The 57,169-nt window shown below is 63.4% G+C and carries 50 protein-coding genes (2 of these 50 only partly in view); 29 read left to right on the forward strand and 21 right to left on the reverse strand.

The window, feature by feature from the left end:
• From V5F23_RS27555 to V5F23_RS27595, 9 genes are all read left to right on the forward strand, one after another.
• On the forward strand, window positions 1–230 hold the 3' portion of the coding sequence (locus V5F23_RS27555) for a hypothetical protein (RefSeq protein WP_042732850.1). 217 nt of this gene lie to the left of the window's left edge; only the last 230 of its 447 coding nucleotides appear in the window; the start codon falls outside the window, past its left edge; the stop codon is at window positions 228–230.
• The gene (gene tssE / locus V5F23_RS27560; protein WP_042732849.1) at window positions 224–736 is read left to right on the forward strand and encodes a type VI secretion system baseplate subunit TssE; all 513 of its coding nucleotides are present in this window, start codon (window positions 224–226) and stop codon (window positions 734–736) included. The genes V5F23_RS27555 and tssE overlap by 7 nt, the downstream gene beginning before the upstream one ends.
• Window positions 733–2,592, forward strand: coding sequence for a type VI secretion system baseplate subunit TssF (gene tssF, locus V5F23_RS27565; RefSeq protein WP_047735741.1), 1,860 nt, complete (start codon window positions 733–735; stop codon window positions 2,590–2,592). Before tssE ends, tssF begins: the two co-directional genes overlap by 4 nt.
• The gene (gene tssG / locus V5F23_RS27570; RefSeq protein ID WP_042731850.1) at window positions 2,556–3,608 is read left to right on the forward strand and encodes a type VI secretion system baseplate subunit TssG; all 1,053 of its coding nucleotides are present in this window, start codon (window positions 2,556–2,558) and stop codon (window positions 3,606–3,608) included. The genes tssF and tssG overlap by 37 nt, the downstream gene beginning before the upstream one ends.
• Window positions 3,601–6,291 (forward strand): type VI secretion system ATPase TssH, encoded by a 2,691-nt coding sequence (gene tssH, locus V5F23_RS27575; RefSeq protein ID WP_338497088.1) that lies wholly within the window; start codon window positions 3,601–3,603, stop codon window positions 6,289–6,291. The genes tssG and tssH overlap by 8 nt, the downstream gene beginning before the upstream one ends.
• A gap of 168 nt (window positions 6,292–6,459) precedes the next feature.
• Complete coding sequence (locus V5F23_RS27580; RefSeq protein WP_047735740.1) at window positions 6,460–8,391, forward strand: type VI secretion system tip protein VgrG; 1,932 nt, start codon at window positions 6,460–6,462, stop codon at window positions 8,389–8,391.
• Between the two features lie 18 nt (window positions 8,392–8,409).
• Complete coding sequence (locus tag V5F23_RS27585; RefSeq protein ID WP_042731853.1) at window positions 8,410–8,844, forward strand: DcrB-related protein; 435 nt, start codon at window positions 8,410–8,412, stop codon at window positions 8,842–8,844.
• 12 nt (window positions 8,845–8,856) lie between these two features.
• Window positions 8,857–13,299, forward strand: a complete 4,443-nt coding sequence (locus V5F23_RS27590) for an RHS repeat-associated core domain-containing protein (protein WP_123579244.1) — start codon at window positions 8,857–8,859, stop codon at window positions 13,297–13,299.
• Between the two features lies 1 nt (window position 13,300).
• Window positions 13,301–13,579, forward strand: coding sequence for a hypothetical protein (locus tag V5F23_RS27595; RefSeq protein WP_042731543.1), 279 nt, complete (start codon window positions 13,301–13,303; stop codon window positions 13,577–13,579).
• A 100-nt stretch (window positions 13,580–13,679) separates the two neighbouring features.
• On the opposite strand, the gene V5F23_RS27600 is transcribed toward V5F23_RS27595, so the two are convergent.
• From V5F23_RS27600 to V5F23_RS27610, 3 genes are all read right to left on the reverse strand, one after another.
• Window positions 13,680–13,955, reverse strand: coding sequence for an HU family DNA-binding protein (locus tag V5F23_RS27600; protein WP_003177201.1), 276 nt, complete (start codon window positions 13,953–13,955; stop codon window positions 13,680–13,682).
• Between the two features lie 191 nt (window positions 13,956–14,146).
• Window positions 14,147–15,295, reverse strand: a complete 1,149-nt coding sequence (locus V5F23_RS27605; RefSeq protein WP_042731544.1) for an FAD-dependent oxidoreductase — start codon at window positions 15,293–15,295, stop codon at window positions 14,147–14,149.
• 36 nt (window positions 15,296–15,331) lie between these two features.
• Window positions 15,332–15,499, reverse strand: coding sequence for a rubredoxin (locus V5F23_RS27610; RefSeq protein WP_041476603.1), 168 nt, complete (start codon window positions 15,497–15,499; stop codon window positions 15,332–15,334).
• Window positions 15,500–15,686: 187 nt separating this feature from the next.
• On the opposite strand from V5F23_RS27610, the gene V5F23_RS27615 reads away from it, so the two are divergent.
• Together V5F23_RS27615 and ubiA are read left to right on the forward strand one after the other, a co-directional pair.
• Window positions 15,687–16,259 carry a chorismate lyase gene (locus tag V5F23_RS27615; RefSeq protein WP_161796121.1) on the forward strand — a complete coding sequence of 191 codons (573 nt, stop codon included), beginning with the start codon at window positions 15,687–15,689 and terminating at the stop codon, window positions 16,257–16,259.
• Window positions 16,259–17,149, forward strand: a complete 891-nt coding sequence (ubiA, locus tag V5F23_RS27620) for a 4-hydroxybenzoate octaprenyltransferase (protein ID WP_042731545.1) — start codon at window positions 16,259–16,261, stop codon at window positions 17,147–17,149. Before V5F23_RS27615 ends, ubiA begins: the two co-directional genes overlap by 1 nt.
• A gap of 62 nt (window positions 17,150–17,211) precedes the next feature.
• Here the strand turns inward: ubiA and V5F23_RS27625 are convergent, their stop codons facing one another.
• Window positions 17,212–17,595, reverse strand: coding sequence for a hypothetical protein (locus tag V5F23_RS27625; protein ID WP_042731546.1), 384 nt, complete (start codon window positions 17,593–17,595; stop codon window positions 17,212–17,214).
• 151 nt (window positions 17,596–17,746) lie between these two features.
• Between V5F23_RS27625 and phoB the strand changes: the two genes are divergently transcribed.
• From phoB to V5F23_RS27640, 3 genes are all read left to right on the forward strand, one after another.
• Window positions 17,747–18,436 (forward strand): phosphate regulon transcriptional regulator PhoB, encoded by a 690-nt coding sequence (phoB, locus tag V5F23_RS27630; protein WP_003177195.1) that lies wholly within the window; start codon window positions 17,747–17,749, stop codon window positions 18,434–18,436.
• Window positions 18,437–18,517: 81 nt separating this feature from the next.
• Window positions 18,518–19,804 carry a phosphate regulon sensor histidine kinase PhoR gene (gene phoR, locus V5F23_RS27635; RefSeq protein WP_234408038.1) on the forward strand — a complete coding sequence of 429 codons (1,287 nt, stop codon included), beginning with the start codon at window positions 18,518–18,520 and terminating at the stop codon, window positions 19,802–19,804.
• 124 nt (window positions 19,805–19,928) lie between these two features.
• Window positions 19,929–21,269: a hemolysin family protein gene (locus V5F23_RS27640; RefSeq protein WP_042731548.1), complete on the forward strand. Its 1,341-nt coding sequence runs from the start codon at window positions 19,929–19,931 to the stop codon at window positions 21,267–21,269.
• Between the two features lie 167 nt (window positions 21,270–21,436).
• On the opposite strand, the gene V5F23_RS27645 is transcribed toward V5F23_RS27640, so the two are convergent.
• The 12 genes from V5F23_RS27645 to V5F23_RS27700 all read right to left on the reverse strand — a co-directional run bounded on the left by V5F23_RS27645 (window position 21,437) and on the right by V5F23_RS27700 (window position 34,670).
• On the reverse strand, window positions 21,437–22,333 hold the full coding sequence (locus V5F23_RS27645) for a M23 family metallopeptidase (RefSeq protein WP_042731817.1): 897 nt from the start codon (window positions 22,331–22,333) through the stop codon (window positions 21,437–21,439).
• Window positions 22,334–22,552: 219 nt separating this feature from the next.
• Complete coding sequence (locus tag V5F23_RS27650; protein WP_042731816.1) at window positions 22,553–23,500, reverse strand: response regulator; 948 nt, start codon at window positions 23,498–23,500, stop codon at window positions 22,553–22,555.
• 168 nt (window positions 23,501–23,668) lie between these two features.
• Window positions 23,669–24,430, reverse strand: coding sequence for a phosphate signaling complex protein PhoU (phoU, locus tag V5F23_RS27655; protein ID WP_030139132.1), 762 nt, complete (start codon window positions 24,428–24,430; stop codon window positions 23,669–23,671).
• Between the two features lie 112 nt (window positions 24,431–24,542).
• Window positions 24,543–25,376: a phosphate ABC transporter ATP-binding protein PstB gene (gene pstB, locus V5F23_RS27660; protein ID WP_042731815.1), complete on the reverse strand. Its 834-nt coding sequence runs from the start codon at window positions 25,374–25,376 to the stop codon at window positions 24,543–24,545.
• 123 nt (window positions 25,377–25,499) lie between these two features.
• A complete protein-coding gene (pstA, locus tag V5F23_RS27665) occupies window positions 25,500–27,170 on the reverse strand; it encodes a phosphate ABC transporter permease PstA (RefSeq protein ID WP_042731814.1) in 1,671 nt (556 codons plus the stop codon).
• A 15-nt stretch (window positions 27,171–27,185) separates the two neighbouring features.
• Window positions 27,186–29,219, reverse strand: a complete 2,034-nt coding sequence (locus tag V5F23_RS27670; RefSeq protein ID WP_202595583.1) for an ABC transporter permease subunit — start codon at window positions 29,217–29,219, stop codon at window positions 27,186–27,188.
• Window positions 29,220–29,690: 471 nt separating this feature from the next.
• Window positions 29,691–30,689, reverse strand: a complete 999-nt coding sequence (locus V5F23_RS27675; protein ID WP_047735733.1) for a phosphate ABC transporter substrate-binding protein PstS — start codon at window positions 30,687–30,689, stop codon at window positions 29,691–29,693.
• Window positions 30,690–30,815: 126 nt separating this feature from the next.
• Window positions 30,816–31,352, reverse strand: coding sequence for a DUF3299 domain-containing protein (locus tag V5F23_RS27680; protein WP_212803156.1), 537 nt, complete (start codon window positions 31,350–31,352; stop codon window positions 30,816–30,818).
• Between the two features lie 89 nt (window positions 31,353–31,441).
• Window positions 31,442–31,687, reverse strand: coding sequence for a GlsB/YeaQ/YmgE family stress response membrane protein (locus V5F23_RS27685; protein ID WP_042732870.1), 246 nt, complete (start codon window positions 31,685–31,687; stop codon window positions 31,442–31,444).
• Window positions 31,688–31,790: 103 nt separating this feature from the next.
• Complete coding sequence (locus V5F23_RS27690) at window positions 31,791–32,876, reverse strand: 5-(carboxyamino)imidazole ribonucleotide synthase (RefSeq protein ID WP_042732869.1); 1,086 nt, start codon at window positions 32,874–32,876, stop codon at window positions 31,791–31,793.
• A 12-nt stretch (window positions 32,877–32,888) separates the two neighbouring features.
• Window positions 32,889–33,380, reverse strand: a complete 492-nt coding sequence (gene purE / locus V5F23_RS27695; RefSeq protein WP_003196369.1) for a 5-(carboxyamino)imidazole ribonucleotide mutase — start codon at window positions 33,378–33,380, stop codon at window positions 32,889–32,891.
• A gap of 372 nt (window positions 33,381–33,752) precedes the next feature.
• Entirely contained in the window at window positions 33,753–34,670 is a 918-nt protein-coding gene (locus V5F23_RS27700; protein WP_042731962.1) for a LysR substrate-binding domain-containing protein, read from the reverse strand.
• A gap of 178 nt (window positions 34,671–34,848) precedes the next feature.
• Between V5F23_RS27700 and aspA the strand changes: the two genes are divergently transcribed.
• The 4 genes from aspA to V5F23_RS27720 all read left to right on the forward strand — a co-directional run bounded on the left by aspA (window position 34,849) and on the right by V5F23_RS27720 (window position 40,585).
• A complete protein-coding gene (gene aspA / locus V5F23_RS27705; RefSeq protein WP_042731957.1) occupies window positions 34,849–36,273 on the forward strand; it encodes an aspartate ammonia-lyase in 1,425 nt (474 codons plus the stop codon).
• A gap of 571 nt (window positions 36,274–36,844) precedes the next feature.
• Window positions 36,845–38,296, forward strand: coding sequence for an alanine/glycine:cation symporter family protein (locus V5F23_RS27710; protein ID WP_042731958.1), 1,452 nt, complete (start codon window positions 36,845–36,847; stop codon window positions 38,294–38,296).
• Window positions 38,297–38,427: 131 nt separating this feature from the next.
• Window positions 38,428–39,432, forward strand: coding sequence for an asparaginase (locus tag V5F23_RS27715; protein WP_123579248.1), 1,005 nt, complete (start codon window positions 38,428–38,430; stop codon window positions 39,430–39,432).
• A 160-nt stretch (window positions 39,433–39,592) separates the two neighbouring features.
• On the forward strand, window positions 39,593–40,585 hold the full coding sequence (locus tag V5F23_RS27720; protein WP_047735725.1) for an AraC family transcriptional regulator: 993 nt from the start codon (window positions 39,593–39,595) through the stop codon (window positions 40,583–40,585).
• A 20-nt stretch (window positions 40,586–40,605) separates the two neighbouring features.
• Here V5F23_RS27720 and V5F23_RS27725 read toward each other — a convergent pair whose 3' ends face one another.
• Window positions 40,606–41,256, reverse strand: a complete 651-nt coding sequence (locus tag V5F23_RS27725) for an HAD family hydrolase (protein WP_047735724.1) — start codon at window positions 41,254–41,256, stop codon at window positions 40,606–40,608.
• A 212-nt stretch (window positions 41,257–41,468) separates the two neighbouring features.
• On the reverse strand, window positions 41,469–42,014 hold the full coding sequence (locus V5F23_RS27730) for a gamma carbonic anhydrase family protein (protein WP_042732622.1): 546 nt from the start codon (window positions 42,012–42,014) through the stop codon (window positions 41,469–41,471).
• Between the two features lie 72 nt (window positions 42,015–42,086).
• Here V5F23_RS27730 and prlC point away from each other — a divergent pair, with 72 nt between their 5' ends.
• The 3 genes from prlC (at window position 42,087) to V5F23_RS27745 (ending at window position 46,612) form a co-directional block, all read left to right on the forward strand.
• Window positions 42,087–44,165, forward strand: coding sequence for an oligopeptidase A (gene prlC / locus V5F23_RS27735; protein ID WP_338497095.1), 2,079 nt, complete (start codon window positions 42,087–42,089; stop codon window positions 44,163–44,165).
• Entirely contained in the window at window positions 44,162–44,440 is a 279-nt protein-coding gene (locus V5F23_RS27740) for a YheV family putative zinc ribbon protein (protein WP_042732621.1), read from the forward strand. Before prlC ends, V5F23_RS27740 begins: the two co-directional genes overlap by 4 nt.
• Window positions 44,441–44,563: 123 nt before the next feature.
• Window positions 44,564–46,612, forward strand: coding sequence for a M3 family metallopeptidase (locus tag V5F23_RS27745; protein ID WP_338497097.1), 2,049 nt, complete (start codon window positions 44,564–44,566; stop codon window positions 46,610–46,612).
• Here the strand turns inward: V5F23_RS27745 and V5F23_RS27750 are convergent.
• Window positions 46,554–47,234, reverse strand: a complete 681-nt coding sequence (locus tag V5F23_RS27750) for a tyrosine-protein phosphatase (RefSeq protein ID WP_338497100.1) — start codon at window positions 47,232–47,234, stop codon at window positions 46,554–46,556. The two genes, V5F23_RS27745 and V5F23_RS27750, sit on opposite strands and share 59 nt — an antisense overlap.
• Before the next feature lie 185 nt (window positions 47,235–47,419).
• Between V5F23_RS27750 and V5F23_RS27755 the strand changes: the two genes are divergently transcribed.
• The 3 genes from V5F23_RS27755 (at window position 47,420) to V5F23_RS27765 (ending at window position 51,087) form a co-directional block, all read left to right on the forward strand.
• A complete protein-coding gene (locus tag V5F23_RS27755) occupies window positions 47,420–48,478 on the forward strand; it encodes a PA0069 family radical SAM protein (RefSeq protein ID WP_042731245.1) in 1,059 nt (352 codons plus the stop codon).
• Window positions 48,479–48,732: 254 nt separating this feature from the next.
• Window positions 48,733–49,464, forward strand: coding sequence for a carbonic anhydrase (locus V5F23_RS27760; protein WP_042731244.1), 732 nt, complete (start codon window positions 48,733–48,735; stop codon window positions 49,462–49,464).
• Window positions 49,465–49,557: 93 nt separating this feature from the next.
• A complete protein-coding gene (locus V5F23_RS27765) occupies window positions 49,558–51,087 on the forward strand; it encodes a SulP family inorganic anion transporter (protein ID WP_042731243.1) in 1,530 nt (509 codons plus the stop codon).
• A gap of 130 nt (window positions 51,088–51,217) precedes the next feature.
• On the opposite strand, the gene V5F23_RS27770 is transcribed toward V5F23_RS27765, so the two are convergent.
• Entirely contained in the window at window positions 51,218–51,868 is a 651-nt protein-coding gene (locus V5F23_RS27770) for a hypothetical protein (protein WP_338497101.1), read from the reverse strand.
• A 374-nt stretch (window positions 51,869–52,242) separates the two neighbouring features.
• Between V5F23_RS27770 and coxB the strand changes: the two genes are divergently transcribed.
• From coxB to V5F23_RS27790, 4 genes are all read left to right on the forward strand, one after another.
• Window positions 52,243–53,370, forward strand: a complete 1,128-nt coding sequence (gene coxB / locus V5F23_RS27775) for a cytochrome c oxidase subunit II (protein WP_042731241.1) — start codon at window positions 52,243–52,245, stop codon at window positions 53,368–53,370.
• Between the two features lie 82 nt (window positions 53,371–53,452).
• Window positions 53,453–55,045, forward strand: a complete 1,593-nt coding sequence (gene ctaD, locus V5F23_RS27780) for a cytochrome c oxidase subunit I (protein ID WP_024778458.1) — start codon at window positions 53,453–53,455, stop codon at window positions 55,043–55,045.
• A gap of 131 nt (window positions 55,046–55,176) precedes the next feature.
• On the forward strand, window positions 55,177–55,728 hold the full coding sequence (locus V5F23_RS27785) for a cytochrome c oxidase assembly protein (RefSeq protein ID WP_042731240.1): 552 nt from the start codon (window positions 55,177–55,179) through the stop codon (window positions 55,726–55,728).
• A 24-nt stretch (window positions 55,729–55,752) separates the two neighbouring features.
• Window positions 55,753–56,640 carry a cytochrome c oxidase subunit 3 gene (locus V5F23_RS27790; protein WP_042731239.1) on the forward strand — a complete coding sequence of 296 codons (888 nt, stop codon included), beginning with the start codon at window positions 55,753–55,755 and terminating at the stop codon, window positions 56,638–56,640.
• A gap of 9 nt (window positions 56,641–56,649) precedes the next feature.
• Here the strand turns inward: V5F23_RS27790 and V5F23_RS27795 are convergent, their stop codons facing one another.
• The gene (locus V5F23_RS27795; RefSeq protein ID WP_042731238.1) at window positions 56,650–56,853 is read right to left on the reverse strand and encodes a twin transmembrane helix small protein; all 204 of its coding nucleotides are present in this window, start codon (window positions 56,851–56,853) and stop codon (window positions 56,650–56,652) included.
• Between the two features lie 70 nt (window positions 56,854–56,923).
• On the opposite strand from V5F23_RS27795, the gene V5F23_RS27800 reads away from it, so the two are divergent.
• Window positions 56,924–57,169: the start of an SURF1 family protein gene (locus V5F23_RS27800; protein ID WP_047735715.1), read on the forward strand. It continues 492 nt past the right edge of the window; 246 of the gene's 738 nt are visible here — the first part of the coding sequence; its start codon is at window positions 56,924–56,926; its stop codon lies beyond the right edge, outside the window.

Raw genomic sequence — 57,169 nt, forward strand, 5'->3', positions numbered from 1 at the left:
TCAACCTGAACCAGAACGGCGAATTGCGCGTCGAGACGTTCAACGGTGTCCCGATTTTTCTGGTAGAGCGCAGCGTTCCCGAGCCGCCACCGAGCCGCGACTGTGATGCCAAATCCCAGGCTGTGCGCAAAATCAACGGTGCGCTGGAAGCTTCGTCGGTCAATCCCAGCGCCATGTGCGGACTCGGTCAGCAAGACCAGAAAATGTTCACGGCGTTATTCAGGTGGTAACCGAAATCGCCGCCCGCGATCGCCTGCAACCGTCCCTGTTGGACCGGTTGACTGACGACGATCCGACCAATCCCAAGGAAAGCGCCGACAAACGCGTGCTCTCGCTCACTCAGCTCAAGGCCTCGGTGCTGCGTGACCTGGCGTGGCTGCTCAACACCACCTCCCTGCTCGACGCCGATGCCACGCTGCACACGGCGGCCGGCACCTCGGTGGTGAACTTCGGGCTGCCGGCACTGGCCGGCAACAGCGCCTCGAACGTCGATGTCTCGGCCCTGGAAACCCTGATTCACCAGGCCATCGCCACGTTCGAGCCGCGGATCCTGCGCCACACCCTGCGCGTGCGTGCTCGGGCCACCGCCGAGATGAACCACAACGCCCTGAGCTTCGAGATCGAAGGCGACCTCTGGGCTCAGCCGGTGCCCCTGCGCCTGATGTTGCAAACCGACCTGGACCTGGAGACCGGCCACGTGCGGGTGGTCAATGCCGACCAGCGGAGACGTTCATGAACCCGCGTTTGCTGGAACTGTACAACCAGGAACTTCACCACGTGCGCGAAAGCGCGGCGGAGTTCGCCAAGGAATACCCCAAGATCGCCAGCCGGCTGACGTTGTCCGGCATGGACTGCGCCGACCCATACGTGGAGCGCCTGCTCGAAGGCTTCGCCTACCTGACGGCGCGGGTGCAGCTCAAGCTCGACGCCGAGTACCCGACCTTCACCCACAACCTGCTGGAAATCGCCTACCCCCATTACCTGGCGCCCACGCCGTCGATGACCGTGGTGCAGTTGCAGGCCGACCCGGACGAGGGCTCGCTGAGCAGCGGCTTCCCGCTGCCCCGCGACAGCGTCCTGCGCGCCGCCCTGGGCCGTGAAACCCAGACCTGCTGCGAGTACCGCACCGCCCACGCGGTGACGTTGTGGCCGTTGCAGGTCAGCCACGCCGAATACTTCGGCAACCCGTCCACGGTGCTCGGGCGCCTGGCCGCCAGCGAGCCGAAGGCCAAGGCCGGCCTGCGCCTGACCCTGCGCACCGGGGCCGAACTGCCGTTCAACAGCCTGGCCCTGGACAACCTGCCGCTGTACCTGAGCGGTGCCGACGAGCAGCCGTTCCGCCTCTATGAACAACTACTGGGCAACGCCTGCGCGGTGTTCGCGCGCAAGCCCGGCGGCGACTGGGTCGAGCGCCTGCCTCAGGACGCGCTGCGTTCGCGCGGCTTCGACGATGCCGACGCGGCGCTGCCCGTGGTGTCGCGGGCCTTCCAGGGCTATCGCCTGTTGCAGGAATATTTCGCGCTGCCCCAGCGTTTTCTGTTCGTCGACTTCACCCAGCTGGGCCGGGCGGTCAAGCGTTGCGACGGCCAGGAGCTGGAGCTGATCGTGCTGTTCGACCGCCACGACCCGAGCCTGGAAGGCAGCGTCGGGGCCGCGCAGTTCCTGCCGTTCTGCACCCCGGCCATCAACCTGTTTCCCAAGCGCCTGGATCGCATTCACTTGTCGGAGCGGGTCAACGAACACCACGTGATCGCCGACCGTACCCGGCCGATGGATTTCGAAGTGCATTCGCTGACCGGCCTCACCGGCCACGGCACCGGGCCGGAACAGCCATTCCTGCCGTTCTACGCCGTGCGCGATCCGTCGCGCTATGGGCGCGACAAGGCGTACTACACGGTGCGTCGTGAACCGCGGGTGCTCTCCAGCGACCAGCGCCGCAACGGCCCGCGCTCGACCTACATCGGCAGCGAAACGTTCGTCAGCCTGGTGGACAGCCAGCAGGCGCCTTATCGCCATGACCTGCGTCAACTGGGCGTGACGGCGCTGTGCACCAACCGCGACCTGCCGCTGTTCATGAGCGTGGGCAGCGGCAAGACCGACTTCACCCTGGCCGACAGTGCCCCGGTCGGCGCCGTGCGCTGCGTGGCCGGGCCCAGTCGTCCACGGGCCAGCCATGCCCACGACGCCAAGGCCTGGCGGCTGATCAGCCAGTTGTCGCTGAACTACCTGTCCCTCAGTGAACAAGGCCAGGGCGCCGCCGCACTGCGCGAGCTGCTGCGCCTGTACGGCGACAGCAACGATGCGGCGCTGCAATTGCAGATCGAAGGCCTGCGGGAAGTCAGCAGCAAAGCCTGCACCCGACGCCTGCCGATGCCCGGCCCGATCGTCTTCGGTCGCGGCCTGGAGATCACCCTGGAGTTCGATGAAAACGCGTTTCGCGGCACCGGCGTATTCCTGCTCGGCGCGGTGTTCGAGCGCTTCCTGGCACGCTACGTGTCGATCAACAGTTTTACCGAAACGGTGATTCGTACCACCGAACGCGGCGAGATCATGCGATGGAAAGCCAAGCCCGGACGTCGTCCGACCCTGTGAGTACCCTGGAAGCGATGCACCAGGAGCCCTGGGAATACGACTTCTTCCAGGCCTTGCGGCGCATCGAGTGTGAATCCCCCGAGCTGCCGCGCCTGGGCCATTCGCTACGCCTGGCCGATGACCCGCTGCGCCTGGGCCAACAAGCCGACTGCACCTTCGCGCCGGCGACATTGGCCTCGGTGCAACCGGGCAGCGACGGCGCGCCCGCGCGGCTGGAGCAATTCTTCTTCGGCCTCGGCGGCCCCAACGGGCCGATGCCGCTGCACATCACCGAATACGTGCGCGAACGCCAGCGCAACAACGCCGACAGCACCAGCAAGCGCTTTCTCGACGTGTTCCACCATCGCTTGCTCAGCCTGTTCTACCGGGCCTGGGCCGAAGCGCGGCCGACGGTCAGCCACGACCGCCCGGACGACGACTACTGGTCGGCGCGCCTGGCGTCCTTGAGCGGACGCGGCATGCCCAGCCTGCTCAAGCAGGGGCTGATTCCCGACACGGCGAAGCTGCACTACAGCGGCCACCTGGCGGCGCAAACCCGCTACCCCGACGGTTTGAAGGCGATCCTGGGCGAGTATTTCGGCCTGCCGGTGGAAATCGAAGAGTACGTCGGCCAATGGCTGGAGCTGCCGGAACGCAGCCGCGTCGGCGTCAGCGCCCATCAACTGGGCGTGGACTTCTGCCTGGGTCGCTACGTCTGGGATCGCCAGCACAAGTTCCGCATTCGCCTGGGGCCGCTCAAGCTGGTGGACTACATGGGCATGCTGCCCGGCAGCCAGCCGTTCAATGAACTGGTGGCCTGGGTCGCCGAATACCTGGGCCATGAACTGGACTGGGACCTGAACCTGGTCCTGGAGCAGCCCGAGGTCCCGGCGCTACAACTCAACGGCCGTTTCCGCCTGGGGTTCAACACCTGGCTGGGCCAGCCCGAAAAAGATGCCAACGATCTAATACTGGCCCGGCATTACGCCGAACAGGCCAACACCTCACAGACCTCAAGGAGCCATGAGCATGGGTGAAATCAGTCGCGCCGCATTGTTCGGCAAACTCAACAGCGTGGCCTACAAAGCCATCGAAGCCGCCACCGTGTTCTGCAAGTTGCGCGGTAACCCTTATGTGGAACTGGCCCACTGGTTTCACCAGTTGCTGCAATTGCAGGACTCGGACCTGCACCGCATCATCCGCCAGTTCAACGTCGAGCCGGCGCGCCTGGCCCGCGACCTGACCGACGCCCTGGACCGCCTGCCACGCGGCTCGACCTCGATCACCGACCTGTCGTCCCACGTCGAGGAAGCCGTGGAACGCGGCTGGGTGTATGGCAGCCTGATGTTCGGTGAAAGCCAGGTGCGCACCGGCTACCTGGTGCTCGGCATCCTCAAGACGCCAAGCCTGCGCCACGCGCTGCTGGGGTTGTCGTCGGAGTTCGACAAGGTCAAGGCCGAAGCCCTGAGCGAACGCTTTGACGAATACGTCGGCGACTCCCCGGAAAACGCCCTGACCGCCAGCGACGGCTTCAACGCCGGCAGCGTGCCCGGCGAAGCCAGCGGCGCCATGGCCCCCAGTGCGATGGGCAAGCAGGAAGCGCTCAAGCGCTTTACCGTCGACCTCACCGAGCAGGCCCGCAGCGGCAAGCTCGACCCGATCGTCGGCCGCGACGAAGAGATCCGCCAACTGGTGGACATCCTCATGCGCCGCCGCCAGAACAACCCGATCCTCACCGGTGAAGCCGGCGTGGGCAAGACCGCCGTGGTCGAAGGCTTTGCCCTGCGCATCGTCGCCGGCGACGTGCCGCCGTCGCTCAAGGACGTGGAACTGCGCAGCCTCGACGTCGGCCTGTTGCAGGCCGGCGCGAGCATGAAAGGCGAGTTCGAACAGCGCCTGCGCCAGGTCATCGAAGACGTCCAGGCCTCGCCCAAGCCGATCATCCTGTTCATCGACGAAGCCCACACCCTGGTAGGTGCCGGTGGCGCCGCCGGCACCGGTGACGCGGCCAACCTGCTCAAGCCGGCCCTGGCCCGTGGCACCTTGCGCACCGTCGCCGCCACCACGTGGGCCGAGTACAAGAAGCACATCGAGAAAGACCCGGCCCTGACCCGTCGTTTCCAAGTGGTGCAAGTGGCCGAGCCGTCGGAAGACAAGGCCCTGCTGATGATGCGCGGCGTGGCCTCCACCATGGAACAGCACCACCAGGTGCAGATCCTCGACGAAGCCCTGGAAGCCTCGGTCAAACTGTCCCACCGCTACATTCCTGCGCGCCAGTTGCCGGACAAGTCCGTGAGCCTGCTGGACACCGCCTGCGCCCGCGTCGCCATCAGCCTGCACGCGGTGCCGGCCGAAGTGGATGACAGCCGTCGGCGCATCGAGGCACTGGAAACCGAGCTGCAAATCATCGCCCGCGAGCACGCGATCGGCGTCGTCATCGGCAACCGCCAGACCCACAGTGAAAGCCTGCTGAGCGCCGAGCGCGAACGCCTGGCCGAACTGGACAGCCGCTGGGCCGAAGAGAAGAACCTGGTGGACGAACTCCTCGCCACCCGCGCCACCCTGCGCGAGCGCGTCGGCGTGGTGGACAGCGACGACGCCAGCAAAGCTAGCGACAACGAAAGCCACGACCTGCGGGCAAAACTGGTGGACCTGCAACAACGCCTCAGCGCCCTGCAAGGCGAGAACCCGCTGATCCTGCCGACCGTGGACTACCAGGCCGTGGCCTCGGTGGTCGCCGACTGGACCGGTATCCCGGTGGGCCGCATGGCCCGCAACGAACTGGAAACCGTGCTCAACCTCGACCAGCACCTGAAAAAACGCATCATCGGCCAGGACCACGCCTTGCAGATGATCGCCAAGCGCATCCAGACTTCCCGCGCTGGCCTGGACAACCCGAGCAAGCCCATTGGCGTGTTCATGCTCGCCGGCACCTCTGGCGTGGGCAAGACCGAAACCGCCCTGGCCCTGGCCGAAGCCATGTACGGCGGCGAACAGAACGTCATCACCATCAACATGAGCGAGTTCCAGGAAGCCCACACCGTGTCCACCCTCAAGGGCGCGCCACCGGGCTACATCGGCTACGGCGAAGGCGGCGTGCTGACCGAAGCCGTGCGGCGCAAACCGTACAGCGTGGTGCTGCTGGACGAGGTGGAAAAAGCCCACCCGGACGTTCACGAGATCTTCTTCCAGGTGTTCGACAAAGGCGTCATGGAGGACGGCGAAGGCCGGGTGATCGACTTCAAGAACACCCTGATCCTGCTGACCACCAACGCCGGCACCGAGCTGATTGCCGACGTCTGCAAAGACCCGCAAAACGTGCCCGAGCCGGAAGAAATCGCCAAGGCCCTGCGCCAGCCGCTGCTGGAGATTTTCCCGCCGGCCCTGCTCGGCCGCCTGGTGACGATCCCGTACTATCCGCTCAGCGACGAAATGCTCAAGGCCATCACCCGCCTGCAACTCAACCGCATCAAGAAGCGCGTGGAAAGTACCCACAAAGTCGCGTTCGACTACGACGACGCGGTGATCGACCTGATCGTCTCGCGCTGCACCGAAACCGAAAGCGGCGGCCGTATGATCGACACCATCCTGACCAACAGCCTGCTGCCGGACATGAGCCGCGAGTTCCTGACCCGCATGCTCGAAGGCAAGGCCATGGCCGGCGTGCGGATCAGCGCGGTGGACAACGAATTGCAGTACGATTTCAGCGACGCGGCCTGATTGAAAGGTACACCGGCCCCTGTGGGAGCGAGCTTGCTCGCGATAGCGTAGTTACAGCCAGCATTACGGTTGACTGACACACCGCCATCGCGAGCAAGCTCGCTCCCACAGTTGATCCGGTCTATTCAGGGAAACAGCGGCGCAGCCCATACAACGACGAGATAACCGATGTTATTCAACCAAGCCTCACGCCTGGCCAAAATCACCAGCCCCCTGGGGCCCGAGGTGCTGCTGCTCAAGGACATGGGTGGCGGCGAAGAGCTGGGGCGGCTGTTCAACTATGAGTTGCAGCTGCACTCGCTGGACAACGCCATCGACCTCAACCAGTTGCTCGGCAAGCCCATGTGCGTGAGCCTGCAACTGGACGGCGGCGGCGAACGGTATTTCCACGGCATCGTTGCCCGCTGCAGCCAGAACGTCGACCAGGGCCAGTTCTCCAGCTACCAGGCCACGCTCAGGCCTTGGCTGTGGCTGCTGACGCGCACCTCCGACTGCCGGATTTTCCAGAACCTGACCATCCCGCAGATCATCAAGCAGGTGTTCCGCGACCTCGGGTTTTCCGATTTCGAAGACAGCCTGAGCGCCACCTACCGCGAGTGGGAATACTGCGTGCAGTATCGCGAGACCAGCTTCGACTTCGTCAGCCGGCTGATGGAGCAGGAAGGGATCTATTACTTCTTCCGCCACGAACAAGGCCGCCACGTGCTGGTGCTGGCCGATGCCTACGGCGCGCACACCAGCGCGCCCGGCTACGCGTCGGTGCCCTACTACCCGAAGAACGAGCAGCAACGCGAACGCGACCACATTCACGACTGGCACCTGGCCCAGGAAGTCCAGCCGGGTTCGCTGGAGCTCAACGACTACGACTTCCAGCGTCCCAGCGCACGGATCGACGTGCGTTCGGCGATGCCACGCCCGCATGCCGCCGGTGACTATCCGCTGTACGACTACCCCGGCACCTACGTGCAGAGCGCCGATGGCGAACACTACGCCCGCACCCGCATCGAAGCCTTGCAGACCCAGCACGAGCAGGTCGAGCTGGCCGGCAACGCCCGCGGCTTGGGCTCGGGCAACCTGTTCAGCCTCACCGGCTTCACCCGCCAGGACCAGAACCGCGAGTACCTGATCGTCGGTGCCCGCTACTACATTTCCCAGGAAAGCGGCGAAACCAACGGTGGCGCGCCTTCGGCCCAGTTCGAAAGCAGCCTGACCTGCATCGACGCCCAGCAAAGCTATCGACCGCTGCCCATCACCCATCGCCCCATCGTCAAAGGCCCGCAGACCGCGTTGGTGGTGGGCCCCAAGGACGAGGAAATCTGGACCGACCAGTTCGGCCGGGTGAAGGTGCATTTCTATTGGGACCGTCACGACCAGTCCAACGAAAACAGCTCCTGCTGGATTCGCGTGTCACAGGCCTGGGCCGGGAAAAACTGGGGCTCGATGCAAATCCCGCGCATCGGCCAGGAAGTGATCGTCAGCTTCCTCGAAGGCGATCCGGACCGGCCGATCATCACCGGTCGTGTCTACAACGCTGAACAGACCGTGCCCTACGACTTGCCCGCCAATGCGACCCAGAGCGGCATGAAAAGCCGTTCGAGCAAGGGCGGCACGCCGGCGAACTTCAACGAAATCCGCATGGAAGACAAGAAAGGCGCCGAGCAGTTGTACATCCATGCCGAGCGCAACCAGGACATCGTGGTGGAAGTGGACGAAAGTCATTCGGTGGGCCACGACCGCAACAAGAGCATCGGCCATGACGAGACGGTGACCATCGGCAACAACCGCCTGCGCATCGTCAAGCAGGAAGACATCCTCTCGGTGGGCCTGCGCAAGACCGACAGCATCAGCCAGAGCTACGTCATCGAGGTGGGCGAGAACCTGCGCCTGGTGTGCGGCGAAAGCATCCTGGAGCTCAATGCCAGCGGCCAGATCAACCTGACCGGCGTGCAGATCAGCTTCTACGCCAGCGGCGATGCCGAGTTCAACACCGGCGGCGTGCTGCACCTGAACAACGGCGGCGGCCCCGGTGCCACGCCGGACGGCCAGGGCGTCAAGGGCAGCATCGACGCGAACATCAAAGCCGCGTTCCCCCAGGGTTAATCCAGAGATTCAGGCGCCATGACTTACCGCATCAACGAATTCCAGTTCCAACTGCCGCCCAGCGAATTGCTCGACGCGACGATCAACATCCTCAAGTTCCCCGAGCTGGGCACGTCCTTGATCGTCAGTCGCAGCCTGCTCGCCGAGGGCGAGACCCTGCAAAGCAACCTCGACGACCAACTGGCGCGCCTGGAAAAACAGGTCCAGGACCTGCGCTGCCAACCGGGCGTCCCGGTGCGCCTGGGCGCCAGCCAGGAAGTCGAAGGCATCGAGCTGCGCAGCCAGTTCAACAAGGGCACCGAAAAGGTGTTCCAGTACCAATTGGCCCTGGTGCTGCCCGGCACCCGCAAGATGTTCGCCCTGAGCTATGTCAAAGCCGAGAAGCTCGGCGATGCCGAAGCCGCCCATTGGGCGAGCATCAAGGGCTCGCTGTTGTTTGACGTGCCGGCCTGATGAGCGACAGGCATGTCTGACGCGCTCTGGGCCGCACGCCTGGGCGATGCGCTGAACCACACCTCGATGATGGCCGACATTCTCGGCGGCGTCCTGGAAGTGGCGGCCAACATCGCCATCACCGCTGTCGCCACCGCCGCCGTGGTAGCAGCCACCGGCATCACCGTGGCCACCGGTGGGCTCGGTTGCTTCCTGCTTGGCGCGGTAGTCGGTGCAGTGGTGGGCATCGCCATGAGCAAGACCGGGGCCGACAAAGGCTTGAGCAATTTATGCGAGGGCATCGGCAACGCCCTCTTTCCGCCCACGGTGCAGGCCAATATCCTCACCGGCTCCACCGACACCCTGACCAACAACATTCCAGCGGCCCGCGCCGCCGGGGCTATCGAGTCCCATGTCGCGCCCGCCGGCACCGAACTCGAGGAGCCGCAGCCCGAGCCCAGCTATCTGGACATGGCCGAGAGCTTCTTCTCGCAGATGTGGCGCCCCACCGTCGCCACGCCCGCGCCCGGCGCCGTGCCCAAGCCGCTGGACATGATCACCTGCCTGAAGCATCCGCCGATGCCGCCGCAGTTTTTGGCCGAAGGCTCGGACAAGGTCACCATCAACGGCCAACCCGCCGTGCGCAGCGGCGACCGCAGCACTTGCGAGGCGACCGTGGTGTCGTCCGGTTTGATTTCCCCTGACGTGACCATCGGCGGCGGTACCGTGGTGGTGCGCGAGATCCGCAGCGGCAAGACACCCGGCGTGGGACTGGCCGTCACGGCATTGCTGATGCTCAAGGGCGGCAAGGGCAAGTTCCTGAGCAACCTGCCCTGCATGCTGATTGGCGGCGCAGCATCGATGGCGGTCAGCAGCGCGATGGGCGCGGCGGCGAATGCGGCCATGGGTTCGTCGAACCCGGTGCATGCCGCCACCGGGGCCAAGGTGCTGGGGGATGTCGAGGAACTGGACTTCGTCCTGCCGGGCATCCTGCCGATCGACTGGCAGCGTTTCTACAACAGCCGCGACGAGCGCCGTGAAGGGTTGTTCGGCGCCGGTTGGAGCGTGGCCTACGAGGTGCGCGTCGAGATCCTGCCCCATCCCGAGGGTGGCGAGACCCTGGTCTACACCGACGAACAGGGTCGGCGCATCGACATGGGTTCGATTCCCCTGGGCGGCGCGGTGTTCAGCCCAGGCGAAGGGCTCAACGTGCGCCGGCACCTCAACGGCGAGCTGCTGATCGAAAGCGCGGACGGCCTGTACCGCCTGTTCGCACCGGCGCCGGGGAACGCGGCCTTGCTGCGCCTCAACCAGCTGGGCGATCGCAACGACAACCGCATCCACCTCGATTACGACGAGAGCGGGCGATTGGTGCGCCTGCGCGACACCTTCGACCTGGTGCAGGCCGAACTGACCTACGACGCGCGCTGGCCACACCGAGTCAGCCGGATCGAGCGCCTCTACCCCGACCAGCGTCGCGACGTGCTGATGCACTACGACTACGACAGCCAGGGGGACCTGGCCCAAGTTCGCCAGTCCAACAGCCAGGTCAAGCGGCGCTACGCCTACGACCTCGGGCGACGGATGGTGGAGCACCAGTTGCCCACCGGCCTGCGCTGCTTCTACGAATGGGCGCTGATCGAAGACCGGGAATGGCGCGTGGTCCGCCACTGGACCGACGCCGGCGACACCTACACCTTCACCTATGACCTGGCCGCCGGTGTCACGCGCATCACCGACGGCTTGAACCGCCGCAGTACCCGGCGCTGGGATGCCCGCTACCAGATTCTCGAAACCACCGATGCCCTGGACCGCACCTGGACGTTCCAGTGGAGCGATGAAAGCCAACTGCTGGGCGCGACCGACCCCAACGGGGGGCAGCATCAGTTCAGCTATGACGAAGCAGGCAATCTGTGCCAGACCCTCGACCCGCTCGGACGCAGCGAGTCGACCCTGTGGCTCGAACACTGGGCCCTGCCCCTGGCGGAAACCGACGCGGCCGGTAATACCTGGCAGTACCGCTATGACGCGCGGGGCAACCGCATCCGTGAAACCGACCCGCTGGGCCACGTCACCCGCTATCGCCACGATGCCCACGGCCAGGTGGTGGACGTCATCGATGCCAGCGGCAAGCGCAAGACGATGCGCTGGACGGCCCTCGGGCAACTCAGCGAACACACCGACTGCTCCGGCTACACCACCCGGCTGAGCTACGACGAACGCGGGCTGCTGGTCAGCAGCAGCGATGCATTGGGCGAGCGCACGCGCTTCAGCTATGACGACCAAGGCAGGTTGCTGAGCAAGCAACTGCCGGACGGTCGCACCGAGCACTATCAGCGCGATGCCAGCGGCCAGTTGATCGGCTACAGCGATCCCGCCGGGCACACCACCCGTTTCCAGCACACCCCGAGCGGGCAACTGCGCTTGCGCACCGACGCCCATGGCCGGCGGATAGAACTGAGCTACGACAACTACGGGCGGTTGCTGGCCCTGACCAACGAGAATGGCGAAAGCTATCGGTTCGCCTGGGACGCCGGCGACCGCCTGAGTGCCCAGCACAGCCTGGACGGCAGCCTCAAGCGCTACGCCTATGACCCGCTGGACAACGTCACCCGTGTGGAAGCCATCGCCGTTCCCGGCAGCACCGACCTGGACCTGGCGCCACAAGCCCCCATCGTCCATGAGCTGGAACGCGACGCCATGGGCCGGTTGGTTGCCAAGGTCACCGCCGACGGGCGCACCGAGTACCGCTATGACGACCTCGACCAGGTCAACGCCATCACCTTCACCGGCCTGACCGGTGAACAGCAGAGCATCGGCTTTGGCTATGACGCGCTTGGGCAACTGATCGCCGAACAGGGCTGGGCCGGCAGCCTGGAGCATCGTTATGACGAACTGGGCAACCTCACCCAGACGCAGCTCCCCGATGGCCGCTGGCTGAATCGCCTGCACTACGGCAGCGGGCACCTGCACCAGATCAACCTCGACGGCAGGGTCATCAGCGATTTCGAGCGCGACCGCCTGCACCGCGAAGTGCTGCGCACCCAGGGCCGTCTCAGCACCCGCAGCGAGTACGACCGCAGCGGGCGCCTACGGGCCCGGCAGCGCCGCCAGCAAGGCCTGTCGACGTTGCTGCCGCCGGCAGCGCAGTCGCTGTTTGCCTATGACGGCAGCGATCAACTGGTGGAGCGCTTCGACAACCAACCCGAAACGCCTCATCGCCAACTGCTGCATTACGACGCCACCGGCCGGATCCTCGCCAGCCAGGACAACCTCCAGGGCCAGCGCGAAGGCTTTGCCTACGATCCGGCCGCCAACCTGCTCGACGGGCTGATGGGCACGGGGCACGTCGCCCATAACCGCTTGCTGACCTATCAGGACAAGCGCTACCGCTACGACGGCTTCGGCCGCATGGTGGAAAAGCGCAGCAGCCAGCGCGGTGTGCAGCGGTTCGTGTACGACGCCGAGCAGCGCCTGGTTCAGGTGCATAACGACAACGGCTCGGTCGTGAAAATGACCTACGACCCGCTGGGCAGGCGCATCGAAAAGGCCGAGTACGACCGCCACGCGACGCTGCTGGGCCGCACCCGCTTCACCTGGGATGCGCTGCAACTGTTACAGGAGCACCGCAACAGCCAGACCAGCCTCTACATCTACGCCGACGACGGCCACGAGCCTTTGGCCAGGGTCGATGGCCTGGGCGAGCAGCAGAAAGTCCGTTACTACCACAACGACTTCAACGGCCAGCCCGAGCAACTGTCGGAAAGCGACGGCCATACGCTGTGGCGGGCCCGTTATCAGGTGTGGGGCAACACCGCCGAAGAGTTGCGCGAGCCGTATTACATCGAAGAGCAGAACCTGCGGTTCCAGGGCCAGTACCTGGACCGGGAAACCGGCCTGCACTACAACACCCTGCGCTTCTACGACCCGGACATCGGCCGCTTCACCACACCGGACCCCATCGGCCTGGCCGGTGGCCTGAACCTCTACCAGTACGCGCCGAACCCGGTGAGCTGGGTCGACCCCTTGGGGTTGATGAAGTGCAGCACCCCGCCGAAGGGCCGCAAGGTCAACCGGACGGTGTATCGATTCGAAGAGCCGGGGCGGATCAGCACGACCTGGACGGCGCACAAGTGGAACGTGGCCGCCCGCCACCGGTACACCGCGCCGGGGCTGGGTGGGGTATACGGCGCCAACTCGCGCAAGACCGCCATGGGCGAGGTCAACCACTGGGGCGTGGACCTGTCCACGCGGGTGCTGGTGAGCAAGAAGGTCCAGCTCAACAACGTCCTCGACCTGACCCGGGCCGATGTCCGCAAGCAACTGGGCGTGTCCCTCAAGAGCATCACCGGCAACAAATACACCCAGACCCACCAGATTGGTGCGTGGGCCAAGGCCAATGGTTACGATGGGATCCTGGCGCCGTCGGCGCGAAACCCGACCGGCAGCAACTTGATCTCCTTTGACGGATTCTGACATGGGACTGGAAGACGAATACGTCGGCGATGCCGACTGGCAAACGTTCGTGCGCCTGTATGAAGAGGACTACCTCGACGACAACGCCCGCGCACTGGCCAAGGCCATGGACGGCCACCTCGACATGGCCGTCGTGCTCTACGGCAAACGCGGCCTCAAGGAAGGCCTGTGGTGGCTGGAACAGGTCGTCCCGGCCCTGGACAACAAGCGCCCGGCCGATTGCCTCAAGACCCCGAAACTGATCAGACGCCTGCGCATGGCACTGATGAGCATGCCGTAACCGGCGGGACAAATCGCGCGCTCAAAAAAAGGCACCCGACTCCCTCGGTGTGCCTTTTTCGTGGTTGCTTTATCCCCCCAGTCCGGAGAGCCCGTAGCAATTACGGATTAACGCTGTCCTTCAAGAACTTGCCCGGTTTGAAGGCAACGGTGTTGCTGGCCTTGATTTTCACTGGCTCACCCGTTTGTGGGTTTTTGCCGGTGCGGGCGCCGCGATGGCGTTGCAGGAAGGTGCCGAAGCCCACCAGGGTGACGCTGTCCTTGCGGTGCAGGGCGCCGGTGATTTCTTCGAGGACGGCGTTGAGGACGCGGTTGGCTTGTTCTTTGGTGAGGTCTGCTTTTTCCGCGATGGCGGCGGCGAGTTCTGGTTTACGCATGAATGAAGCCCCTTTGACGGTTTTTTTGTTGTTATGTCCGTGCTGCTCTCTGTGGAACAGCCCCTAAGGCGCCGCAGGCTCTACACTGCGGCAGACGGGAGTGAGAATGGCACGGGGCCGAGGACGACGCCAGTGTCCGAACGACCTTTGTGGGGTCAAAAGTAGGGTTTTTGCGACAGAACGACCAGTATTTACGCCAGCAAGCCCGGAAGTTCCTTGTTCAGCGCCAGTTTCTCCATCACCGCGGCGCCGGTCAGGGCATAGCCCAGCAGGTTGCCCTGGGCGTCGCGACACAGTGCCTTGATGTCGGCGCCCTGCCCTTCGACGCTCCACACGCCTTCTCGGCCGCGAGGCGGTGGCGACACCACCAGGGGGCACACCGGGGTTTTCACGGTGATCGGCATGGGGCCGTAGCTCACGGCGGTCGGGTTGCCCGCCAGGGTCTGGGCCAGGGCCCGGGCACAGCTCATCAGGGGCATGACGTACAGCAGGTTCAGGCCATCCACCTCGGCACAGTCGCCCAGGGCGTAGATGTTGGCGTGGGAGGTCTTCAAATGACGGTCGACCACCACGCCGCGGTTGACCACCAGGCCGGCAGCCGCCGCCAGGTCGATGCGCGGGCGCAGGCCGATGGCCGACACCACCAGGTCGCAGGCAATCACCTGGCCGTCGGACAGGTGCGCCTCAAGCCCGTCGGCGCCGCGTTGCAGGCGATTGAGCACGGGGCCCAGGTGGAACCGCGCCCCCAGGCTCTCCAGCCCGGCCTGAACCGCCGCAGCGGCCGCCGGATGCAACAGCGTCGGCATCACCTGTTCGCACGGGGCCACCAGTTGCACCTCGTAGCCCCCCAGGATCAGGTCGTTGGCGAACTCGCAGCCAATCAGCCCGGCGCCGAGCAGCAGCACCCGGCGCTTGCCGGCAGCGGCGGACCGGAAGCGCGCGTAGTCCTCCAGGTCGTTGATGGGGAAGATCAGGTCCGAGGCGTCGCCCTGTACCGGCACACGCACGGTTTCGGCGCCCCAGGCCAGGATGAGGTCGCGGTAGTTCACCGCTTCCTCGCCGATCCACAGCCGCTGGTGCCCCGGGTCGATGCCGCTGATGCGCGTATGGGTGCGGACCTCGGCCTTGAGCTGCTCGGCCATGGCCCCCGGCTCGGCCATGCTCAGGCCGTCGGCATCCTTGTTTTTGCCAAAGCCGGTGGAGAGCATCGGCTTGGAGTAGGAGCGACCGTCGTCGGCGGTAATCAACAGCAAGGGGGTTTCGCTATCGAGCTTGCGAAACTCCCGGGCCAGGTTGTAACCGGCCAGGCCAGTACCGACGATGACGACAGGTGCGCTCATGTTGCTCTCCATCCAGGGAAACGGTCAGGGGTTCGCTTAGTTGATTTCGATCATTTCGAAATCCATCTTGCCGACGCCGCAGTCCGGGCACAGCCAGTCTGCCGGTACGTCTTCCCAACGGGTCCCGGCGGCGATGCCGTCATCGGGCCAACCCTCGGCTTCGTTGTAGATCAGGCCGCAGACGATACATTGCCACTTCTTCATTCAGGTACTTCCTCAGGTGTCAGGCGTTTGCCGGTATTGGTCGGGTCGATGAGAACGCCCTTCCGGCTCAGGGCGTTTTGTACTGATCGGTCGCGCCAGATGCAAGCGTGATCGGTACGACGGCAGGTCCAACCCGTCAACATCGCCGACCGACATGGTAAGCTCGCGGCCTCATTTGCTGCCATTCATGACCTCTGTGCCGCCGACAAATTCGATATTTCCTACACTCCAATGGCTGCCCGGGCCGCTGCTGTCGCCCCGTCCCGATGCCTGTGTACTCGACTGGTTGTTCGACGAAGGTTCCCTGACCCGCCGCCTGACGAGCCTGTCGGACGATCACTTCAGCGTGACGCCGCTGTTCGAAGGCTGGCAACCGCTGCGCGACGATGAATGCGCGGCTCTGGACCTGGCGCACGACAGCGAGGGCTGGGTGCGCGAGGTGTACCTGCGCGGTCACGGCGAGCCGTGGGTATTTGCCCGCAGCGTGGCGGCGCGCAGTGCGTTGCAGGGCGACGGGTTGCACCTGGATGAACTGGGCAGCCGCTCCCTGGGCGAACTGCTGTTTTGCGACCAGGCGTTCCAGCGCCGGGCCATCGAGGTTTGCCATTACCCCGAACAATGGTTGCCGGCCGATGTGCGCCGCCGTGAACTGTGGGGCCGCCGTTCGCGCTTCGACCGCGGCGCGCTGAGCGTGCTGGTGGCGGAAGTCTTCTTGCCACGCGTGTGGACGGTCGCCCGTGCCTATTCGGAGAATTGCTGATGTACCTGCAACTGCTCAAATCCCTGAACCGCCTGAACCCTCGGGCCTGGGACTTCGTGCAACTGACCCGCATGGACAAGCCCATCGGCATCTACCTGCTGTTATGGCCAACACTGTGGGCGCTGTGGGTCGCCGGTGAAGGCTCGCCCTCCCTGGCCAATATCGTGATTTTCGTCCTCGGCGTGGTGCTGACCCGCGCCGGCGGTTGCGTGATCAACGACTGGGCCGACCGCAAGGTGGACGGCCACGTCAAGCGCACCGCGCAGCGCCCTTTGGCGAGTGGCAAGATCAGTTCGAAAGAGGCATTGGTGTTCTTCGCCGTGCTGATGGCCGTGAGTTTCCTGCTGGTGCTGTGCACCAACGCGCCGACCATCCTGCTGTCCCTGGGCGGGCTGGCCCTGGCGTGCACCTACCCGTTCATGAAGCGCTACACCTATTACCCGCAAGTGGTGCTGGGCGCGGCGTTCTCCTGGGGCATGCCGATGGCCTTCACCGCCGAAACCGGCCATCTGCCGGCAGCCGCGTGGCTGTTGTACATCGCCAACCTGCTGTGGACGGTGGGCTACGACACCTATTACGCGATGACCGACCGGGACGATGACTTGCGAATCGGCGTGAAATCCACGGCGATTCTGTTTGGCGATGCCGACCGGGCGATCATCCTGACCCTGCAAGGCCTGGCCCTGGGCTGCCTGCTGCTGGCCGGCTCGCAGTTCAAGCTCGGCGGCTGGTTCCACTTGGGCCTGGTCGCCGCTGCCGCGTGCTTTGCCTGGGAGTTCTGGTACACCCGCGGCAAGGACCGGATGCGCTGCTTCCAGGCATTCCTGCACAACCATTGGGCCGGGATGGCGATTTTCGTGGGGATCGTGCTGGATTACGCGCTGCGCTGAGCGGCGCTTTTTGTGGCGAGGGGATAAATCCCCTCGCCACATCGTCTCTTGGCAGACCTGAGTCAGTCAGGCTTGGCGATTTTCCAGGCGCCGTCCATCTTGCCGTCGCCGGTCATGTCCCCCGCTTTTTTGTCCATCACGAAGGTATAAAGCGGCTTGCCATCGTAGGCCCACTGCTTCTTGCCGTCGTCGCGGGTGATCACGGTCCATTCGCCCATGGATTTGTCATCTGCCTCGGCCGCCAGCGGTGGCCAATTCGCCGCACACTTGTCATTACACATCGACTTGCCGGCAGAGTCCTTGGCAAAGGTGTAGAGGGTCATGCCCTTATGGTCGGTAAACATGCCGTCCTTCTCCATTGCGGGATCGGCAGCCATGGCCAATCCAGGCAGGGCCACGGCAGCCGCCAGCAGCAGGGCTTTGAAAGAAACAGTCATCGGAGTCATGGAAACCTTCTTTTGTGGTTGTCAGGATTCGGACTGAAAGCTTAGCCCAGGATCCCCCACATCGCCGGTCAATGAAATTGTTGTCACACGACTGCAATAATTCCGTTATCTAATGCGGCGCAAGACAGTTAAATGACAAGAGGATTACCCCATGGTTGGCAGGAGCATTCTGATCGTCGACGACGAGGCGCCCATCCGCGAGATGATTGCCGTTGCGTTGGAGATGGCCGGCTATGACTGCATGGAAGCAGAGAACTCTCAACAGGCCCACGCCATCATCGTCGACCGCAAGCCCGACCTGATCCTGCTGGACTGGATGCTGCCCGGCACGTCCGGCATCGAACTGGCGCGCCGGCTCAAGCGCGACGAGCTGACCGGGGACATCCCTATCATCATGCTCACCGCCAAGGGCGAAGAGGACAACAAGATCCAGGGCCTGGAAGTCGGTGCCGACGACTACATCACCAAGCCGTTTTCCCCGCGCGAGCTGGTGGCGCGCCTCAAGGCCGTGCTGCGCCGTGCCGGGCCGACCGATGGCGAAGCGCCGATCGAAGTCGGCGGCCTGCTGCTGGACCCGATCAGCCACCGCGTAACCATCGACGGCAAACCCGCCGAGATGGGCCCGACCGAATACCGCCTGTTGCAATTCTTCATGACCCACCAGGAACGCGCCTACACCCGCGGGCAACTGCTGGACCAGGTCTGGGGCGGCAATGTCTACGTCGAGGAACGCACCGTGGACGTGCACATCCGACGCCTGCGCAAGGCCCTCGGCGATGCCTACGAGAATCTGGTACAAACCGTGCGCGGCACCGGGTATCGTTTTTCGACGAAGGCCTGATCCGAGCCCTTACCGCCCGACAAGCTGACAAGGACGCGCGTTCACGTGAATCAAAACTGGCATGGCACCCTGATTCGCCACATGTTGTTGCTGGTGACCGGCAGCCTGGTCGTCGGCCTGATCACCGGCTACTACGGCTGGAGCCTGGCTGCGGGCCTGGGGCTGTACCTGGCCTGGACCCTCAAGCAACTGCTGCGCCTGCACGAATGGCTGCGCCTGCACCAACCCGACGAAGCCCCGCCCGACGGCTATGGCCTGTGGGGCGAAGTGTTCGACAGCATCTACCACCTGCAACGGCGCGACCAGCGCGTGCGCGGGCGCCTGCAAGCGGTGATCGACCGGGTCCAGGAGTCCACCGCGGCCCTCAAGGACGCCGTGATCATGCTCGACAGCGAAGGCAACCTGGAATGGTGGAACCGCGCCGCCGAGACCCTGCTGGGCCTCAAGACGCCCCAGGACAGCGGCCAGCCGGTGACCAACCTGGTGCGCCATCCGCGCTTCAAGGAATACTTCGAGCAGGACAACTACGCCGAACCGCTGGAAATCCCCTCGCCCACCAACGACCGGCTGCGGATCCAGCTGTACATCACGCGCTACGGCAACAACGAGCACCTGATGCTGGTGCGGGACGTGACCCGCATCCACCAGTTGGAGCAGATGCGCAAAGACTTCATCGCCAACGTGTCCCACGAACTGCGCACGCCGTTGACGGTGATCTGCGGCTACCTGGAAACCCTGCTCGACAACGTCGAGGAGGTGAACCCGCGCTGGACCCGAGCCTTGCAGCAGATGCACCAGCAAAGCGGGCGCATGCAGACCCTGCTCAACGACTTGCTGTTGCTGGCGAAGCTGGAGGCCACCGACTATCCGTCGGACAACCAGCCGGTGCCCATCGACGACCTGCTGCAGACCATTGCCGAGGACGCACAGGAACTGTCCGGCCCCAAGCAACAGACCATCACCCTGGAAGCCGACCCGGGCGTGCAGCTCAAGGGCAGCGAGGCGGAACTGCGCAGCGCGTTTTCCAACCTGGTGTTCAACGCGGTCAAGTACACGCCCGAGCAAGGCCGGATCCACGTGCGCTGGTGGGGCGACGAGCAAGGCGCGCACCTGAGCGTGCGGGACTCGGGGATCGGCATCGACAGCAAGCACCTGCCGCGCCTGACCGAACGCTTCTACCGCGTCGACTCCAGCCGCAACTCCAACACCGGGGGCACCGGCCTGGGCCTGGCGATCGTCAAGCACGTGCTGCTGCGTCATCGCGGGCGCATGGAAATCAGCAGCGTGCCCGGCCATGGCAGCACGTTCACCTGCCATTTCACCCCGGCACAAGTGGTTCGCGCGCGCCTCGCCAGCCCGGCCGATTGATACCGGCCGGCATTGCCCCCTAGGCAACAGCCGAGTCAGCCGCTACATTGACTGACTTGTGCCTGCCTTTTCAGGCACTGATTTCCTACTTTTACGGCTAATACGGAACCTGCAAAACTCCATCATGGACCCTTCCCCTGGCTTGTCCCTCGTTACACTCTTCGCCGAATTCGGCATGATTCTTTTCGCTCTGATCCTGGTTTTGCTCAACGGCTTTTTCGTTGCAGCCGAATTTGCCATGGTCAAGCTACGCTCGACCCGGGTCGAGGCAATCGCCGAGCAGAACGGCTGGCGCGGGCACATCCTGCGAACCGTCCACAGCCAGCTCGACGCCTACCTGTCGGCCTGCCAACTGGGCATCACCCTCGCCTCGCTGGGCCTGGGCTGGGTCGGTGAGCCGGCGTTCGCCCACATCCTCGAGCCGCTGCTGGGCGCGGTGGGCGTGCAGTCACCGGAAGTGATCAAGGCGGTTTCGTTCTTCACTGCCTTCTTCATCATTTCCTACCTGCACATCGTCGTCGGCGAGCTGGCGCCCAAGTCCTGGGCGATCCGCAAGCCCGAACTGCTGTCGCTGTGGACCGCCGTGCCGCTGTACCTGTTCTACTGGGCCATGTACCCGGCGATCTACCTGCTCAACGCCAGCGCCAACGCCATCCTGCGCATCGCCGGACAGGGCGAGCCCGGCCCGCATCACGAACATCACTACAGCCGTGAAGAACTGAAACTGATCCTGCACTCCAGCCGCGGCCAGGACCCCAGCGACCAGGGCATGCGCGTCCTGGCGTCGGCCGTGGAAATGGGCGAACTGGAAGTGGTGGACTGGGCCAACTCCCGGGAAGACCTGGTCACGCTGGAGTTCAACGCGCCGCTCAAGGAAATCCTGGCGATGTTCCGTCGCCACAAGTTCAGCCGCTACCCGGTGTACGACAGCGAGCGCCAGGAGTTCGTCGGCCTGCTGCACATCAAGGACCTGCTGCTGGAGCTGGCGGCCCTGGATCACATTCCCGAGTCGTTCAACCTGGCCGAGCTGACCCGGCCCCTGGAGCGCGTGTCGCGGCACATGCCGCTGTCGCAGTTGCTGGAGCAGTTCCGCAAGGGCGGCTCGCACTTCGCCGTGGTGGAGGAAGCCGACGGCAACATCATCGGCTACCTGACCATGGAAGACGTGCTGGAAGTGCTGGTCGGCGATATCCAGGACGAACACCGCAAGGCCGAGCGCGGCATCCTGGCGTATCAACCGGGCAAGCTATTGGTACGCGGCGACACGCCGTTGTTCAAGGTCGAGCGCCTGCTGGGGATCGACCTGGACCACATCGAGGCCGAAACCCTCGCCGGGTTGGTCTATGAAACCCTCAAGCGCGTGCCGGAAGAGGAAGAAGTGCTGGAAGTCGAAGGCCTGCGGATCATCATCAAGAAGATGAAAGGGCCGAAGATCATCCTGGCGAAGGTGTTGATGCTCGATTGAGCACAAGGCTCTGTGGCGAGGGGATTTATCCCCGTTGGGCTGCGCAGCAGCCCTGAAACCAGGCGACTCGGTGTGACAGGTAGATTGGAGCTGCATTTTGGGGCTGCCGCGCAGCCCAACGGGGATAAATCCCCTCGCCACAAAAGCGCCCTTAGCACACCACCATGCTACTGCTTGCCCAACGCAAAGTTGGGCAGCTCTCCCACCGGTCGATCGAACTGGTACGGAATCGACACCAGCCCCAGCCCGGTATTGCGCTGCACCACGAAATGCAGGTGCGGGCCGGAGCTGTTGCCGGTATTGCCGGACAACGCCAAAGGCGAGCCCACCGTCACCCGCTGCCCTTCGCGCACGCTCACCGAACCCTTCTGCAGGTGCAGGTAGACCCCCATGGTCCCGTCGTCGTGCAGCACCCGCACGAAGTTGCCCGAGGGATCGTCGCCACGGCCAGTCTGCTCATTCTCGGTCTTGATCACCACCCCGCCCCGCGCCGCGATGATCGGTGTGCCTTCGGGCATGGCGATGTCCATGGCGTAGCGGTTCTTCGGCCCGTAGTGGCTGTACTGGCCGTTGGCGCCCTGGCTCAGCCGGAAAGGCCCACCCCGCCACGGCAACGGGTAACGATAGGCCTGTGCCGCGCCTGCCGGGTCGCCCAGGGAGTATTCGAACCTTGGGGTATACACCAGCGGCCTGCCGGGTTGGGTGGCCGTGAGCAGCGCCAGGCGCAGGTTGCTGCGCGCCGGCAGTACCCTGCGGATCGGCCGGCTCGGCGCCCCCCTCACGTTGCCCAGCCCGGCAAAACTCAACTCGATCTCCACCGGGGCGTACAGGTCATTGCGCACGAACACCGCGTCCGCGCCCTTCTGCTTCTTGATATCGAGAAACACCTGCCGTTCCAGGTGTTCGACCATGCGGTCGCGAAACACGAACACCTGGGCACCCTTGCTCGGGCGGTCGCTGTAGGACACCACGCCGTTGGCGTCGGTGGATTTGTAGATGGTCATGGCCATGGCCGAGGTGGAGGCCAGGACCAGACCGCAGGCGAACAACAGGGGCGCGAGCATGGGCAAAGGTTCTGTCGAAAGATGAAGGCCTGCACAGCAGCCTAGCAGCTGGGATGGACCAGCGTAGTCGACGGATGTTTCAAAATTGGATCAGCGATCGGTGTTGGATCTAATGGCCCCATCGCGAGCAAGCTCGCTCCCACACTCGATCCAGTGAATACTGAAGATTCCGTGTGGGAGCGAGCTTGCTCGCGATAGCGGACTCGAAGCGCCGCCGGATCAGGCACCCGGCACGAAGTGCTTCTGGGCGGTGCCGCGGGCGATCAGGCGGGAGATGTAGTCGAGTTTCTGCGGGTCTTTGTCGACGAAGCGGAACGTCAGTTGCAGCCATTCGCTGTCAGGCGTTTGCTCGTGAGCGACGATGGCGTGCAGGTAGCCGTTCAGGCGTGCGGTCTCGGCGTTGTCGCCCTGCTCCATGTCCAGCACGGCGCTTTCCAGCACTTGGGGCAGGTTGTCGCTGCGCTTGACCACCAGCAAGGCTTCCTTGAGGCTCAGGGCCTTGATCACGCATTGCTGGGTGCCACTGGACAGACGCAGTTGGCCCTGGCCACGATTGCCAGCCGGCGCGGCGGCAGCAGGGGCCTTGACCGGTGGGCTGTTGAGCAGGCCACGCGCCGCAGCGGCGGCAGCAGGTGCAGGCGCCGCGGCGGCCGGCCTGGCGGCGGCAACGGCAGGCGTAGCCGCCACGACCGGAGCGGCCTTGCCCCCGGTGAGGGCACTCAGGGAGTCATTGCCGAACGCCGAGTTCATCTTGGTCGGGGCGCTGTTCATCAGGGTGTCGAGCTTGCCGACCTTGTGCAGGGCCTGCTTGACCTTGGTCAGCAACTGTTCGTTGGTAAACGGCTTGCTGACGTAGCCGGACACGCCGGCCTGAATCGCCTGGACCACGTTTTCCTTGTCGCCACGGCTGGTCACCATGACAAACGGCATGCCCTTGAGATTGTCCTGTTGACGGCACCAGGTCAGCAGCTCCAGGCCGGACATTTCGGGCATTTCCCAATCGCACAGCACCAGGTCGAACGCCTCGCGGGCCAGCAGAGCCTGGGCTTTCTTGCCGTTTACCGCGTCTTCGATGCGCACGCCCGGAAAGTAATTGCGCAGGCACTTCTTCACCAGGTCGCGAATGAACGACGCATCATCCACGACCAACACACTGACCTTACTCATCCAGATACACCTCTAAAAAATCCCGGCAAGCATACCGCTTTTACTGATGGCACATTGCCAAAAACCGTCAGTCACGCCGGGACTTTTCGTTCACGGGGTGCTGCTTTCGATTAAAAAAAACCCAAAAAAAAAGCCCGACCAGAAGGCCGGGCGCTTTTCTTGGCAATCTTACTTATCGTCCGTCTCGCCTGGAACATTAGCGGTTTCGGACGGGGTGCCTTCAACTTCTTCCTTCATGCGCTTGAGCCCCATGTGCCGTACATCGGTACCGCGCACCAGGTAGATCACAAGTTCGGAGATGTTGCGCGCATGATCGCCGATACGCTCCAGGGAACGCAGGACCCAGATGATGCTCAGCACCCGGGAGATGGAGCGCGGGTCTTCCATCATGTAGGTCGCCAGCTCACGCAGGGCGGTCTTGTACTCGCGGTCGATGATCTTGTCGTACTGGGCCACCGACAACGCCAGGTCGGCGTCGAAGCGGGCGAACGCATCCAGCGCGTCGCGAACCATGTTGCGCACCTGGTCGCCAATGTGGCGCACTTCGACGTAACCACGGGGCGCTTCGCCTTCTTCGCACAACTGGATGGCACGACGGGCGATCTTGGTGGCTTCGTCGCCGATCCGTTCAAGGTCAATCACCGACTTGGAGATGCTGATGATCAGGCGCAGGTCGGACGCCGCCGGCTGACGACGGGCCAGAATGCGCAGGCACTCTTCGTCGATGTTGCGTTCCATCTGGTTGATCTGGTCGTCGATCTCGCGCACCTGCTGGGCCAGGCCGGAGTCGGCCTCGATCAGCGCGGTCACCGCGTCGTTCACCTGCTTTTCCACCAGGCCGCCCATGGCCAGCAGGTGGCTGCGCACTTCCTCGAGCTCGGCATTGAACTGTGCGGAAATGTGATGAGTAAGGCCTTCCTTCGAAATCATGGTTTTGCTCCGCAAAAGCTGTGAGCTGCAAGCTTCAAGCTGCAAGCTGATATGTGTCGTTACGCTAAACTGCTTTTACTTGCCGCTTGAAGCTTGCGGCTCGCAGCTACCGCTAGCCATAGCGGCCCGTAATGTAGTCTTCGGTCTGTTTCTTGGCCGGGTTGGTGAACAAGGTATCGGTGTCGCCGAATTCCACCAGTTTGCCCATGTACATGAACGCGGTGTAGTCGGACACTCGCGCCGCCTGTTGCATGTTGTGGGTCACGATGACGATGGTGAACTTGGACTTGAGCTCGTAGATCAGCTCCTCGACCTTCAGCGTCGAGATCGGGTCCAGGGCCGAGCATGGCTCATCGAGCAGCAGCACTTCGGGTTCCACGGCGATGGTGCGGGCAATCACCAGGCGCTGCTGCTGGCCGCCGGACAGGCCCAGGGCCGAGTCATGCAGGCGGTCCTTGACCTCGTCCCACAGCGCCGCGCCCTTGAGCGCCCATTCCACGGCTTCGTCGAGAATACGCTTCTTGTTGATGCCCTGGATGCGCAGGCCGTAGACCACGTTCTCGTAGATGGTTTTCGGGAACGGGTTCGGTTTCTGGAACACCATGCCCACGCGACGACGCAGCTCGGCCACGTCCTCGCCCTTGCGGTAGATGTTGTTGCCGTAGAGGTTGATCTCGCCTTCGACGCGGCAACCGTCCACCAGGTCGTTCATGCGGTTGAACGTGCGTAGCAAGGTCGACTTGCCGCAACCCGACGGGCCGATGAACGCGGTGACGCGCTGCTTCGGGATGTTCATGCTGACGTCATACAGCGCTTGTTTCTCGCCGTAGAACAGGCTCAGGCCGGGCACTTCGATGGCGACGGTTTCCTGGGCCAGGTCCAGGCTCTGCTTGTCGCGGCCCAGGGCCGACATGTTGATGCCGTGTGTATGTGCTTCGTGTTGCATGGGGGGCTCCCTGTGCTAACAAATTCGGTTCGGAACGCCTGAGTGGCGGCTCCATTAAATTCCAGTGAACGTCGATCAGTGTGGGAGCGAGCTTGCTCGCTCCCACAGGGGAACAGCGTGTCATCAACTGTCCAATGCCTTGTACTTTTCGCGCAGATGGTTACGGATCCATACCGCCGACAGGTTCAAGACAGCGATCACCAGCACCAGCAACAGCGCCGTGGCGTATACCAGCGGCCGTGCGGCCTCGACGTTCGGGCTCTGGAAGCCCACGTCATAGATATGGAAGCCCAGGTGCATGATCTTCTGGTCCAGGTGCAGGTACGGGTAGTTGCCGTCCAGCGGCAGCGACGGCGCCAGCTTCACCACACCCACCAGCATCAGCGGCGCCACCTCACCGGCGGCACGGGCCACGGCGAGGATCATGCCGGTCATCATCGCCGGGCTCGCCATCGGCAGGACGATTTTCCACAAGGTCTCGGCCTTGGTCGCGCCGAGGGCCAGGGAGCCTTCGCGCACGGTACGCGGGATCCGCGCCAGGCCTTCTTCCGTCGCCACGATCACCACCGGGACCGCCAGCAGCGCCAGGGTCAGCGACGCCCAGAGCAGACCGGGGGTGCCGAAGGTCGGCGCCGGCAGGGCTTCGGGGAAGAACAGACGGTCCACCGAGCCACCCAGCACATAGACGAAGAAGCCCAGGCCGAACACGCCGTAGACGATCGCCGGAACCCCCGCCAGGTTGTTCACCGCGATGCGGATCAAGCGGGTCATCGGCCCCTGGCGAGCGTACTCACGCAGGTAGACCGCGGCCAGCACGCCGAACGGGGTCACGATCATCGCCATGATCAGGGTCATCATCACCGTGCCGAAGATCGCCGGGAAGATGCCGCCCTCGGTGTTGGCTTCACGCGGGTCGTCGCTGAGGAACTCCCAGACCTTGCTGAAATAGAAGCCCAGCTTGGTCAGCGTGCCCATGCCGTTCGGCTGATAGGCGTGCACCACCTTGCCAATGCCGATCTCCACTTCCTTGCCGTTGGCGTCGCGGGCAGTCAGGCTGTCGCGGTTGAACTGCGCGTGCAGGTCGGCCAGGCGCGCCTCGATGTCCTTGTAGCGGGCGTCGAGCTCGGCCCGCTCACTGGCCATGTCAGCTTGGGCGGCGGCGTCGAGCTTGCCCTCCAGCTCCAGCTTGCGCCCGTGCAGGCGGATACGTTCCAGGCCGGCGTTGATCGCGCCGATGTCGGATTTTTCCAGGGTCTTGAGTTCCGCGGCGAGCTTGTTGACCCGCGCAATGCGGGTCTGCAACTGCGGCCAGGCAGCCTCGCCCTCGGCGATGACCTTGCCATCTTCCTTGACGTTGACCAGGTAGCCGTAGAAGTTGCCCCACTCACGACGCTCGATGGCCATCAGTTCCGGTGGCGTGGTCTGGTTCGTCAGCCAGTCGCCGACGATCCAGGTGAAGTCGGTGCCGTTCAGGTCACGGTTGCCCACCTTGACCAGCTCGCGGATCATGAATTCCGGGCCTTCGTCGGGCACCGGCAGGCCGGCGCTCTTGAGCCGCTCGCGAGGCACTTCTTCTTTCTGCACCACCTCGCCCACCACCAGGTGCGCAGGCATGCCCGGCACGTTGTAGTTGGCGTGGATCAGGTCCGCCGGCCAGAAGTGGCCCAGGCCGCGCACGGCAATCACCGCCAGCAGGCCAATGGTCATGATGACCGCGATGGACACCGCGCCACCGCTGATCCAGACGCCGGGGGCGCCGCTCTTGAACCATCCTTTCAGGGAGTTCTGTTTCACAGACTTCTACCTTTCTTAAAGCGACGAATATTTCTTGCGCAGACGCTGACGGATCAGCTCGGCGAGGGTGTTCATGACGAAGGTGAACAACAGCAGCACCAGCGCCGACAGGAACAGCACGCGGTAATGGCTGCCGCCGACTTCCGACTCGGGCATTTCCACCGCCACGTTGGCCGCCAGGGTGCGCAGGCCTTCGAACAGGTTCATTTCCATGACCGGGGTGTTACCGGTGGCCATCAGCACGATCATGGTTTCACCCACCGCGCGGCCCATGCCGATCATCAAGGCCGAGAAAATGCCCGGGCTGGCGGTGAGGATCACCACGCGGGTCATGGTCTGCCACGGCGTGGCGCCCAGGGCCAGGGAGCCCAGGGTCAGGCCCCGTGGCACGCTGAACACGGCGTCTTCAGCGATGGAGTAGATGTTCGGGATCACTGCGAAGCCCATCGCCAGGCCGACCACCAGGGCGTTACGCTGGTCGTAGGTGATGCCCAGGTCATGGGAGATCCACATGCGCATGTCACCGCCGAAGAACCAGGCTTCCATGTACGGACTCATGTACAGCGAGAGCCAGCCCACGAACAGAATTACCGGGATCAGCAAGGCGCTTTCCCAGCCATCCGGCACCCTCAGGCGCACGGACTCGGGCAGGCGGCTGAAGACGAAGCCGGCCACCAGGATGCCGATCGGCAGCAACATCAGTAGGCTGAAGATGCCCGGCAGGTGGCCTTCGACGTACGGCGCCAGGAACAGGCCGGCGAAGAAACCGAGGATCACCGTCGGCATCGCTTCCATCAGCTCGATCACCGGCTTGACCTTGCGGCGCATGCCCGGAGCCATGAAGTAGGCGGTATAGATCGCCGCCGCGACCGCCAGCGGTGCCGCCAGCAACATCGCGTAGAACGCCGCCTTGAGGGTACCGAAGGTCAGCGGCGAGAGGCTCAGCTTGGGCTCGAAGTCGGTGTTGGCCGCGGTCGATTGCCAGACGTACTTGGGTTCGTCGTAGTTTTCGTACCAGACCTTGCTCCACAACGCGCTCCACGAGACTTCCGGGTGCGGATTATCCAGCGTCAGCGGTTGCAGCTTGCCGCCCTGCTCGACGATCAACCGGTTGGCCCGTGGCGACATGCCGAACAGGCCCTGGCCGTCGACCACCTGGTCCACCAGCAACGTGCGATGGGCCGTGCTGTGGAACACCCCGAGCTTGCCGGACGCATCGAGGGCAACGAAGCCCTTGCGACGCTCCTCGGCAGTGATCTCGACAATCGGCGTGGTGCCCATCTGGAAACTGCGGATCTGCTTCAGGCGCTGCTCGCCGTCAGGATCGCGTGCCATGAACCACTGGCTCAGACCACCCTTGGAGTCGCCGACGATCAGCGAAATGCCGCCCACCAGCTGGGTCGCCGCGGTGACTTGGGCTTCGCCGTTTTCCAGCAGTTTGTAGCGCCCGTTGAGGCTCTTGTCCCGCAGGCTGAACACGTCGGCCTGGGCACGTCCGTTGATCACATACAGCCATTGCTGGCGTGGGTCGACGAAGATGTTCTTCACCGGCTCGGTCATCTGCGGCAAGTCGATGCGCGTCTGCTCGCTGGTGACTTCGCCGGTCATCATGTTTTCTTCGCTGGTCAGCGACAGCACCTGCAGTTGGGCGCCACTGGAACCGGCGAGCAGCAGGGTCGAATCGGTGGCGTTGAGGCTGACATGCTCCAGCGCGGCACCCTGCTCGTTCAAGGCGATAGGCGTTTCGCCGTACGGGTACTCGACAGCGGGCGAGATGGTTTTCTTGCCGTCCGGGTAGCTGACCTTATAAGTGTGACGGAACACCAGGGCCTGGCCGTTGGACAAACCGATCACCACCAGCGGGCTGCCGGGCTGGTCTTCACCGATGGACGTCACGCTGGCGCCGGCCGGGATCGGCAGATCGACGCGGCGCAGCTCGGTACCATTGTGAACGTCGAAAAACAGCGCCTGGCCCTTGTCGGAAACCCGCATCGCCACCTGGTTCTGTTCTTCGATGGCAATCATCAGGGGTTTGCCGGCGTCTTGCATCCAGGCCGGGGTGATCGGGTCCTTGGCGGTCAGGTCCGCGCCCTGGAACAGGGGCAGCACTACATAGGCCAGGAAGAAGAAGATCAAGGTAATGGCCGCGAGTACCGCGAGGCCGCCCACCAGGACGTACCAGCGGGTCAGGCGATCCTTGAGCGCACGGACACGGCGCTTGCGTTGCAGCTCAGGCGTATTGAAGTCAATGCGCTTGGGAGGGGAAGTCGTAGTCATTGTGGAATTGGCCAGATCATTCATGCGCACACCCTAGCGATCCTGTATGACAGAAAGATGACAATGCAGTGACGCAACAAAACCGCCGCCCGTGGGAACCGGCAGCGGAGAGAAAATTAGTGTGTGGGAGCGAGCTTGTTCGCGATGAGGGCGCCACATTCAACATCAGTGTCGACAGACCCACCGCTATCGCGAGCAAGCTCGCTCCCACAGAAAGCCCGGGCATTGGCCCGGACTCAGGCGTTACTTCTTGGCGACGTTGCCGCCTTCCGACAGACCCAGGTCAGCCAGCGCCTTGGCGGCGACCTTGGCTGGCAGTGGGATGTAGCCATCCTTGACCACGACTTCCTGGCCTTGCTTGGACAGGACCAGCTTCACGAACTCGGCTTCCAGCGGGGCCAGAGGCTTGTTCGGAGCCTTGTTGACGTACACGTAGAGGAAACGCGACAGCGGATATTTGCCGTTCAGGGCGTTTTCTTCGGTGTCTTCGATGTACTCAGTACTGCCTTTCTTGGCCAGGGCCACGGTCTTCACGCTGGCGGTCTTGTAGCCGATGCCCGAGTAGCCCACGCCGTTGAGCGAAGAGCTGATGGACTGCACGACCGAAGCCGAACCAGGCTGCTCGTTCACGTTAGCCTTGTAGTCGCCTTTGCACAGGGCTTCTTCCTTGAAGTAGCCGTAGGTGCCGGATACCGAGTTACGGCCGAACAGTTGCACCGGCTTGTTGGCCAGGTCACCGGTCACGCCCAGGTCGCCCCAGGTCTTGACGTCGGCTTTGCCGCCGCACAGACGGGTGGACGAGAAGATCGCGTCAACCTGTTCCATGGTCAGGTGCTGGATCGGGTTGTCCTTGTGTACGAACACCGCCAGGGCGTCGACCGCCACTGGAATAGCGGTTGGCTTGTAGCCGTACTTCTGCTCGAAGGCTTGCAGCTCGTTGTCCTTCATCTTGCGGCTCATCGGGCCCAGGTTGGAGGTGCCTTCGGTGAGTGCGGGCGGCGCGGTGGAGGAACCGGCGGCCTGAATCTGGATGTTTACGTTCGGGTATTCTTTCTTGTAGTTCTCGGCCCACAAGGTCATCAGGTTGGCCAGGGTATCGGAGCCGACGCTGGACAGGTTGCCCGACACACCAGTGGTCTTGGTGTAGCTCGGGATCGCAGGGTCAACAGCGGCAACCGCGTTGGCAGTCGCAACGCCAGCGGCGACAAAGGTCATTGCCGCCATCAAACGCTTCAGTTTCATGCCTTACTCCTAGCAGATAGGGTGTGTTAAGTCGGCCAAGTATCGGTAAGCCGTGTGAACACTCTATGGCTGAAATATGACAATTGGATGAAAGGCCAGCATGGAGTTTTACAAAGCGTTTCTGCGTTACAGATCAGCTTCCTTCACCACCCTCACCTTTTCCGCGTCCAGCGCATAGGCGGCGCTGGCCAGGTCGTTGTCGACCTTTTCGATCTTTAGCGTGCCGATCACCCACAGCGGTGTGTAGATGTCGTCCAGCTTCAAGCCCTTGGGGTAGCGCACCAGCACCAGTTGATTGGGCGGCGGTGGCGGGACGTGGATGCAGGCACCCGGGTAAGGCACCAGGAAAAACAGCGTGCTGCGGCCCTTGGCGTCGGCTTCCAACGGCACCGGATAGCCGCCGATGCGGATGTGCTTGTCGTTCATCGACGCCACGGTCTTGGTCGAATACATCACCGCCGGCAACCCCTTGCTCTGCTTCAGGCCACCTTTATTGGTGAACGTGCCGTCGGCTTCGGGGGAGTTGTGGTCGATTTCAGGCATGGCCTCAAGGGCCTTCTGGTCCGACTTGGGCATCAGCTCGAGCCAATCGGTTTCCGGCAATTCGGCAGCATGGGCCAGGCCACTGCCTAGCAAAAGAAGGGTCAACACTAGACGGCGCATGAACGGGCTCGGCAATGAGGAAAGGGTGGAACGCCGGGCATTCTAGCCCCCTGCGCGCGCCGCGAGCAGAGGGCTTTGTCGCATTTGAATCAGTTTCTTTTGATCAGGCCGTAGATCACCAGCAGCACGATCGCGCCCACCAGGGCACCGATGAAGCCCGCGCCTTCGCCGGCCTGGTAAATGCCCAGGGCCTGGCCGCCGTAGGTGGCTGCCAACGAACCGCCGATACCGAGCAGGATGGTCATGATCCAGCCCATGCTGTCATCGCCCGGTTTCAGGAAGCGTGCCAGCAGGCCGACGATCAAGCCGATAAAGATGGTTCCGATGATTCCCATGGCAATTCCCCTTTTGATTGAGCGTCATGCCAAAGCCTAGTCAGACTTTGGCACCTTGCCATGAGAGAATTCGGCCGACGAATGGTTCCAACAATGTTTCAGATTATTGCTCGGCGATCAGCGCCTCGACCTGGATGATCTGCTGGGCAAGGGTCGCCCGGTCAGCACAACGCAGGTTGGCGTGACCCACCTTGCGGCCGGCCTTGAAGGCCTTGCCATAGTGATGCAGATGGCAGTCGGCAATCGCCAGGACTTTCTCGGTGTCCGGCACCTTGCCAATGAAGTTCAGCATCGCGCTTTCACCGACCTTGGCGGTCGACCCCAGCGGCAGGCCAGCCACCGCCCGCAGGTGGTTTTCGAACTGGCTGCACTCGGCGCCTTCGGTGGTCCAGTGCCCGGAGTTGTGCACACGCGGGGCGATTTCGTTGGCCTTGAGGCCACCGTCCACTTCAAAGAACTCGAACGCCATGACGCCGACATAGTCGAGCTGCTTGAGCACCCGGCTGGAATAATCCTCGGCCAAGGCTTGCAGCGGGTGGTCGGTGCTGGCGACGGACAGTTTGAGGATGCCGTCCTTGTGGGTGTTGTGCACCAGCGGGTAGAAGCGGATCTCACCGTCGCGGGCACGCACGGCGATCAGCGAGACTTCCCCGGTGAACGGCACGAAGCCCTCCAGCAGGCAGGCCACGCTGCCAAGTTCGGCAAAGGTGCCGGCCACGTCTTCAGGGCTGCGCAAAACTTTCTGGCCCTTGCCGTCATACCCCAGGGTGCGGGTCTTGAGGACAGCCGGCAGGCCGATGGCGGCGACGGCCGCGTCGAGATCGGCCTGGGATTGAATGTCGGCGAAGGCCGGGGTAGGAATGCCCAGGTCCTTGAACATGTTCTTTTCGAACCAGCGATCGCGAGCGATCCGCAGCGCCTCGGCGCTTGGGTAGACGGGGACGAACTGGGACAGGAAGGCAACCGTTTCAGCCGGGACACTTTCGAACTCGAAAGTCACCAGATCGACTTCATCGGCCAACTGGCGCAGGTGATCCTGATCGCCGTAATCGGCCCGCAGGTGCTCACCCAGCGCGGCGGCACAGGCGTCCGGCGCTGGGTCCAGGAAAGCGAAGTTCATCCCCAGCGGCGTCCCCGCCAGGGCCAACATGCGACCCAACTGGCCGCCACCGATTACACCGATCTTCATTCGTCAACCACCTCAGGCAATGCGCGGGTCCGGGTTGTCCAGGACGCTGTCTGTCTGCTCAGCACGGAATTTTTTCAGCACGGTATGAAACTGCGGGTGCTTGGCGCCCAGGATGCTCGCCGACAACAGGGCGGCGTTGATCGCACCGGCCTTGCCGATGGCCAGGGTCGCCACCGGGATGCCGGCCGGCATCTGCACGATCGACAGCAGCGAATCGACGCCCGAGAGCATCGACGACTGCACCGGCACGCCCAGCACCGGCAGGTGGGTCTTGGCCGCACACATGCCTGGCAAGTGGGCCGCGCCACCGGCACCGGCGATGATCACCTCGATGCCACGGGCCTCGGCTTCTTCGGCGTACTGGAACAGCAAGTCCGGGGTGCGGTGGGCAGAGACCACTTTCACCTCGTAGGGGATGCCGAGCTTTTCCAGCATATCGGCGGTGTGGCTAAGGGTGGACCAATCGGACTTGGAGCCCATGATCACGCCAACCAATGCACTCATCAATGTGCCTCTTCTCTCTGGGCGCCCGCGGGCGCGTCAAAAAACAACAAGCCACGCGGGAAACCGGCGTGGCTTGTTGTACGAATAATGGCCGGGTGAACCGACCGAAGGCCGGGCAGTATACCGAAAACGGTGCGTTAAACGCACTTTCGCCGACCATCTGTCATTTGAGGCGAAGCGGCGGGTTTATTGACTTCGAGGTCAGCAGAACAACGACACAAATCCCTTGTGGGAGCGGGCTTGCTCGCGATAGCGACCGGTCAGTCAATGCAACGGTGAATGTCAGTCCGTCATCGCGAGCAAGCTCGCTCCCACAGGGGCTCGGTGATGACCCTGATATCAGTGACATCCCACAAGGGGTCTGCGCTGTCTTCAAGAACCGGGAACACTCTGGGCCACCCCGCCCTCCAGCTTGCGCCACAACAACCGGACATTGGCCTTGCGCACCAGGGCACAGCGGTAGAGGCGGATCTCCAGTGGGACGTGCCATTGCGCCCCGCCGCAGATCACCAGTTCGCCCCGGGCCAGTTCGGCGCGCACGCTCAGGTGCGGCACCCAGGCGATCCCGAGGCCTTCCAGGGCCATGCTTTTCAGGCTGTCGGCCATGGCTGTTTCATAGACAGTGGTGAAGCGCAGCGCGCGCTGGCGCAGGAGCTGATTGACCGAGCGTCCCAGAAACGCCCCGGCGCTGTAGGCCAGCAGCGGCACGCTGGCCTCGCCTTCGAGGTCGAACAGTGGGTTGCCGTCCGCATCCGCCGCACACACCGGGAGCATTTGGGTCTGGCCCAGGTGCAGCGACGGAAAGATCTCCGGGTCCATCTGCATCGCAGAGTCCGGATCATAGAAAGCCAGCATCAGGTCACAACCGCCCTCGCGCAGGGCGTGGACGGCGTCGCCCACGTTGGTCGCCACCAGGCGCGTGGCGATGTTCATGCCTTCGTTGCGCAGCTGCGCGATCCAACGCGGGAAGAAGCCCAGCGCCAGGGAATGCGCGGCGGCCACCTGGATGACCTCGCCCTGCCCGCCTTCCAGGTGATGCAGATGACGCAACACTTCACCCAGTTGCTCGACCACCGTGCGCGCCGTCACCAGGAACAACTGCCCGGCCGCCGTCAGTTCGATGGGCGTGCGCGAACGGTTGACCAGGGTCAGCCCCAGTGCCGCTTCAAGGCTGCGGATCCGGCGACTGAACGCCGGCTGCGTGACGAAGCGCCGCTCGGCCGCCTGGGAGAAACTGCGAGTCGCGGCCAGGGCACTGAAGTCCTCGAGCCATTTGCTTTCAAGATTCATCACGTCCTCCCACATGCACCAAAACGGGTCACACGCTCGCCATAACGCCGGCGTCACACCGGCATTATGCCGAATATGCATAGGGCAGTGTTTAACAGCATTGGCCCTAATTTGCATGCAGGCCTAGGATTCGAGGCGTTCCGGCTCAGACCGGGTCCTTATCGAGATGATTTCCGTCATGTCCTCCGCTGCATCTTTCCGCACAGAAAAAGACCTGCTTGGCGTACTCGAAGTACCGGCACAAGCGTACTACGGCATCCAGACCCTGCGAGCGGTGACCAACTTCCGCCTCTCCGGCGTTCCGATTTCGCATTACCCCAAGCTGGTGGTCGGTCTGGCCATGGTCAAGCAAGCCGCCGCCGATGCCAACCGCGAGTTGGGCCAGCTCAGCGAAGCCAAGCACGCCGCCATCAGCGAAGCCTGTGCACGATTGATCCGCGGTGATTTCCACGAAGAATTCGTGGTGGACATGATCCAGGGCGGCGCCGGCACGTCGACCAACATGAATGCCAACGAAGTCATCGCCAACATCGCGTTGGAGGTCATGGGCCACAACAAGGGCGAATATCAGTACCTGCACCCGAACAACGACGTGAACATGGCGCAGTCCACCAACGACGCCTACCCAACCGCGATCCGCCTGGGCCTGCTGCTGGGTCACGATGCGTTGCTGGCCAGCCTCGACAGCCTGATCCAGGCGTTCGCGGCCAAGGGTGAAGAATTCAGCCACGTCCTGAAAATGGGCCGCACCCAGCTGCAAGACGCCGTGCCGATGACCCTCGGCCAGGAATTCCGCGCCTTCGCCACCACCCTGGGCGAAGACCTGGCACGCCTCAAGACCCTGGCACCCGAACTGCTCACCGAAGTGAACCTGGGCGGCACCGCCATCGGCACCGGCATCAACGCCGACCCGCGCTACCAGGCCCTGGCCGTACAGCGCCTGGCGACCATCAGCGGCCAGCCGCTGGTACCGGCCGCCGACCTGATCGAAGCCACCTCCGACATGGGCGCCTTCGTGCTGTTCTCCGGCATGCTCAAGCGCACCGCGGTCAAGCTGTCGAAGATCTGCAACGACCTGCGCCTGCTGTCCAGCGGCCCGCGCACCGGCATCAACGAAATCAACCTGCCGGCCCGCCAGCCAGGCAGCTCGATCATGCCTGGCAAGGTCAACCCGGTGATCCCGGAAGCGGTCAACCAGGTGGCCTTCCAGATCATCGGCAACGACCTGGCCCTGACCATGGCAGCCGAAGGCGGCCAACTGCAATTGAACGTGATGGAGCCGCTGATCGCCTTCAAGATCTTCGACTCGATCCGCCTGCTGCAACGGGCCATGGACATGCTGCGCGAGCACTGCATCGTCGGCATCACCGCCAACGAAGTGCGCTGCCGCGAGCTGGTCGAACACTCGATCGGCCTGGTCACCGCCTTGAACCCGTACATCGGCTATGAAAACGCCACCCGCATCGCCCGTGTCGCCCTTGAAAGTGGCCGCGGCGTGCTGGAACTGGTGCGCGAGGAAGGCTTGCTCGACGACGCCATGCTCGACGACATCCTGCGCCCGGAAAACATGATTGCTCCGCGCCTGGTCCCGCTCAAAGCGTGATCGACGCGACTAGGGTTTGTACGAAAGGGCGCCGAGCGGCGATCAGGCACTTTTCGTACAAAGCCAACGCTCACCAGGTCGAGGGACTAGACACCTCTCACCTTTTGAGGGCTTGGGGCTCGTCCCCAAGCCCTTTTTTTAATTGACCAGAGGCTGAAAAGAAGTCTGGAAGCTGAAGAAGGTGAGAGCGGGCTTGCTCGCGAATGTGGTGTATCAGCACACGTCATGGCGGCTGACACCCTGCATTCGCGCGCAAGCCCGCTCCCACACAAAGCAGCTCCGCAGATGCCGGGCACTGAAAGGAGCCCGGTTGTTTCAAAGGTCCGTTTCGTCGGACGCACCACAACTGTGCAGACGGGCACCGCGCTGATAGGTATAGTGCCGCCCCTCTTCGCATGCGCGGTCGTCGGTAGCGAGACCCCAACACATGCGAAACCCGAACTAATAACAAACCCGCGAAATGGACCGGGACGAAACATCGCCTCGCCTGTCGTGCCGTCCGCCGGCCGATGTAACGCGATGTTTCCAACTGGCCAGCATTTGCTTAAACAAAAAACAGCGAGGAATACTCATGCTCGAAGTCATCAACGACTTCCTTTCAGGGAAAGTGCTGATCGTGCTCATTGTTGGGCTCGGTAGCTACTTCACGATCCGCTCGCGTTTCGTCCAGTTCCGCCATTTCTTCCACATGTTCGCGGTGTTCCGTGACAGCCTCAGAAGCAGCGCCGGCCAGCTCAGCTCCTTCCAGGCCCTGATGCTCAGCCTGGCCGGCCGCGTCGGCGCGGGCAACATCGCCGGTGTCGGCATCGCCGTGACCCTTGGCGGGCCCGGCGCGGTGTTCTGGATGTGGGTGACCGCCCTGGTCGGCATGTCCAGCAGCTTCTTCGAGTGCTCCCTCGGCCAGCTCTACAAGCGCTGCGACTCCGAAGGCCAGTACCGTGGCGGCCCGTCCTACTACATCCAGCACGGCCTGCAGAAGCGCTGGCTGGGCATGATCATGGCCTTCCTGCTGCTGATCACCTTCGGTTTCGCCTTCAACGGCCTGCAAGCCCACGCCGTGACCCACTCGCTGAACAACGCCTTTGGCCTGGACACCACCTACACCGGCCTGGGCCTGGCGGTCCTGCTGGGCCTGGTGTTCATCGGCGGGATCAAGCGCATCGCCAAGGTCGCCGACCTGCTGGTACCGGTCAAAACCCTAGTGTACATCGGCGTGACCATCTACGTGATCGTGCTGCAATTCGACCACGTGCCGGCCATGCTCGCGACCATCGTCAAGAGCGCCTTCGGCCTGGATCAAGCCTTTGGTGGCCTGATCGGCAGCGCCATCGTGATGGGCGTCAAGCGCGGCGTGTTCGCCAACGAAGCCGGCCTGGGCAGTGCGCCTAACGTGGCGGCCGTGGCGTCGGTCGAGCACCCGGTCGCCCAGGGTGTGGTCCAGGCGTTCAGCGTGTTCCTGGACACCTTCGTGATCTGCACCTGCACTGCGCTGCTGATCCTGCTGTCCGGCTTCTATACCCCAGGTTTCGAAGGCGACGGCATTGCCCTGACCCAGAACTCCCTGGCGGCGGTCGTCGGTGACTGGGGCCGGATGTTCATCTCCGTGGCCCTGGCGTTGTTCGTCTTCACCTCGATCCTCTACAACTACTACCTGGGCGAGAACAACCTGCGCTTCATGCTGGGTGAGAACCGCAAGGCTCTGATCGCCTATCGCTCGCTGGTACTGGTGCTGATTTTCTGGGGCGCCATCGAAAACCTCAGCACCGTGTTCGCCTTCGCCGACATCACCATGACCCTGCTGGCGTTCGTGAACCTGATTGCGCTGTTCCTGCTGTTCAAGGTCGGCATGCGCATCCTGCGCGACTACGACAACCAGCGTTCGGCCGGTATCAAGGTGCCTGTCTTCGACTCCAGCCAGTTCCCCGACCTGGACCTGGACCGCAAGGCCTGGCCGGCCAACCCGTCGGCACCGGTTGCCAACCCTCAGGGCGCCCCAGCGGGCGTGGCCGCAGCGCAACGCTGATCGGCGACCACTGTTGAAAAACCGGGCGCATCCCCTGCGCCCGGCGTGACACAGCGTAAGGTCGGCGTCATGCTCGGCCTTATGTTGTGGCAGCCCATTGAAGCTGCCGTTTTCTTTCCTGGAGAACAACCATGAATGCCTCGACCTACCCTGCCGCCCAGCACGTCATGGTGCTCTACACCGGCGGCACCATCGGGATGCAAGCCAGCGCCCACGGCCTGGCGCCTGCATCCGGTTTCGAAGCGCGGATGCGCGACTACCTGCACAGTCAACCCGAACTCGTCGTCCCGCAGTGGCGCTTCCGGGAAATGTCGCCTTTGATCGACAGCGCCAACATGACCCCGGCCTACTGGCAGCAACTGCGCGAAGCGGTGGTCGAGGCAGTGGATGTGCAAGGGTGCGACAGCGTGCTGATCCTGCATGGCACCGACACCCTGGCCTACAGCGCTGCCGCGATGAGCTTCCAACTGCTCGGCCTGCATGCCCGCGTCTGCTTCACCGGCTCGATGTTGCCGGCGGGCGTGACCGACAGCGACGCCTGGGAAAACCTCAGCGGCGCCCTGGTCGCCCTCGGCCAGGGCCTGGCGCCGGGCGTGCACCTGTATTTCCACGGCGAGCTGCTGCCACCGACCCGCTGCGCGAAAGTGCGCAGCTTCGGCCGTCACCCGTTCAAGCGCCTGGAACGCCAGGGTGGCGGCGCCAAGGCGCCTTCCCTGCCGACGCAACTGAATTACAACCAGCCCAAGCAACTGGCGAACGTCGCGGCGCTGCCGCTGTTTCCCGGCATCAGCGCCGAAATCCTCGATGGCCTGTTGGGCAGCGGTATCCAGGGCCTGGTACTGGAGTGCTACGGCAGCGGCACCGGGCCCAGCGACAACCCAGCCTTCCTTGCCAGCCTGCAGCGGGCGCGGGACAACGGCGTGGTCGTGGTGGCGGTGACCCAATGCCATGAAGGAGGCGTCGAGCTGGATGTGTACGAGGCCGGCAGTCGCCTGCGGGGCGTCGGCGTGTTGTCCGGTGGTGGCATGACCCGCGAAGCGGCGTTCGGCAAGTTGCAGGCGTTGATTGGCGCCGGCTTGCCGGTGGACGAGGTTCGCCGGTTGGTCGAGCTGGATTTGTGTGGCGAACTCGCCTAAGGTAGGCCCGTAACCTGTGGCGAGGGAGCTTGCTCCCGCTTGAGCGCGAAGCGCTCACAGCACAGAAGGAGCAAGCTCTCTCGCCACAGCATCCCTATGCCAACGAAAGGTACGGCACACAACTTGCTCGATCTCCAGCTTCCCCAGGCTGGAAACGGACATGCTGCATTCCCACCTCACCACCCTCAACGCCGTCTCCCTGGTGCTCAACGCCTTCAAGCACGAAGGGTTGCCCAGTGACGCCCTGTTGGCCGGCAGCGGCATCAGCACGGCGGACCTGAGCCGGGCCGACACGCGCATCACCACCAATCAGGAGATGCAGGTCTGCGCCAACGCCGTGGCCCTCAAGCGGGACATCGGCCTGGAACTGGGGCGGGACATGCACGTGTCCTCCTACGGCATGCTCGGCTATGCGCTGCTCACCAGTGCCACCTTAGGTGACGCTTTGCGCCTGGCGCTGCACTACCCGGCGCTATTGGGAACACTCTTTGAACTGAACCTGGACGACGATGGCGAGTACGTCTGGCTCAGCGCCAGCGACTATCGAGAGAACCCGGCCCTGGCGGTGTTCAACGCCGAGTTCTGCATGGTTTCGCTGAAAGTCATCTGCAACGACCTGCTCGGCCATCCGCTGCCCTTGCGCGCGGCACGCTTCGAACATGCGGCGCCGGATTACCAGGCCCGGTATAACGCGCACTTCGATTGCCCGGTGCGCTTCAACAGCCTGGACAACGGGTTCGCCTTCGACCGCCAATGGCTCGGGCAACCCCTGCCCCTGGCCGACCCCATCACCCACCACGCCATGGCCGAACGTTGCCGCAGGCAGAACACCGAATTCACCGGCCGCCAAGCCTGGCTGGGGCGGATCCGCCAGTTACTCAGCGCTCAATTGGACGCCGCCCCCGGGCTGGAAAGCCTGGCCGAACAGATGAACTGCTCGGCGCGCACCTTACGCCGGCACCTCAAGGAGCTGGGTTGCAGCTACCAGGAGCTGCTGGACGAGCTGCGCTTCGAACGGGCCAAGCAGATGCTGTGCGAGGACCAACTGCCGATCTACCGGATCGCCGAGCTGCTCGGCTTCAGTGAAACCGCCAGCTTCCGCCACGCTTTCGTACGCTGGAGCGGCGTAGCGCCGAGCCAGTTCAGGCCTTGAGCCATTCGATGAAGATTTAACTAGCCGCGCACAAACGCCCGGTGCAACGCGTCCACCGTCTGGAAGTGATAGGCCGGGCTTTCGGCACACAACTCCTCATGGCTGCCAAACCCATACCCCACCGCCGCCGCGTCCAGGCCATTGCTGCGGGCGCCGATCAGGTCGTGCTTGCGGTCGCCGATCATCAGGGTGTCGCTCGGGTCGAGGTTTTCTTCGGCCAGCAGGTGGGCGATCAGCTCGACCTTGTCGGTACGGGTGCCGTCCAGTTCGCTGCCGTAGATCACCTTGAAGTGCCGGGCGAAGTCGAAGTGGCGGGCGATTTCCCGAGCGAAGACCCAGGGCTTGGACGTCGCGATGTACAGCTGCCGGCCCTGCCCGCCCAGGGTTTCCAGCAACGGCATCACGCCGTCGAAGACGCGGTTTTCATAAAGCCCGGTGACCTTGAAACGCTCACGGTAGAAATTCACCGCCTCCCAGGCCTTCGCCTCATCGAAGCCATAAAACTGCATGAACGCCTGCAACAGCGGCGGGCCGATGAAATGTTCGAGGCGGGTCAGGTCGGGTTCGTCGATGCCCAGCTTGCTCAAGGCAAACTGGATCGAACGGGTGATGCCCTCGCGCGGGTCGGTGAGGGTGCCGTCGAGGTCGAAGAGTAGGGTTTGGTAGTGCATTAAAACTCCTGGGTGGTCATGCAGTTCACTCGAAGGGCTTGACTGAAACTGTGGCGAGGGGATTTATCCCCGCTGGGCTGCAGAGCAGCCCCTAACAAGCTGATCGCAATCGAACATGAAGCATCGCGCCAACTGGTTTGGGGCCGCTGCGCAGCCCAACGGGGATAAATCCCCTCGTCACAATGGTCATTCGACATGCTTAAGTGGGCGATTCAGATCCGGTCATAACCCTCGGCCAGGTGCAGGTCCTTGAGCTTCACGTAGTTCGCCGCGCTGTAGGTGAAGAACGCACGCTCCTTGTCGGTCAGTGGCCGGGCCTGTTTCACCGGGCTGCCGACGTACAGGAAGCCGCTCTCCAGCCGCTTGCCCGGCGGCACGAGGCTGCCGGCACCGATGATCACGTCGTCCTCGACCACGGCGCCATCCATCACGATGCTGCCCATGCCGATCAACACCCGGCTGCCCACGCTGCAGCCATGGAGCATGACCTTGTGGGCGATGGTCACGTCGTCGCCGACCCGCAATGGAAAACCGTCGGGGTTGAAAGGCCCGGCGTGGGTGATGTGCAGCACGCAGCCGTCCTGGACGCTGGTGCGGGCACCGATGCGGATATGGTGCATGTCGCCACGAATGACGGTCAGCGGCCAGACGGAGCTGTCTTCACCGATCTCGACGTCGCCGATCACCACCGCGGTGCTGTCGACAAAGGCGCCCCGGGCAAGCCGTGGGCTGTGGTTCTGGTACGTGCGAAGGGTCACGATAGGCTCTCTCTTTTCGGCTGATAGGTGCTGCTAGCTGCGGTGAGCGTCGATTGTAATTAAGATGGCCCCATGTTTCTTCCAGCCAAGGTGCCAACCGTGAGCGTGAACAACCCTCTTTTGCAACCCTATGACCTGCCGCCATTCTCGGCGATTCGTGCCGAGCATGTGCAACCGGCCATCGAGCAGATCCTGGCTGACAACCGCGCGGCCATCGCGCAAATCCTCAAGAGCCAGGGGCAGCAGCCGACCTGGGCCGGCCTGGTGCTGGCGATGGACGAACTCAATGACCGCCTCGGCGCCGCCTGGAGCCCGGTCAGCCATTTGAACGCCGTGCGTAACAGCCCCGAACTGCGCGAAGCCTACGAGGCCTGCCTGCCGGCGCTGAGTGCGTACTCCACCGAACTGGGCCAGAACCGCGAACTGTTCCAGGCATTCGAAGCCCTGGCGCGCAGCCCCGAAGCCGCCGGGTTCGACGTCGCGCAAAAAACCATCCTCGAGCATTCCCTGCGGGACTTCCGTCTGTCGGGTATCGACCTGCCGCCCGATCAGCAGAAGCGCTACGCCGAGGTGCAAAGCACGTTGTCCGAGCTGGGCAGCCGCTTCTCCAACCAACTGCTGGACGCCACCCAGGCCTGGACCAAGCACGTCACTGACGAAGCCGCCCTCGCCGGCCTGACCGACTCGGCCAAGGCGCAGATGGCCGCCGCCGCCCAGGCCAAGGGGTTGGACGGCTGGCTGATCAACCTGGAGTTCCCCAGCTACTACGCGGTGATGACCTACGCCGAAGACCGCGCCCTGCGTGAAGAGGTCTACGCGGCCTACTGCACCCGCGCCTCGGACCAGGGCCCGAATGCCGGCCAGAACGATAACGGCCCGGTGATGGAACAGATCCTCGACCTGCGCCAGGAGCTGGCCCAACTGCTGGGCTTCGCCAATTTCGCCGAGTTGAGCCTGGCGACCAAAATGGCTGAGTCCAGCGACCAGGTGCTCGGTTTCCTGCGGGACCTGGCCAAGCGCAGCAAACCGTTCGCCGCACAGGACCTGGAGCAGTTGAAGGCCTTCGCCGCCGAACAGGGCTGCCCCGACCTGCAAAGCTGGGACAGCGGCTTCTATGGCGAAAAACTGCGCCAGCAGCGCTACAGCGTTGCCCAGGAAGCCCTGCGTGCCTACTTCCCGATCGACAAGGTACTGGGCGGCTTGTTCGCCATCGTGCAACGCCTCTATGGCATCGAGATCGCCGAACTGAAAGGTTTCGACGCCTGGCACCCGGACGTTCGCCTGTTCGAGATCAAGGAGAATGGCCAACACGTCGGCCGTTTCTTCTTCGACCTCTATGCCCGCGCCAACAAACGCGGCGGTGCCTGGATGGATGGCGCGCGCGACCATCGGCGCACCCTCGACGGCTCGCTGCAAAGCCCGGTGGCCAACCTGGTGTGCAACTTCACCCCGGCCGACAGCGGCAAGCCGGCGCTGCTGACCCACGACGAGGTCACCACGCTGTTCCACGAATTCGGCCATGGCCTGCACCACCTGCTGACCCGTGTCGAGCATGCAGGCGTGTCCGGCATCAACGGCGTGGCCTGGGATGCCGTGGAGCTGCCGAGCCAGTTCATGGAAAACTGGTGCTGGGAGCCCGAAGGCCTGGCGCTGATTTCCGGCCACTATGAAACCGGCGAACCGCTGCCCCAGGACCTGCTGGAAAAAATGCTCGCGGCGAAAAACTTCCAGTCCGGCCTGATGATGGTCCGTCAATTGGAGTTCTCGCTGTTCGACTTCGAGCTGCACGCGACCCACGGCGACGGCCGCAGCGTGCTGCAAGTGCTCGAAGGCGTGCGCGACGAGGTGTCGGTCATGAGGCCGCCGGCCTACAACCGCTTCCCCAACAGCTTCGCGCACATCTTTGCCGGCGGCTACGCGGCGGGCTACTACAGCTACAAATGGGCGGAAGTGTTGTCGGCCGACGCGTTCTCGAAGTTCGAAGAGGACGGCGTGCTCAACGCCGACACCGGCCGCGCGTTCCGCGAAGCCATCCTCGCCCGCGGCGGCTCGCAAGAGCCGATGGTGCTGTTCGTCGACTTCCGTGGCCGTGAGCCGTCGATTGACGCACTCTTGCGCCATAGCGGCCTGACCGAGGACGCGGCAGCATGAGCGAGGGGCCTGTGATCACCAAACGACGCTTCATCGCCGGGGCGGTCTGCCCGGCGTGCAGTGAGCCGGACAAGCTGATGATGTGGAACGAAGACGGCGTACCCCACCGCGAATGCGTGGCCTGCGGTTATTCCGACACACTCAACGAGCAAGGCCTGTCGGTGCCCAAGGAACTGGGCACGCGCGTCAACACCTCGGCGCCCAAGGTGCCGGACGCCAAGGTCCAGGCGGTGCAGTTCTTCCCCAACCCCAAGTTGAAGAAGAAAACCGACTGAAACCTGCGGTGTGACCTCCCGACCCGCCCGGAAGATCACACCACAGGCCATACATAGTTACCGCCCGGCACGCGGCCTTCCTTCCCAGACTGTCCAGCACGTACAGACTGACAGGAAGGCCTCATGCCCGACGACAACCCGCTGTTGCAGGCCTATGACCTGCCCCCGTTCGCACAGATCCAGGCCCGCCATTTCTCGCCGGCCCTCGACCGGATCCTGGCCGAGAGCCGCGCCCAAGTGGCCGACATCATCAAGACCCAGACGCCCTTTCCCACGTGGGACGACCTCGTGTTGGCCATGGACGCCATCCATTCGCGACTGGAGGGTTTCGGTTATCTGCTGCACCTGCTGACCTCGACCCGCACAGGGGACGCCTGGGCGCAGGTGGCCCTCGATTGCAGCGAACGACTGCATGATTTCCAAGCCTGGCTGAAACGCCATCCCACGCTGTTCACGCTCTACCGGCGCCTGGCGGACAGCGCGATCGCCCGGCATTTTTCACCGGCGCGCAAGCGAGTGCTGGAGAAAATCCTGCGGCGCTTGCACCACAGCGGCGCGGCGGAGAGCTTGCCGGCCGACCTGGGCGTGTTGAAGCTGCGCATCAAGGAAGTCCAGGGATTGTTCCTGGAGAACCTGCACATGGCCACCCAGGCCTGGCGCATGACGTTTGACGATGAAGCCCGGTTGCGTGGCCTGCCGACCCGGTTCAAGCGGCAGATGGCCCGCCAGGCGCGGGAAGCCGGGCACGGCGGATGGCTGCTGCCCCTCAGCGACGAGGCGTATGGCCTCGTCAGCCAATACGCCGACGATCGCTTGCTGCGCCAGCAGGTGCACGAAGCCTACAGCACCCGCGCATCGGATCAGGGACCCCACGCGGGGCAGTTCGACAACAGCGACATGCTCCGGCAATTGCTCGATGACCGGCATCGGTACGCCACGTCCCTGGGCTACACCGACTTTGCCCAGATGGCGATCGAGCCGGAGCAAGCCGCGTCCACCGAAGAAGTGCGAGCGTTCCTGCGGCGCCAACTCGAACGCCAGCACCGTCACCTCAAGCGCGACGCCGACCAGCTCAAGGCGTTTGCCGCGCAGCAAGGCCTCGACGAACTCCAGCCTTGGGATTACCCGTACCTGGCCAACCAACTTCGCCAGCAAGCGGCCGGCGCATCCAAGGAGGCGCTGAGCGTCTGGTTCGCACTGGACGCCACTTTTGCACAGCTGTTGCAGATGGCCACGACGCTGTTCGGCGTCGACTTCGTCGAGCGCCAGGAGGTGGCGACCTGGCACCCGGACGTGCGTCTTTACGAGGTCCGAGAATGGGGGGCGGTGATCGGCTACCTGTATTTCGATCCGTTTTCGGCCCCCAACCGAGACGGTTTCCCCCACACCAGCACCCTGCGAAACCGCCATATCACCGCCGAGGGCCGCCCCCGACACCCCATTGCCGTACTGCATGGCTGGCTGCCGCGCAGCGAGGGGCCGGAGCCGGTGCTGCTCGACCACCTGCAACTGCGCATCCTCTTCCACGAGTTCGGCCATTGCCTGCAGCATGTGTTGACCCGCGCCGACTATCGCGACCTGTCGGGCATCAACGGCCTGTCTCGCGACACCGCCGAGTTTGCCGGGGTCTTGTTCGAGCAATGGTGTTTTTCCAGGCAGGGCCTGGTGCGCGTCGCGCGGCACTACCAGAGCGGCGAAGCCATGCCCGACACGGTCGCCGACCAGTTGCTGACCTTCACCCGGACCCAGGCCAGTTGGGAAACCGCCGTGCTGTTGCGCAACGCGCTGTTCGACCTGGAACTGCACCGCACCCACGGCGACGGGCGCAGCGCCCAGCAGGTCTTCGATCAAGCCAACGCTCAATTGCAGCACCTGCCGGTGACCACGACCGAACGCTGGCCCAACAGCCTGGATTACCTGGTGACCGGCTACGAGGCAAAGCTCTACGCCTACGCCTGGACGAAGGAGCAGGCCGCCAGTGTGTTCCACCGGTTCAAGCGCGAGGGGCTGTTCAACCCGGCCACCGGCCGCGCACTGCGTGAAATCATTTTTGCACCGGGGGACTCGCGACCGTTGTCCGAATCCATCGCCGCCTTTGCAGGCGCACCGCCGATCAGTGGTCCGGCCGGACCATCTGCGGATCGAGGTGCGGGGCCGAGACGGTCGAGTTGACCCAGCTTTCCAGGGAACACAGCGCGAAGACGCTGGTGCTGCAGTCACCGTTCGCCAACGCCAGACGGAGTTTCTCCACATCGGCCTGCATCACGTAACGAACACCGTCCTTGAAGTGATGGCTGTCACCGAAGCCGCCCTCTGTCATCTCGTTCAAGGCGTCCTCTTTGCTCCAGCCCTGCACCACCACCCGGTACATGGCCGCCACCAGCCCGGTTCGATCCGAGCCGTGCTTGCAGTGCATCAGCACCGGCCCCTTGGCTTCCGCGGCCTGGACGGCGCGCAGGGCGCGAAGGATGTCGCTGTCGTCGACGTGACTGGTGCGATAAGGCAGCCGGACCTGTTCAATACCAGGGTCGGAGAGCCAGCGCGCATCCGATTCCGGCAGGAACGTGATAACCGTGCCGATCCGCAGCTTCGTCAGCAATGGCATAGCGCCGCCGTTCGGCAAGGAGCTGCGGTAAAGCGTGGGCGACATCTGGTAAAGGTTGTAATCCTTTTCCACAGGCTGCGCCCACTCAGGGGGCCGCGTCTGCACGGCATCCGCCGCCTGGGCGGGCATTTCGGCCAGCCCAATGAGCAAGGCCAGGCAACACAGTGAACGGGAGCAGAGCTTGAACATGCACGGACGACCGGAAACAAAAGGGTTCGAAGGTGCGCAGTGTCGGCTCGCTCCGGTTAAAAACCCGTAAGCAGGACGTCAAAGTGTTGTGAATTGCGTTCGGTGATGACCGGGCCGCTGAATGGCACTGGTCCAAAGGCAGAGGGCGATATACTGTATGTTCATACAGCTTCGGAGTATTAGCCATGTCAGCCCCCCTGCCGCCACGTGGCCGTGGCACCGCGGCCAACCCGCACAACCGCTTCGCCCCCAGCCGCTCGGTGGTCGAGGATGACGGCTGGTATCAGGAAGTGCCGCCGACCCAGGGCACCGAAATCCGCTTCGAAACGGCGAAGACCATCATCACCCGCAACACCTCGCCGGACATCCCTTTCGATCGCTCGATCAACCCCTACCGCGGCTGTGAGCACGGCTGCATCTACTGTTACGCCCGTCCCAGCCATGCGTACTGGGACATGTCGCCGGGGCTGGATTTCGAAACCCGGCTGATCGCCAAGAGCAACGCCGCCGATGTGCTGGAAGAACAGCTGTCCAAGCGTGGCTATCAATGCGCGCCGATCAACCTGGGCTCCAACACCGACCCCTACCAGCCCATCGAGCGCGAGCAGCGCATCACCCGCAGGGTCCTGGAAGTGCTGCTGCGCTACCGCCATCCGGTGACCATCGTGACCAAGGGCTCGCTGATTCTGCGCGACCTGGACCTGCTCACGGAACTGGCCCGCCAGCGGCTGGTGGCGGTGATGATCAGCCTCACCACCCTGGACGATGAGCTCAAGCGCATTCTCGAACCGCGCGCGGCGGCGCCCAAGGCGCGGTTGCGGGCAATCAAGGTCATGCGCGAGGCCGGCATCCCGGTGGGGGTGCTGTGTGCACCGATGATCCCGATGATCAACGACAGCGAGATCGAAGCCCTGCTGGCCGAGGCCCACGCCGCCGGCGCCCAGTCGGCGTCGTACATCATGTTGCGTCTGCCCTTGGAGGTGGCGCCGCTGTTCGAGCAATGGCTGCAGGCGCACTACCCGCAGCGCGCCGCCCACGTGATGAGCCTGGTCCGCCAGAGCCGTGGTGGCGAACTGTACGACAGCCAGTTCGGCAGCCGCATGCGCGGCGAAGGCCCGTTCGCCGACCTGCTGGCCCAGCGTTTCACCAAGGCGATCAAGCGCCTGGGGCTGGATCGGCGCGAAGGCTACACGCTCGATTGCGACGCCTTTTGTCCGCCGGGCCGACAAATGTCCTTGATTTGAATACAGTTGACCTTGAAACAGCGTTAAAACAACGTTCACACACCGGGGCCAGGCCCCGTTGGGTTGTGATTCATGCCTTGTAATCTACGTCCTAGAGCCGTTGATTCAGTTTGAGTTAAGTTTCGGCCGCTACCTTGTTTCACGAGTGACTGACGGGTCGAACCCATCGACCTGGACGTTTTTTAACCAGCCACTAGTGGCCAGTGTGACTGGATCCGTCACGTTGGACACCGAACCGTCAAAGAGGATGAATCATGAGTGACAAGGATAAACAGCCGTTGGCTGCGTCGGCTTCAGCCCAACCCGAGGCGGAGACCGCCGATGCAGCGCTGCAGCATATTGTTGACGGCTTTTTGCATTTCCATCACGAAGTCTTCCCACAGCAGGAAGAGCTTTTCAAGAAACTCGCCACCGCCCAATCTCCCCGGGCGATGTTCATCACCTGCGCGGACTCGCGCATCGTGCCCGAGTTGATCACCCACAGTTCCCCCGGCGACCTGTTCGTCACCCGTAACGTCGGCAACGTCGTCCCGCCCTACGGGCAGATGAACGGCGGCGTGTCCACGGCCATCGAGTACGCCGTGCTGGCCCTCGGTGTGCAGCACATCATTGTCTGCGGCCATTCCGATTGCGGTGCCATGCGTGCCGTACTCAATCCGCAAACCCTGGAAAAGATGCCCACGGTCAAAGCCTGGCTGCGCCACGCCGAAGTGGCCAAGACCATGGTCCATGACAACTGCCCGTGCGGCGACGAAAAACAGACCATGCCCATCCTCACCGAAGAGAACGTGATCGCACAGTTGCAGCACTTGCGAACGCACCCCTCGGTGGCCTCGCGCATGGCCAGCGGCCAGCTGTTCATCCATGGCTGGGTGTACAACATCGAGACCAGCGAGATCAAAGCCTTCGACGCGGACCGGGGTTGTTTCCTGCCGCTCGACGGTAGCCGACCGATCCCGGTGGCGACGCCCAAAGCGCGCTTCTAACCGCTCCTAATACCATCCTTGCGTGGAACAAAGCCTGCCGCCCTTTCGGCGGTCGGGCCTTGCCATGCCTGAAGAAACTTCGGGAGAGTCGCCATGCGTGCTGCTCAATTAAAAGCTGTTCTGCCACGCGAGCTACTCGCTTCCGTGGTTGTGTTCCTGGTGGCGCTGCCCTTGTGCATGGGCATTGCCATCGCCTCCGGCCTGCCGCCCGCCAAAGGGCTGGTTACCGGCATCATCGGCGGTCTGGTGGTGGGTTTCCTCGCCGGCTCCAAATTGCAGGTCAGTGGCCCGGCCGCCGGGTTGGCGGTGCTGGTCTTCGAACTGGTGCGCCAACATGGCGTGGCGATGCTCGGGCCGATCCTGCTGCTGGCCGGGCTCCTGCAACTGCTGGCCGGGCGCTTTCGCCTCGGCTGCTGGTTCCGGGTGACCGCACCGGCGGTGGTCTACGGGATGCTGGCGGGCATCGGCGTGCTGATCGTGTTGTCCCAGGTCCATGTGATGCTCGACGCGGCGCCCAAGCCGTCCGGGCTGGATAACCTGCTGGCCTTCCCGGCTGCGGTGGGCCAGGCCTTGCCATCCTTCGGCTGGCAGGCCGGGCTGCTCGGCCTGTCGACGATTGCGGTGATGTGGCTGTGGGAAAAGTTTCGTCCCCACAGCCTGCGCTTCGTCCCCGGCGCCTTGCTCGGCGTAGGCCTGGCGACCATCGCCAGCCTGCTGCTGGCCTTGCAGGTCAAACGCGTGGAAGTCCCGGAAAACCTCGCCGACGCCATCGACTGGCTACGCCCGGCGGACCTATTGAACCTGGCTGACCCGACGGTGCTGATTGCCGCCTTCGCGGTCGCGTTCATCGCCAGCGCCGAAACCCTGTTGTCGGCAGCGGCGGTGGATCGCATGCACAGCGGCGAACGGGCAGACTTCGACCGGGAACTCTCGGCCCAAGGCATCGGCAACATGCTGTGCGGCCTGGTCGGCGCCTTGCCGATGACCGGTGTGATCGTGCGCAGCTCCGCCAACGTCCAGGCCGGGGCAACCACCCGGATGTCGACGATTTTCCACGGCCTGTGGCTGTTGCTGTTCGTGTTGCTGCTGTCCAGTGTGCTGCAGAGCATTCCGGTGGCGAGCCTGGCGGGGGTGCTGGTGTACACCGGTTTCAAACTGGTGGACGTCAAGGCCTTTCGAAACCTGGGCCGCTATGGCCGGATGCCGATGTTCACCTACGCCGCCACGGCGCTGGCCATCATCTTCACCGACCTGCTGACCGGCGTGCTGATCGGTTTCGGCCTGACCCTGGCGAAACTGGCCTGGAAAGCCTCGCGGTTGAAGATCAGCCTGATCGACCTGCCCCAGGAAGGTGAGATGGAACTGCGGCTGGTGGGCGCGGCGACCTTCCTCAAGGTCCCGGCGCTGACCCAGGTGCTGGACACCCTGCCCGAGGGCGTGACGGTGCATGTACCGCTCAATAACCTGAGCTACATCGACCATTCGTGCCTGGAGCTGTTGGAAGAATGGGGCCGGGCGAATGCCAGCAAGGGCTCGAAGCTGTTGATCGAATCCCGCGGGCTCAAGCGTCGGCTGGAGGGGCGGTTGCGCACGACCGTCGGGGTGGGCGCAGCTTCTGCCTGATATCCCCAATCAGTGTGGGAGCGAGCTTGCTCGCGATAGCGGTGTATCAGTCAACGTCAATGTTGGCAGATCCAATGCCATCGCGAGCAAGCTCGCTCCCACAGGGGGTTTGTGAGGATACAGCTCTGGATCAAGCCGCTGGCTGATCCAGCTCCAGGCCCAGGCCCAGGCGGCGTGACATGCATGGCCAGCGTTTCCACGCGGCACCGGTGTGCGGGCTGCTGAGCTTCTCGCGGTAGGTTTCCACCGACTCCAGGGCGAACGTCTCGTCGTTGAGCATCTCGTCGAAGGCGTGATGCACCACTTCATCGAGTTGGTTGGCAAAGGCTTCGCCGATCAACTGGTGGGCAATCAGATTGGCGACCGTCATGTCCAGGGGGATCAGTGGCTGGCCGAAATGCTTGATGTACAGGTCATTGACCTCTTCGACGAATCGATGGGCCAGGTAGGCTTCGTCCAGCAGGCTGTCGAGCCCGACATGGCCGGCCATGATCGTCGGCGGCTGGAGGAAGTACTGTTCGGCGATCTTCAGGACCGGCTTGATCTGCGGCTCGATGCCCGCCTCTTTGGCGACTTCGTTGGCGGCATCCAGCAGGTCAGGCACTTCATCGATGTAGGCGGCGACAAAGCGCGCCAGGACGGCGTTGGCATTCGCCTCGGGCAATTGGATAGCACGGTGCAGGTGAGGTAACTGGGTTTCCAACTGACGGGCCAACTGGCCGGTCTGGGCTTCGTGTTGTTGGGCTTTTTGGATCTGCTCGCGCAATGCGGCGGTGTTCATGACAACTCCAGGGAAACAAAGGCAATGAAATAGGGAAGACATAACTTAGCTGGCGCAAACACACTCCTAAGACCTATTTTTCATAATTGCGCTCTTCCTTGATGCGTCACAGTTATATCGGTTTGCCATCACTCAAGGCCGAATGGTTCTCCATTCGCGGTCCCTGGCGCAAGTCCCCCTGTTTCAAACGATTTACGCGGTCGCGTTGCGAGGTTGCAGTCGCTGTCTATACTCGGGTTGGAATGGAGTTAGCTGATGACACCCGATGCATAGGCAGCAAGGCACGGCGGTCGAGTTCGCAGTCTGATGTAGCCGCTCTCCTTGCCGCAGGCGTTACGCCTACGGGATAACAAGAACGATAAGGGGAACCCGCAATGACGCGACATCCACACGTATGGATGGGCCTCCTGTTGTGGTCGATTTTCAGCCAGGCGCAAGCCGCCTGGACTGTGAATATGGCGCCTGGAGCGACACAGATCAGCAACGCAGTGTTCGACTTGCACATGACCATCTTCTGGATCTGTGTAGTCATCGGCATCATCGTCTTCGGCGCCATGTTCTGGTCGATGATGATGCACCGCCGCTCAACCGGCCAGAATGCCGCCCACTTCCACGAAAACACCCGCGTCGAGATCCTCTGGACGATTGTGCCCTTCGTGATCCTGGTGGCCATGGCGATTCCCGCCACCGCCACGCTGATCAAGATGTATGACTCCAGCGAGTCGGACATCGACATCCAGATCACCGGCTACCAATGGAAATGGCACTACAAATACCTGGGCCAGGACGTCGAGTTCTTCAGCAACCTGGCCACGCCCGCCGAACAGATCCATAACCAGAGCGCCAAGGGCGAGCACTACCTGCTGGAGGTCGACAAGCCGCTGGTGCTGCCGGTCGATGCCAAGGTGCGCTTTCTGGTGACCTCCGCCGACGTGATCCACTCCTGGTGGGTGCCGGCCTTCGCGGTCAAGCGCGATGCGATTCCCGGTTTCGTCAACGAAGCCTGGACCCGCGTCGACAAGCCCGGCGTGTATCGCGGCCAATGCGCCGAATTGTGCGGCAAGGACCACGGGTTCATGCCGATCGTGGTCGAGGTCAAGAGCAAGCCTGACTACGAGAAATGGCTGGGTGAACGCAAGGCCGAAGCCGCGCAGCTCAAGGAGCTGACCAGCAAGGAATGGACCCTCGACGAGCTCAAGGAACGTGGCGACAAGATCTACCACACCACTTGCGTGGCCTGTCACCAGGCCGAAGGCCAGGGCCTGCCGCCGATGTTCCCGGCACTCAAGGGTTCGAAGATCGCCACCGGGCCCAAGGCCGATCACTTGAGCATCGTCTTCCACGGCAAGCCCGGCACCGCCATGGCGGCGTTCGGCAAGCAGTTGTCGGAGGTCGATATCGCGGCCGTCGTGACCTATGAACGTAACGCCTGGGGCAACAACAAGGGCGACATGGTCACGCCTAAAGAAGTGCTGGAACTCAAACAGGCGGAAAGCAAATGAGCCGACCTGAAGCGTTTTCCCGCAATCGGTCGGGGCTCGCCGCTCCGCGCCGTCCAGCCCAACCGTTCGAAGGAGACAGGACATGAGTGCTGTGATCGATGACCACGGTCATGCCGGCGCCGACCACGCCCACGGCCCCGCCAAGGGCCTGATGCGCTGGGTACTGACCACCAACCACAAGGACATCGGCACGCTGTACCTGTGGTTCGCCTTCTCCATGTTCCTGCTGGGCGGCTCGTTCGCCATGGTGATCCGCGCCGAGCTGTTCCAGCCCGGCCTGCAGATCGTGGAGCCGGCGTTCTTCAACCAGATGACCACCATGCACGGCCTGGTGATGGTGTTCGGCGCGGTGATGCCGGCCTTCGTCGGCCTCGCCAACTGGATGATCCCGTTGATGATCGGCGCGCCGGACATGGCCCTGCCACGCATGAACAACTTCAGCTTCTGGCTGTTGCCGGCGGCGTTCCTGCTGCTGGTGTCGACGTTGTTCACCGCCGGCGGCGGGCCGAACTTCGGCTGGACCTTCTACGCCCCGCTCTCCACCACCTATGCGCCGGAAAGCGTGACGTTCTTCATCTTCGCCATCCACCTGATGGGCATCAGTTCGATCATGGGCGCGATCAACGTGATCGCCACCATCCTCAACCTGCGCGCCCCCGGCATGACGCTGATGAAAATGCCGCTGTTCGTCTGGACCTGGCTGATCACCGCGTTCCTGCTGATCGCGGTGATGCCGGTGCTGGCCGGCTGCGTGACGATGATGCTGATGGACATCCACTTCGGCACCAGCTTCTTCAGTGCCGCCGGCGGCGGTGACCCGGTGCTGTTCCAGCACGTGTTCTGGTTCTTCGGCCATCCCGAGGTGTACATCATGATCCTGCCGGCCTTCGGTGCCGTCAGCTCGATCATCCCGGCGTTCTCGCGCAAGCCGTTGTTCGGCTACACCTCGATGGTCTACGCCACCGCGGCCATTGCGTTCCTGTCGTTCATCGTCTGGGCGCACCACATGTTCGTGGTGGGCATCCCGCTGGTGGGCGAGCTGTTCTTCATGTACGCCACCTTGCTGATCGCCGTGCCCACCGGCGTGAAGGTGTTCAACTGGGCCAGCACCATGTGGCAAGGCTCGCTGACCTTCGAGACGCCGATGCTGTTCGCCGTGGCGTTCGTGATCCTGTTCTCCATCGGCGGCTTCTCCGGGCTGATGCTGGCCATCGCCCCGGCGGACTTCCAGTACCAGGACACCTACTTCGTGGTCGCGCACTTCCACTACGTACTGGTGCCCGGCGCAATCTTCGGGATCTTCGCCTCGGCCTACTACTGGCTGCCGAAATGGACCGGCCACATGTACGACGAGACCCTGGGCAAGCTGCACTTCTGGCTGTCGTTCATCGGGATGAACATGGCGTTCTTCCCGATGCACTTCGTCGGCCTGGCCGGCATGCCCCGGCGTATTCCCGACTACAACCTGCAGTTCGCCGACTTCAACATGGTCTCGTCCATCGGCGCGTTCATGTTCGGCACCACGCAGATCTTCTTCCTGTTCATCGTGATCAAGACCATCCGTGGCGGCCCACCGGCACCGGCCAAGCCATGGGATGGCGCCGAAGGGCTGGAGTGGAGCGTACCATCGCCGGCGCCCTACCACACCTTCACTACGCCGCCGGAAGTGAAATGAGATGACACACAGGCCTCCTGTGGGAGCGGGCTTGCTCGCGAATCAGACGACGCGGTCTGACAGAAACACCGCGTCATCGTTCTTCGCGAGCAAGCCCGCTCCCACAGGGTTCTCGGTGAGGATGGGAAACCATGGCTGACTCGATTTCGCTGAAGAAACTGGTCACCCGCCTGCTGGTCGTGGTGGTGGCCATGTTCGTCTTCGGCTTCGCCCTCGTGCCGATCTACGACGTGATGTGCAAGGCGTTCGGCATCAACGGCAAGACTGCCGGGCAGTACGAGGGCGAGCAGGTCACCGATGCGTCGCGGCAGGTGCGTGTGCAGTTCCTGTCGACCAATGCGGTGGACATGCCCTGGGACTTCTACCCCAAGGGCGATCAGTTGGTGGTCCAGCCGGGGGCCGTGAACGAAATGGTCTTCGTCGCGCACAACCCCACCAACCGGCCGATGAGTGCCCAGGCCGTGCCAAGCATCGCGCCGAGCACCGCCGCGGCGTACTTCCACAAGACCGAATGTTTCTGCTTTACCCAGCAAGTGCTGCAACCCGGAGAACGAATCGAAATGCCCATGCGCTTCATCGTCGACCGGGACATGCCCAAGGATGTGAAGCACCTGACGCTGTCCTACACGCTGTTCGATATCACCGCTCGTCATCCACCGGTGGCTCTAAACACTGACCGATAGCGTGCCCGATAAGGAGAACAATAAATGGCAACTCACGAACACTATTACGTTCCGGCCCAGAGCAAATGGCCGATCATCGCCACGGTCGGGATGTTCGTCACGGTGTATGGCCTGGCGACCTGGTTCAACGACTTGAAGGCCGCACGACCGGAATCCCACGGCCCACTCATCTTCTTCATCGGCGGCCTGCTGGTGGCCTACATGCTGTTCGGCTGGTTCGGCGCGGTGATCAAGGAAAGCCGCGCCGGGCTCTACAGCCCGCAGCTCGACCGCTCGTTCCGCTGGGGCATGAGCTGGTTCATTTTCTCGGAGGTGATGTTCTTCGTCGCCTTCTTCGGCGCGCTGTTCTATGTCCGCCATGTGTCGGTGCCGGGCCTGGCGGGCGAAGGTACCAAGGGCCTGTCGCACATGCTCTGGCCCAACTTCGAATACGCCTGGCCGTTGCTGAACAACCCTGACCCGAAACTCTACCCGGCACCCAAGGAGGTCATCAGCCCCTGGGGGCTGCCGCTGCTCAACACCGTGCTACTGGTCAGTTCCAGCGTCACCATCACCATCGCCCACCACGCGCTGAAGAAAGGCCATCGCGGTGCGCTGAAGCTATGGCTGGCGATTACCGTGCTGCTGGGGTGCGCCTTCCTGGGCTTCCAGGCCGAGGAGTACATCCACGCCTACAAGGAACTGGGCCTGACCCTGGGCTCCGGCGTCTACGGCGCCACCTTCTTCATGCTCACGGGGTTCCACGGCGCCCACGTCACCATCGGCACGATCATCCTGTTCGTCATGCTGATGCGCATCCTGCGCGGGCATTTCGACAACGAGCATCAGTTCGGCTTCGAGGCGGCGAGTTGGTATTGGCACTTCGTCGACGTGGTGTGGATCGGCTTGTTCATCTTCGTCTACGTGCTCTAGGAGCACGCGTTACCACGGGGCATGGGACACCAGCTGGCCGCTGAAGAAACCCCAGGCGATCAAGCCGACGGTGACCGCGGCCAAGCCGACCCGAACGGCCAGGGCAATGAGCAGGCGATTGGAATCGCTGTCGTCCTTGACCAGGAAAAACAGGCCGCTGAACAGGCTCGCAACCGTGGCAATCAGCATCAGGACGATGGCCGCTTTTAGCATTGGGGACACTCCGGGGGGACGCGATGCAGGTGAGTATAGCTATCCCGTTCGAGCACTTTCGGACGGCGCCATGAGAGGCTTCCGGCCGGGCCTCGTGCCGACGCTGGTGGTGGCCGTGCTGGTGCCGCTGATGGTGTGCCTGGGGTTCTGGCAGTTGAGCCGTGGCGAATACAAGCGCGTGCTCATGCAGCAATACGCCGAGCGCCGCGTGGCGCCCCCGATGGACAGCACCGAACTGGCGCAGACCACCGACCCGGCTTTTCGCGTCGTCGAGCTGCAAGGTCACTTCGACGTCGAGCACAGCATCCTGCTGGAC

Source organism: Pseudomonas sp. WP18 (assembly GCF_036689585.1).
Taxonomy (GTDB): domain Bacteria; phylum Pseudomonadota; class Gammaproteobacteria; order Pseudomonadales; family Pseudomonadaceae; genus Aquipseudomonas; species Aquipseudomonas chlororaphis_E.

Bases quoted from the DNA above. Each gene is read 5' to 3' on its own strand.
- aspA (WP_042731957.1), top strand. From the start codon at position 34,849: ATGTCCTCCGCTGCATCTTTCCGCACAGAAAAAGACCTGCTTGGCGTA.
- V5F23_RS27590 (WP_123579244.1), top strand. From the start codon at position 8,857: ATGTCTGACGCGCTCTGGGCCGCACGCCTGGGCGATGCGCTGAACCAC.
- V5F23_RS27795 (WP_042731238.1), bottom strand. From the start codon at position 56,853: ATGCTAAAAGCGGCCATCGTCCTGATGCTGATTGCCACGGTTGCGAGC.
- V5F23_RS27685 (WP_042732870.1), bottom strand. From the start codon at position 31,687: ATGGGAATCATCGGAACCATCTTTATCGGCTTGATCGTCGGCCTGCTG.
- V5F23_RS27760 (WP_042731244.1), top strand. From the start codon at position 48,733: ATGAGTGACAAGGATAAACAGCCGTTGGCTGCGTCGGCTTCAGCCCAA.
- V5F23_RS27640 (WP_042731548.1), top strand. From the start codon at position 19,929: ATGGACCCTTCCCCTGGCTTGTCCCTCGTTACACTCTTCGCCGAATTC.
- pstB (WP_042731815.1), bottom strand. From the start codon at position 25,376: ATGCAACACGAAGCACATACACACGGCATCAACATGTCGGCCCTGGGC.
- V5F23_RS27585 (WP_042731853.1), top strand. From the start codon at position 8,410: ATGACTTACCGCATCAACGAATTCCAGTTCCAACTGCCGCCCAGCGAA.
- V5F23_RS27680 (WP_212803156.1), bottom strand. From the start codon at position 31,352: ATGCGCCGTCTAGTGTTGACCCTTCTTTTGCTAGGCAGTGGCCTGGCC.
- V5F23_RS27790 (WP_042731239.1), top strand. From the start codon at position 55,753: ATGGCAACTCACGAACACTATTACGTTCCGGCCCAGAGCAAATGGCCG.
- V5F23_RS27710 (WP_042731958.1), top strand. From the start codon at position 36,845: ATGCTCGAAGTCATCAACGACTTCCTTTCAGGGAAAGTGCTGATCGTG.
- V5F23_RS27700 (WP_042731962.1), bottom strand. From the start codon at position 34,670: ATGAATCTTGAAAGCAAATGGCTCGAGGACTTCAGTGCCCTGGCCGCG.
- prlC (WP_338497095.1), top strand. From the start codon at position 42,087: ATGTTTCTTCCAGCCAAGGTGCCAACCGTGAGCGTGAACAACCCTCTT.
- V5F23_RS27745 (WP_338497097.1), top strand. From the start codon at position 44,564: ATGCCCGACGACAACCCGCTGTTGCAGGCCTATGACCTGCCCCCGTTC.
- V5F23_RS27670 (WP_202595583.1), bottom strand. From the start codon at position 29,219: ATGCAAGACGCCGGCAAACCCCTGATGATTGCCATCGAAGAACAGAAC.
- tssF (WP_047735741.1), top strand. From the start codon at position 733: ATGAACCCGCGTTTGCTGGAACTGTACAACCAGGAACTTCACCACGTG.
- V5F23_RS27625 (WP_042731546.1), bottom strand. From the start codon at position 17,595: ATGACTCCGATGACTGTTTCTTTCAAAGCCCTGCTGCTGGCGGCTGCC.
- V5F23_RS27645 (WP_042731817.1), bottom strand. From the start codon at position 22,333: ATGCTCGCGCCCCTGTTGTTCGCCTGCGGTCTGGTCCTGGCCTCCACC.
- V5F23_RS27595 (WP_042731543.1), top strand. From the start codon at position 13,301: ATGGGACTGGAAGACGAATACGTCGGCGATGCCGACTGGCAAACGTTC.
- V5F23_RS27765 (WP_042731243.1), top strand. From the start codon at position 49,558: ATGCGTGCTGCTCAATTAAAAGCTGTTCTGCCACGCGAGCTACTCGCT.
- V5F23_RS27600 (WP_003177201.1), bottom strand. From the start codon at position 13,955: ATGCGTAAACCAGAACTCGCCGCCGCCATCGCGGAAAAAGCAGACCTC.
- V5F23_RS27715 (WP_123579248.1), top strand. From the start codon at position 38,428: ATGAATGCCTCGACCTACCCTGCCGCCCAGCACGTCATGGTGCTCTAC.
- V5F23_RS27675 (WP_047735733.1), bottom strand. From the start codon at position 30,689: ATGAAACTGAAGCGTTTGATGGCGGCAATGACCTTTGTCGCCGCTGGC.
- V5F23_RS27770 (WP_338497101.1), bottom strand. From the start codon at position 51,868: ATGAACACCGCCGCATTGCGCGAGCAGATCCAAAAAGCCCAACAACAC.
- V5F23_RS27650 (WP_042731816.1), bottom strand. From the start codon at position 23,500: ATGAGTAAGGTCAGTGTGTTGGTCGTGGATGATGCGTCGTTCATTCGC.
- V5F23_RS27755 (WP_042731245.1), top strand. From the start codon at position 47,420: ATGTCAGCCCCCCTGCCGCCACGTGGCCGTGGCACCGCGGCCAACCCG.
- tssG (WP_042731850.1), top strand. From the start codon at position 2,556: ATGGAAAGCCAAGCCCGGACGTCGTCCGACCCTGTGAGTACCCTGGAA.
- phoB (WP_003177195.1), top strand. From the start codon at position 17,747: ATGGTTGGCAGGAGCATTCTGATCGTCGACGACGAGGCGCCCATCCGC.
- V5F23_RS27580 (WP_047735740.1), top strand. From the start codon at position 6,460: ATGTTATTCAACCAAGCCTCACGCCTGGCCAAAATCACCAGCCCCCTG.
- phoR (WP_234408038.1), top strand. From the start codon at position 18,518: ATGTTGTTGCTGGTGACCGGCAGCCTGGTCGTCGGCCTGATCACCGGC.
- V5F23_RS27720 (WP_047735725.1), top strand. From the start codon at position 39,593: ATGCTGCATTCCCACCTCACCACCCTCAACGCCGTCTCCCTGGTGCTC.
- V5F23_RS27725 (WP_047735724.1), bottom strand. From the start codon at position 41,256: ATGCACTACCAAACCCTACTCTTCGACCTCGACGGCACCCTCACCGAC.
- V5F23_RS27750 (WP_338497100.1), bottom strand. From the start codon at position 47,234: ATGTTCAAGCTCTGCTCCCGTTCACTGTGTTGCCTGGCCTTGCTCATT.
- ctaD (WP_024778458.1), top strand. From the start codon at position 53,453: ATGAGTGCTGTGATCGATGACCACGGTCATGCCGGCGCCGACCACGCC.
- phoU (WP_030139132.1), bottom strand. From the start codon at position 24,430: ATGATTTCGAAGGAAGGCCTTACTCATCACATTTCCGCACAGTTCAAT.
- V5F23_RS27785 (WP_042731240.1), top strand. From the start codon at position 55,177: ATGGCTGACTCGATTTCGCTGAAGAAACTGGTCACCCGCCTGCTGGTC.
- V5F23_RS27690 (WP_042732869.1), bottom strand. From the start codon at position 32,876: ATGAAGATCGGTGTAATCGGTGGCGGCCAGTTGGGTCGCATGTTGGCC.
- ubiA (WP_042731545.1), top strand. From the start codon at position 16,259: ATGTACCTGCAACTGCTCAAATCCCTGAACCGCCTGAACCCTCGGGCC.
- tssH (WP_338497088.1), top strand. From the start codon at position 3,601: ATGGGTGAAATCAGTCGCGCCGCATTGTTCGGCAAACTCAACAGCGTG.
- V5F23_RS27610 (WP_041476603.1), bottom strand. From the start codon at position 15,499: ATGAAGAAGTGGCAATGTATCGTCTGCGGCCTGATCTACAACGAAGCC.
- purE (WP_003196369.1), bottom strand. From the start codon at position 33,380: ATGAGTGCATTGGTTGGCGTGATCATGGGCTCCAAGTCCGATTGGTCC.
- V5F23_RS27605 (WP_042731544.1), bottom strand. From the start codon at position 15,295: ATGAGCGCACCTGTCGTCATCGTCGGTACTGGCCTGGCCGGTTACAAC.
- V5F23_RS27615 (WP_161796121.1), top strand. From the start codon at position 15,687: ATGACCTCTGTGCCGCCGACAAATTCGATATTTCCTACACTCCAATGG.
- coxB (WP_042731241.1), top strand. From the start codon at position 52,243: ATGACGCGACATCCACACGTATGGATGGGCCTCCTGTTGTGGTCGATT.
- V5F23_RS27740 (WP_042732621.1), top strand. From the start codon at position 44,162: ATGAGCGAGGGGCCTGTGATCACCAAACGACGCTTCATCGCCGGGGCG.